This window comes from Rhodopila globiformis (genome assembly GCF_002937115.1).
Lineage (GTDB): Bacteria > Pseudomonadota > Alphaproteobacteria > Acetobacterales > Acetobacteraceae > Rhodopila > Rhodopila globiformis.
The window spans coordinates 1-55,207 of record NZ_NHRY01000274.1; the positions used below are offsets into that span (position 1 = coordinate 1).

The 55,207-nt window shown below is 67.8% G+C and carries 55 protein-coding genes (1 of these 55 cut by a window edge); 34 read left to right on the top strand and 21 right to left on the bottom strand.

Going from position 1 to position 55,207, the window contains the following annotated elements; translation table 11 throughout:
* The first annotated feature begins 324 nt into the window (after window positions 1-324).
* Together CCS01_RS31360 and CCS01_RS31365 are read left to right on the top strand one after the other, a co-directional pair.
* Window positions 325-1,008, top strand: a complete 684-nt coding sequence (locus CCS01_RS31360) for a 3-oxoacid CoA-transferase subunit A (RefSeq protein ID WP_104523059.1) — start codon at window positions 325-327, stop codon at window positions 1,006-1,008.
* A gap of 38 nt (window positions 1,009-1,046) precedes the next feature.
* Entirely contained in the window at window positions 1,047-1,712 is a 666-nt protein-coding gene (locus CCS01_RS31365) for a 3-oxoacid CoA-transferase subunit B (protein WP_104523061.1), read from the top strand.
* An 817-nt stretch (window positions 1,713-2,529) separates the two neighbouring features.
* Here the strand turns inward: CCS01_RS31365 and folK are convergent.
* Window positions 2,530-3,030: a 2-amino-4-hydroxy-6-hydroxymethyldihydropteridine diphosphokinase gene (gene folK / locus CCS01_RS31370; RefSeq protein ID WP_104523062.1), complete on the bottom strand. Its 501-nt coding sequence runs from the start codon at window positions 3,028-3,030 to the stop codon at window positions 2,530-2,532.
* A gap of 151 nt (window positions 3,031-3,181) precedes the next feature.
* Here folK and CCS01_RS31375 point away from each other — a divergent pair, with 151 nt between their 5' ends.
* Genes CCS01_RS31375 through CCS01_RS31385 form a run of 3 tightly spaced genes read left to right on the top strand, consistent with a single transcriptional unit; the run spans window position 3,182 to window position 4,982 of the window.
* Window positions 3,182-3,799 (top strand): LabA-like NYN domain-containing protein, encoded by a 618-nt coding sequence (locus CCS01_RS31375; RefSeq protein WP_104523064.1) that lies wholly within the window; start codon window positions 3,182-3,184, stop codon window positions 3,797-3,799.
* Complete coding sequence (locus tag CCS01_RS31380; RefSeq protein ID WP_104523066.1) at window positions 3,796-4,485, top strand: uracil-DNA glycosylase; 690 nt, start codon at window positions 3,796-3,798, stop codon at window positions 4,483-4,485. Before CCS01_RS31375 ends, CCS01_RS31380 begins: the two co-directional genes overlap by 4 nt.
* Window positions 4,486-4,502: 17 nt before the next feature.
* Window positions 4,503-4,982, top strand: coding sequence for an RrF2 family transcriptional regulator (locus CCS01_RS31385; protein WP_104523068.1), 480 nt, complete (start codon window positions 4,503-4,505; stop codon window positions 4,980-4,982).
* A 370-nt stretch (window positions 4,983-5,352) separates the two neighbouring features.
* Here the strand turns inward: CCS01_RS31385 and CCS01_RS31390 are convergent, their stop codons facing one another.
* Window positions 5,353-6,021, bottom strand: coding sequence for a sulfite oxidase-like oxidoreductase (locus CCS01_RS31390; RefSeq protein ID WP_104523152.1), 669 nt, complete (start codon window positions 6,019-6,021; stop codon window positions 5,353-5,355).
* A gap of 288 nt (window positions 6,022-6,309) precedes the next feature.
* Here CCS01_RS31390 and CCS01_RS31395 point away from each other — a divergent pair, with 288 nt between their 5' ends.
* The 4 genes from CCS01_RS31395 to moaC are packed head-to-tail and all read left to right on the top strand — an operon-like array spanning window position 6,310 to window position 9,232.
* The gene (locus tag CCS01_RS31395; protein WP_104523070.1) at window positions 6,310-6,906 is read left to right on the top strand and encodes an anthranilate synthase component II; all 597 of its coding nucleotides are present in this window, start codon (window positions 6,310-6,312) and stop codon (window positions 6,904-6,906) included.
* A 2-nt stretch (window positions 6,907-6,908) separates the two neighbouring features.
* Window positions 6,909-7,931 (top strand): anthranilate phosphoribosyltransferase, encoded by a 1,023-nt coding sequence (trpD, locus tag CCS01_RS31400; RefSeq protein WP_104523072.1) that lies wholly within the window; start codon window positions 6,909-6,911, stop codon window positions 7,929-7,931.
* A 15-nt stretch (window positions 7,932-7,946) separates the two neighbouring features.
* Window positions 7,947-8,765 (top strand): indole-3-glycerol phosphate synthase TrpC, encoded by an 819-nt coding sequence (gene trpC / locus CCS01_RS31405; protein ID WP_456307628.1) that lies wholly within the window; start codon window positions 7,947-7,949, stop codon window positions 8,763-8,765.
* The gene (gene moaC, locus CCS01_RS31410) at window positions 8,762-9,232 is read left to right on the top strand and encodes a cyclic pyranopterin monophosphate synthase MoaC (protein ID WP_104523074.1); all 471 of its coding nucleotides are present in this window, start codon (window positions 8,762-8,764) and stop codon (window positions 9,230-9,232) included. Before trpC ends, moaC begins: the two co-directional genes overlap by 4 nt.
* A 227-nt stretch (window positions 9,233-9,459) precedes the next feature.
* Here the strand turns inward: moaC and CCS01_RS31415 are convergent, their stop codons facing one another.
* The 8 genes from CCS01_RS31415 to CCS01_RS34095 form a co-directional block, all read right to left on the bottom strand.
* Window positions 9,460-9,783: a ribbon-helix-helix domain-containing protein gene (locus CCS01_RS31415; RefSeq protein WP_104523076.1), complete on the bottom strand. Its 324-nt coding sequence runs from the start codon at window positions 9,781-9,783 to the stop codon at window positions 9,460-9,462.
* Between the two features lie 411 nt (window positions 9,784-10,194).
* Entirely contained in the window at window positions 10,195-11,697 is a 1,503-nt protein-coding gene (locus CCS01_RS31420; protein ID WP_204848490.1) for an aldehyde dehydrogenase family protein, read from the bottom strand.
* Between the two features lie 505 nt (window positions 11,698-12,202).
* Complete coding sequence (locus tag CCS01_RS31425) at window positions 12,203-12,595, bottom strand: HEPN domain-containing protein (protein WP_104523078.1); 393 nt, start codon at window positions 12,593-12,595, stop codon at window positions 12,203-12,205.
* Window positions 12,592-13,506, bottom strand: coding sequence for a recombinase family protein (locus CCS01_RS35935; protein WP_104523080.1), 915 nt, complete (start codon window positions 13,504-13,506; stop codon window positions 12,592-12,594). Before CCS01_RS35935 ends, CCS01_RS31425 begins: the two co-directional genes overlap by 4 nt.
* Before the next feature lie 176 nt (window positions 13,507-13,682).
* Complete coding sequence (modC, locus tag CCS01_RS31435) at window positions 13,683-14,762, bottom strand: molybdenum ABC transporter ATP-binding protein (protein ID WP_193540186.1); 1,080 nt, start codon at window positions 14,760-14,762, stop codon at window positions 13,683-13,685.
* The gene (gene modB, locus CCS01_RS31440) at window positions 14,759-15,448 is read right to left on the bottom strand and encodes a molybdate ABC transporter permease subunit (protein WP_204848492.1); all 690 of its coding nucleotides are present in this window, start codon (window positions 15,446-15,448) and stop codon (window positions 14,759-14,761) included. Before modB ends, modC begins: the two co-directional genes overlap by 4 nt.
* Window position 15,449: 1 nt before the next feature.
* Window positions 15,450-16,199, bottom strand: coding sequence for a molybdate ABC transporter substrate-binding protein (gene modA / locus CCS01_RS31445; protein WP_104523084.1), 750 nt, complete (start codon window positions 16,197-16,199; stop codon window positions 15,450-15,452).
* A 201-nt stretch (window positions 16,200-16,400) separates the two neighbouring features.
* Entirely contained in the window at window positions 16,401-16,553 is a 153-nt protein-coding gene (locus CCS01_RS34095) for a hypothetical protein (protein ID WP_158258715.1), read from the bottom strand.
* A gap of 139 nt (window positions 16,554-16,692) precedes the next feature.
* Between CCS01_RS34095 and CCS01_RS31450 the strand changes: the two genes are divergently transcribed.
* Window positions 16,693-17,388 (top strand): YoaK family protein, encoded by a 696-nt coding sequence (locus CCS01_RS31450; RefSeq protein ID WP_158258716.1) that lies wholly within the window; start codon window positions 16,693-16,695, stop codon window positions 17,386-17,388.
* 242 nt (window positions 17,389-17,630) lie between these two features.
* Here CCS01_RS31450 and CCS01_RS31455 read toward each other — a convergent pair whose 3' ends face one another.
* Window positions 17,631-18,470 carry an FTR1 family iron permease gene (locus tag CCS01_RS31455; protein WP_104523088.1) on the bottom strand — a complete coding sequence of 280 codons (840 nt, stop codon included), beginning with the start codon at window positions 18,468-18,470 and terminating at the stop codon, window positions 17,631-17,633.
* 142 nt (window positions 18,471-18,612) lie between these two features.
* On the opposite strand from CCS01_RS31455, the gene CCS01_RS31460 reads away from it, so the two are divergent.
* The 6 genes from CCS01_RS31460 (at window position 18,613) to CCS01_RS31485 (ending at window position 23,992) form a co-directional block, all read left to right on the top strand.
* The gene (locus CCS01_RS31460) at window positions 18,613-19,152 is read left to right on the top strand and encodes an iron transporter (RefSeq protein ID WP_170114683.1); all 540 of its coding nucleotides are present in this window, start codon (window positions 18,613-18,615) and stop codon (window positions 19,150-19,152) included.
* Between the two features lie 224 nt (window positions 19,153-19,376).
* Window positions 19,377-19,697, top strand: coding sequence for a cupredoxin domain-containing protein (locus tag CCS01_RS31465; RefSeq protein ID WP_104523090.1), 321 nt, complete (start codon window positions 19,377-19,379; stop codon window positions 19,695-19,697).
* Between the two features lie 10 nt (window positions 19,698-19,707).
* Window positions 19,708-21,135 (top strand): 4Fe-4S binding protein, encoded by a 1,428-nt coding sequence (locus tag CCS01_RS31470; protein ID WP_104523092.1) that lies wholly within the window; start codon window positions 19,708-19,710, stop codon window positions 21,133-21,135.
* Window positions 21,136-21,215: 80 nt separating this feature from the next.
* A complete protein-coding gene (locus CCS01_RS31475) occupies window positions 21,216-21,599 on the top strand; it encodes a winged helix-turn-helix domain-containing protein (protein ID WP_104523094.1) in 384 nt (127 codons plus the stop codon).
* 187 nt (window positions 21,600-21,786) lie between these two features.
* On the top strand, window positions 21,787-22,443 hold the full coding sequence (locus tag CCS01_RS31480; protein WP_158258717.1) for a DUF2478 domain-containing protein: 657 nt from the start codon (window positions 21,787-21,789) through the stop codon (window positions 22,441-22,443).
* A gap of 205 nt (window positions 22,444-22,648) precedes the next feature.
* The gene (locus CCS01_RS31485) at window positions 22,649-23,992 is read left to right on the top strand and encodes an alpha,alpha-trehalose-phosphate synthase (UDP-forming) (protein WP_104523098.1); all 1,344 of its coding nucleotides are present in this window, start codon (window positions 22,649-22,651) and stop codon (window positions 23,990-23,992) included.
* A 112-nt stretch (window positions 23,993-24,104) separates the two neighbouring features.
* Here CCS01_RS31485 and CCS01_RS31490 read toward each other — a convergent pair whose 3' ends face one another.
* The 4 genes from CCS01_RS31490 to modA (CCS01_RS31505) all read right to left on the bottom strand — a co-directional run bounded on the left by CCS01_RS31490 (window position 24,105) and on the right by modA (CCS01_RS31505) (window position 27,820).
* The gene (locus tag CCS01_RS31490) at window positions 24,105-25,334 is read right to left on the bottom strand and encodes an MFS transporter (RefSeq protein WP_104523100.1); all 1,230 of its coding nucleotides are present in this window, start codon (window positions 25,332-25,334) and stop codon (window positions 24,105-24,107) included.
* Window positions 25,334-25,816 carry a PRC-barrel domain-containing protein gene (locus CCS01_RS31495; RefSeq protein ID WP_104523102.1) on the bottom strand — a complete coding sequence of 161 codons (483 nt, stop codon included), beginning with the start codon at window positions 25,814-25,816 and terminating at the stop codon, window positions 25,334-25,336. The genes CCS01_RS31490 and CCS01_RS31495 overlap by 1 nt, the downstream gene beginning before the upstream one ends.
* A gap of 166 nt (window positions 25,817-25,982) precedes the next feature.
* Window positions 25,983-26,879 carry a hypothetical protein gene (locus CCS01_RS31500; protein ID WP_146102061.1) on the bottom strand — a complete coding sequence of 299 codons (897 nt, stop codon included), beginning with the start codon at window positions 26,877-26,879 and terminating at the stop codon, window positions 25,983-25,985.
* A gap of 173 nt (window positions 26,880-27,052) precedes the next feature.
* Window positions 27,053-27,820, bottom strand: coding sequence for a molybdate ABC transporter substrate-binding protein (gene modA / locus CCS01_RS31505; RefSeq protein WP_158258718.1), 768 nt, complete (start codon window positions 27,818-27,820; stop codon window positions 27,053-27,055).
* Between the two features lie 691 nt (window positions 27,821-28,511).
* On the opposite strand from modA (CCS01_RS31505), the gene CCS01_RS31510 reads away from it, so the two are divergent.
* From CCS01_RS31510 to CCS01_RS31530, 5 genes are all read left to right on the top strand, one after another.
* Complete coding sequence (locus CCS01_RS31510) at window positions 28,512-28,793, top strand: acyl carrier protein (RefSeq protein WP_104523108.1); 282 nt, start codon at window positions 28,512-28,514, stop codon at window positions 28,791-28,793.
* Between the two features lie 28 nt (window positions 28,794-28,821).
* Entirely contained in the window at window positions 28,822-29,307 is a 486-nt protein-coding gene (locus tag CCS01_RS31515; protein WP_104523110.1) for a 3-hydroxyacyl-ACP dehydratase FabZ family protein, read from the top strand.
* The gene (locus CCS01_RS31520) at window positions 29,297-30,487 is read left to right on the top strand and encodes a beta-ketoacyl-ACP synthase (protein WP_104523112.1); all 1,191 of its coding nucleotides are present in this window, start codon (window positions 29,297-29,299) and stop codon (window positions 30,485-30,487) included. The genes CCS01_RS31515 and CCS01_RS31520 overlap by 11 nt, the downstream gene beginning before the upstream one ends.
* Window positions 30,488-30,499: 12 nt before the next feature.
* Window positions 30,500-31,777 carry a beta-ketoacyl-ACP synthase gene (locus CCS01_RS31525; protein WP_104523114.1) on the top strand — a complete coding sequence of 426 codons (1,278 nt, stop codon included), beginning with the start codon at window positions 30,500-30,502 and terminating at the stop codon, window positions 31,775-31,777.
* Between the two features lie 875 nt (window positions 31,778-32,652).
* Window positions 32,653-33,453, top strand: coding sequence for an SDR family NAD(P)-dependent oxidoreductase (locus tag CCS01_RS31530; RefSeq protein ID WP_104523116.1), 801 nt, complete (start codon window positions 32,653-32,655; stop codon window positions 33,451-33,453).
* A gap of 434 nt (window positions 33,454-33,887) precedes the next feature.
* Here CCS01_RS31530 and CCS01_RS31535 read toward each other — a convergent pair whose 3' ends face one another.
* On the bottom strand, window positions 33,888-34,532 hold the full coding sequence (locus tag CCS01_RS31535; RefSeq protein WP_104523118.1) for a DUF2459 domain-containing protein: 645 nt from the start codon (window positions 34,530-34,532) through the stop codon (window positions 33,888-33,890).
* Between the two features lie 341 nt (window positions 34,533-34,873).
* On the opposite strand from CCS01_RS31535, the gene CCS01_RS31540 reads away from it, so the two are divergent.
* The 5 genes from CCS01_RS31540 to CCS01_RS31555 all read left to right on the top strand — a co-directional run bounded on the left by CCS01_RS31540 (window position 34,874) and on the right by CCS01_RS31555 (window position 39,937).
* Window positions 34,874-35,299 (top strand): CHRD domain-containing protein, encoded by a 426-nt coding sequence (locus tag CCS01_RS31540; RefSeq protein ID WP_104523120.1) that lies wholly within the window; start codon window positions 34,874-34,876, stop codon window positions 35,297-35,299.
* 96 nt (window positions 35,300-35,395) lie between these two features.
* Window positions 35,396-36,616 carry a CaiB/BaiF CoA transferase family protein gene (locus tag CCS01_RS31545; protein WP_104523162.1) on the top strand — a complete coding sequence of 407 codons (1,221 nt, stop codon included), beginning with the start codon at window positions 35,396-35,398 and terminating at the stop codon, window positions 36,614-36,616.
* Window positions 36,617-36,618: 2 nt separating this feature from the next.
* Window positions 36,619-37,533, top strand: coding sequence for an HpcH/HpaI aldolase/citrate lyase family protein (locus CCS01_RS31550; RefSeq protein ID WP_104523122.1), 915 nt, complete (start codon window positions 36,619-36,621; stop codon window positions 37,531-37,533).
* A gap of 417 nt (window positions 37,534-37,950) precedes the next feature.
* Complete coding sequence (locus CCS01_RS33375) at window positions 37,951-38,232, top strand: hypothetical protein (RefSeq protein ID WP_146102062.1); 282 nt, start codon at window positions 37,951-37,953, stop codon at window positions 38,230-38,232.
* Between the two features lie 46 nt (window positions 38,233-38,278).
* Complete coding sequence (locus tag CCS01_RS31555) at window positions 38,279-39,937, top strand: isocitrate lyase (RefSeq protein ID WP_204848491.1); 1,659 nt, start codon at window positions 38,279-38,281, stop codon at window positions 39,935-39,937.
* Between the two features lie 224 nt (window positions 39,938-40,161).
* Here the strand turns inward: CCS01_RS31555 and cofH are convergent, their stop codons facing one another.
* Entirely contained in the window at window positions 40,162-42,513 is a 2,352-nt protein-coding gene (gene cofH, locus CCS01_RS31560) for a 5-amino-6-(D-ribitylamino)uracil--L-tyrosine 4-hydroxyphenyl transferase CofH (protein ID WP_104523124.1), read from the bottom strand.
* A 146-nt stretch (window positions 42,514-42,659) separates the two neighbouring features.
* Between cofH and CCS01_RS31565 the strand changes: the two genes are divergently transcribed.
* From CCS01_RS31565 to CCS01_RS34240, 5 genes are all read left to right on the top strand, one after another.
* The gene (locus CCS01_RS31565) at window positions 42,660-43,613 is read left to right on the top strand and encodes a TIGR03619 family F420-dependent LLM class oxidoreductase (protein WP_104523126.1); all 954 of its coding nucleotides are present in this window, start codon (window positions 42,660-42,662) and stop codon (window positions 43,611-43,613) included.
* A gap of 2 nt (window positions 43,614-43,615) precedes the next feature.
* On the top strand, window positions 43,616-44,650 hold the full coding sequence (locus CCS01_RS31570) for an LLM class F420-dependent oxidoreductase (protein ID WP_104523128.1): 1,035 nt from the start codon (window positions 43,616-43,618) through the stop codon (window positions 44,648-44,650).
* Window positions 44,651-44,695: 45 nt separating this feature from the next.
* On the top strand, window positions 44,696-46,804 hold the full coding sequence (locus tag CCS01_RS31575) for a 3-hydroxyacyl-CoA dehydrogenase NAD-binding domain-containing protein (RefSeq protein ID WP_104523130.1): 2,109 nt from the start codon (window positions 44,696-44,698) through the stop codon (window positions 46,802-46,804).
* Window positions 46,805-47,027: 223 nt separating this feature from the next.
* Window positions 47,028-48,596, top strand: a complete 1,569-nt coding sequence (locus tag CCS01_RS31580) for an ABC transporter substrate-binding protein (RefSeq protein ID WP_104523132.1) — start codon at window positions 47,028-47,030, stop codon at window positions 48,594-48,596.
* A gap of 112 nt (window positions 48,597-48,708) precedes the next feature.
* Window positions 48,709-48,882 carry a hypothetical protein gene (locus CCS01_RS34240; RefSeq protein ID WP_170114684.1) on the top strand — a complete coding sequence of 58 codons (174 nt, stop codon included), beginning with the start codon at window positions 48,709-48,711 and terminating at the stop codon, window positions 48,880-48,882.
* 72 nt (window positions 48,883-48,954) lie between these two features.
* On the opposite strand, the gene CCS01_RS31585 is transcribed toward CCS01_RS34240, so the two are convergent.
* The 4 genes from CCS01_RS31585 to CCS01_RS31600 form a co-directional block, all read right to left on the bottom strand.
* Entirely contained in the window at window positions 48,955-49,482 is a 528-nt protein-coding gene (locus CCS01_RS31585) for a VOC family protein (protein ID WP_104523134.1), read from the bottom strand.
* A 79-nt stretch (window positions 49,483-49,561) separates the two neighbouring features.
* Window positions 49,562-50,449 carry a prephenate/arogenate dehydrogenase family protein gene (locus CCS01_RS31590; protein WP_104523136.1) on the bottom strand — a complete coding sequence of 296 codons (888 nt, stop codon included), beginning with the start codon at window positions 50,447-50,449 and terminating at the stop codon, window positions 49,562-49,564.
* Window positions 50,442-51,536 (bottom strand): histidinol-phosphate transaminase, encoded by a 1,095-nt coding sequence (hisC, locus tag CCS01_RS31595; protein WP_104523138.1) that lies wholly within the window; start codon window positions 51,534-51,536, stop codon window positions 50,442-50,444. Before hisC ends, CCS01_RS31590 begins: the two co-directional genes overlap by 8 nt.
* Entirely contained in the window at window positions 51,533-52,450 is a 918-nt protein-coding gene (locus CCS01_RS31600) for a chorismate mutase (protein ID WP_104523166.1), read from the bottom strand. The genes hisC and CCS01_RS31600 overlap by 4 nt, the downstream gene beginning before the upstream one ends.
* A gap of 199 nt (window positions 52,451-52,649) precedes the next feature.
* Here CCS01_RS31600 and metX point away from each other — a divergent pair, with 199 nt between their 5' ends.
* The 3 genes from metX to CCS01_RS34100 all read left to right on the top strand — a co-directional run.
* Entirely contained in the window at window positions 52,650-53,825 is a 1,176-nt protein-coding gene (gene metX, locus CCS01_RS31605; RefSeq protein WP_104523168.1) for a homoserine O-acetyltransferase MetX, read from the top strand.
* 35 nt (window positions 53,826-53,860) lie between these two features.
* Window positions 53,861-54,460, top strand: coding sequence for a methionine biosynthesis protein MetW (gene metW / locus CCS01_RS31610; protein ID WP_104523170.1), 600 nt, complete (start codon window positions 53,861-53,863; stop codon window positions 54,458-54,460).
* A gap of 700 nt (window positions 54,461-55,160) precedes the next feature.
* Window positions 55,161-55,207, top strand: the 5' portion of a protein-coding gene (locus CCS01_RS34100) for a TonB family protein (RefSeq protein ID WP_158258719.1). 313 nt of this gene lie beyond the right edge of the window; only the first 47 of its 360 coding nucleotides appear in the window; its start codon is at window positions 55,161-55,163; its stop codon lies off the right edge, out of view.

A 55,207-nucleotide genomic window follows, 5' to 3' on the forward strand; every position in this document is an offset into this window, starting at 1 on the left:
TCCCATTTGGTGTGATTTAGGCTCTCGAATTCGTCCATTGATGGAACTCCATCAGCGTGTGCTTTGGCGGCTCACGCTCCAGAGTTTCATTGATGGGCGAACCGGGGCCTACCCCCGCAAATGTCAAACTGCTGCTGCCTCCCCGGCAGAGCCGGGGGAACTCCCGGTTACGTTAGAATGCCGTTACCGTTTGCGGTGCCGATGTCCGACACTTCGTCAGACGCCCCGGCGGCGCCAGGCGGGCCTGATGCCGGCCGTCCGCTTGGCACCCGCCTGCCCCGGCACTACATCAGCCGGATAAGGAGAATCCGAGGAAGCGCCGCTATGATCAACAAGATCGTCCAGTCCATGGCCGACATGATGGCCGGCATCGAGGATGGGTCCGTCGTCCTGCTCGGCGGCTTCGGCGCCGTCGGCCAGCCCAACGCGCTGATCGACGGGCTGATCGAGCAAGGCGCGAAGGACCTGACGGTTGCCTGCAACAACGCCGGCGTCGGCCGCATCGGCCTCGCGCGGCTGATGGACCTCGGGCGCGTGCGCAAGATCATCTGCTCCTTCCCGCGTAGCTCCGACCCCGTGGTGTTCGAGACGCTGTACCGCGCCGGCAGGATCGAGCTGGAAATCGTTCCGCAAGGAACCTTGGCCGAGCGGATGCGCGCCGCCGGCGCCGGCGTGCCGGCGTTCTTCACCGCCACCGGCGTCGGCACGAAAATGGCCGTCGGCAAGGAGCATCGCGACATCGACGGCCGCACCTACATTCTCGAGCAGGCGCTGAAGGGCGACGTCGGCCTGGTGGAGGCGTGGGAGGCGGACCGCTGGGGCAACCTGACCTACAAGCAGGCGGGACGGAACTTCAATCCGGTGATCGCCATGGCGTCGGCGCTGACCCTGGTGCAGACGCAGCATGTCCGCGACCTCGGGCAGATCGATCCCGACCATGTGGTGACGCCCGGCATCTTCGTCGATCGCGTGCTGCACGTGCCGTACGGCGACCCGTCCGGCTTCTGACCCGCGCGCCAAAGAACACCGCACAGCAGGAGAGGTTCATGTCCGAAACATCCACCGCCGGCTTCCGGCCGTTCAGCCGCCAGCAGATGGCGCAGCGTGCCGCCGCCGACATCCCCGAGGGCTGGTACGTCAACCTCGGCATCGGCATCCCGACCCTGGTCGCCGACTACGTGCCGCAGGAGCGCGAGGTGATCTTCCACTCCGAGAACGGCGTCCTGGGCATGGGCCCGGCGCCGGAGGAGGGCAAGATCGAGCCGTGGCTGATCAACGCCGGCAAGCAGTATGTCACCCTGCGCAAGGGCGGCAGCTTCTGCCACCACGCCGACAGCTTCGCGATGATCCGCGGCCATCACCTGGACCTGTGCGTGCTGGGCGCGTTCCAGGTGGCCGAGAACGGCGACATCGCCAACTGGGCGACCAGCGAGAACGACACCGCCCCCGCCGTCGGCGGCGCGATGGACCTGGCCGCCGGCGCGAAGCGGCTGTGGGTGCTGATGGACCACACCACCAAGGACGGCTCGCCGAAGCTGGTGCACCGCTGCACCTATCCGCTGACCGCTCCGGGCGCCGTCAAGCGCATCTACACCAACCTGGCGACGATCGACGTGACGGATTGCGGCTTCGTCGTGCTGGACATCGCCCCGGGCCTGAGCCTGGAGGACCTGCAGGCGCGCACCGAGGCGAAGCTGCACCTGCCGGCGTGAGGTGACCGGAGGTCTGCCGGCTTTGCGGCGCGCCGTGCGCAGGCTCGGACCGTGCCGCTGGCGGGGGTGGGGCCCTGACCAGGGCGCGCGGACTGCTCCGCCGCCGCAATGCCGCGCAGAAGCAGGCAAGCGGACCTTCCACCATGGACCTGCGACGCGCAGACGCCGATGGTTGCGCGGAGCCAGGTCGCTTCCCTGTCGTCATGGCCAGGAACGTTCCCGGCTCGTCATGGCTCGGCTTGTCCCGGCCGCATGCACGCATTTCGGGAATAATACCGACGGCCCAGACCGCCGCCCCTTTTTGTGCGGGCATCTGGCCGGATATTCTTGACGATTCCGTTGCGGAAACCGGTCATCGGACGGGGCCGTTGAAGGGGTGGCGTGGCACGACGGCCGCATGTTCACACGGCGGTCATCTGCGTTCATCTGCGTTCATTTGCGTTCATCTGCGGTTCCCCAATCCGGCATTCTCAGCGCGGTACGGAACAACGGTCGGCGCTCCGACCGGAATGCAGCGTGGCTGTTCATCCTACGGAATAATGGGAACCGCGGATGAACGCAGATGAACGCAAATGCTCCGCGGCGCCGCCGGCCCGGTCCGGGCACCCATGCCGGCCGGCAGCAAGCGGCCTCGGTGGCGCAACACAAAATCAGGTCATCGATCCGGGCCGCTGGTATAACTCGGGAATAACCGCGAAATCAAACGCTTGCCTGTTCGCCGAGCACGTTCCTCCCTCGTCAGGGCCCGGTGCGCCCAGGCCATGACGGTAAGACAACGGCCGCGGACCGGTCATCAGCGCCCATCGGCCGGGCGGCGCTACAGCACCCGGATCTGCTGCGGCGGCAGGCCCGCCAGCAACGCCGCCGCCGTCCGCCCGAGAATCGGATGCACCCAGTCCGGCGCCACCTCGGCCAGCGGCGCCAGCACGAAGGCACGTTCGTGCGCGCGCGGATGCGGCAGGACCGGGTCCGGCGCGGCGCGGACCAGCCCGCCGATGGCGATGATGTCCAGGTCGAGCGTCCGCGCGGCGTTCGGGACGCTGCGCCGCCGCCCGAAATTCGCCTCGAGCCGCATCAGCCGCGCCAACAGGTCCGCCGGATCGAGCGGCACGTCCGGGTCAACCCGCAGCGCGGCCACGGCGTTGACGTAGTCCGGTTGGCCGGATGGAGGCACCGGCGCCGTCACATACCACCGCGATACAGCATGCAACCGCAAGCCCGGAAACAAGTCCAGCGCCGCAACAGCGCGTCGGCAGGTTTCCAGCGGCGCGAAGCCATCCGGACCGGGGATATTGGCGCCGACGCCAATTAGGGCCATAATAGGGCCTCTTACGCCTATACCGTTTCGATGTTCAGAAAATTCGTTCATGGTTATAGTGACTTCTGTTCCGAGTCTGCCCGTTTAACCGCGACGTGGCTCTGCAGTGCCGGGCCCGCGGGATTCCAACCAGTTTCGTAAGGTTACGCTGATGCCTTTTCTACCACACGAGCGTGTCGCGCTATTCATCGACGGTGCCAATCTCTATTCGGCCTCGCGCAACCTCGGGTTCGATGTCGATTATCGCAACCTGCTGGAATCGTTCCGCAAAAAAGCGAACGTGATCCGCGCGTATTATTATTCGGCCGTGCTGGAGACGGAAGAATACTCGCCTCTGAAGCCGCTGACCGACTGGCTGGCCTATAACGGCTATGCCCTGGTGACCAAGCCGGCCAAGGAATTCACCGACGCCACCGGCCGCCGTCGGGTCAAGGGCAACATGGACATCGAGATCGCGGTGGACATGCTGGAGCTGGCCGACAAGGTCGATCACATGGTTTTGTTCAGCGGCGACTCGGACTTCCGCCGCCTCGTGGAGGCGGTGCAGCGCAAGGGTGTGCGGGTGTCCGTCGTGTCCTCCGTGCGAACAAGCCCGCCGATGGTCGCCGACGAGTTGCGCCGCCAGGCCGATGACTTCCTGGAACTGGCAGAAATCGCCCCCGAATTCACCCGCCGCCAGACCGAGCCCCGGCCGCGCACGGCCTCGCTCGGCGCCCCGGTGCGCGGCACGCCGGCCGAACCGTACGCCGATTCGCCCGACGCGGCGTGACCCGGGCGTCCCAAGGCACGTCCCAGGGGGCATCCCAAGGCGCGTACCAACCGGCGTTCCAGGCACCTGCGCCGGATTGCCGGCTGTGCCCTCGGCTTGCCGCCTACCGCGACAGCAACCGTGCCGCCAATCCCGGGTGGTACAACGGGGCGGTGCCGAGCTTCGGGCCGCTTGACGCCGCGTTCCTGGTGGTGGGCCTCGCCCCCGGCGTGCGCGGCGCCAATCGCACCGGCCGCCCGTTCACCGGCGACTATGCCGGCGTCCTGCTGTATGAGACCCTGCTGAAATACGGTTTCGCCCATGGCAGCTATGCAGCCGATCCGGCGGATGGGATGGCATTGCGCAACTGCCGCGTGACCAATGCCGTGCGCTGCGTGCCACCAGCCAACCTGCCCAGGCCGGAGGAAATCCGGCAGTGCAATCCGTTCCTGACGCGCGAGATGGCAGCCATGCCACAACTCCGGGTAGTTCTTGCGCTGGGTGGCGTCGCCCACAAGGCGGTGCTGCAGGCCCGCGGACTGAAAGCCAGCCATACGCCCTTCGTCCATGGCGCGGTCACCCGGCTGCCCGATGGACTGCTGTTGGCGGACAGCTATCACGTGTCACGGCTGAATACCAGTACCGGCCGGTTAACAACCCCTATGTTTCAGGCCGTCATTTCGGATATCCTGGCGCAACTCACATAACGAACCCTGAGCTTGCAATGCGCCTGACTACATTTTCCGACTACACATTGCGGACGCTGACCTATCTGGCACTGCATCCGGACCGTTTCGTCACCATTGCCGAGATCGCTGCGGCCTACAGCATCTCCGGCAACCACCTGATGAAGGTGGTGCAGACTCTGGCCGGCAGCGGCGACGTGATCACGCTGCGCGGCCCGCGCGGTGGCCTGCGGCTCAGCCGCCCGGCCTCGGAGATCCGGCTGGGCGACGTCATCCGCCGCACCGAGCCGGATGCGGCGCTGACCGCCTGCTTCGGCACGCCGGATACCTGCGTCGTGCAGACGGCCTGTCAACTGACCGGCATCCTAACCATGGCGCTGCAGGCGTTCATGGCGGTGCTGGACAACCACACCCTGGCCGATCTGGTGGCGGATCCGGCGACGCTGGTGCCGCTGCTGGAGCGGAACATGGCGCTGAACCCGACGTGCAGGCTCCGCGTCAACAACGCCGTCGAGTAGCGCCCTGCCCGGCTCATCCGGCGGTGCGGCCGACCCGGGCATGGAACAGGGCGATGCCGGCAACCCAGGCTGTGCGCGTCAGAGCGGAAAGCCGCTGGCGAACCGCGTCCCGCGCACCGTCGTGTCGCCGGCCGGTTCCTGGCTGGAGGCCCGGCTCGAACGCCGATGATCCTCAGGCCGGGGCGACGAGTGCGGTCCCTTATACTATTTATAGGTGTCGCCGCAGAAGCCGGCGATCGTGGTGACCACGGCAAACCGCGGCCGGGCTGGGATGCGCGGTCGTTGCCGTCATTGCCATGGCGGCCGAAAGGGCGCCGTCGATCCGACCAAACGGCCCGCGGCGGTTGCCGGCACCGTCCGCCGCGCCGGCTCAGCCGTAGCGTTCCTCCATCCAGGGATCGGCGTTGTTGTGGTAGCCCCGGGTCTCCCAGAAGCCGGGCCGGTCGCGGATGGTGAACTCGATCCGGCGCAACCACTTGGCGGATTTCCACAGGTAGAGCCGCGGCACCAGCATGCGCACCGGGCCGCCGTGCTCGCGGCTTATCGGCCTGCCCTCCCACTGGTGCACCAGGAAGACGTCCGGCTGGTCGAACTGATCCAGGCGGATGTTCGTGGTGTAGCCGTCATAGGCGTGGAAGACGACGTGCCCCACCTCCGGCCGCGGCTGCACGATCGCCAGCAGCGCCCGGGCCGGGACGCCTTTCCAGTGGTTGTCGTAGCGCGACCACTGCGTCACGCAGTGCATGTCGGAGACGCCCTCGGCCTGCGGCAGCGCCATGAACTCGTCCAGCCGCAGGCTCAGGCGGTTCTCGACAGCCCCGTCGACGTCGAGGCGGAACTTCTGTTCCGTCACCAGCGGCTGCTGGCCCAGGTCGAGCACCGGCCAGTCCCGCACCAGCCGTTGCCCGGGCGGCAGGCGGTCCCTGGCCGGATCGGCTGTCGTGCCGGTCAGCAAACGCCCCTCCCGCGCCCAGTCCTGCTTGCGCTCGATCAGCTTGTCCCGGACCTTGCCCGTCGTGCCGATGTCGTCGTCCGCCATGCGCCGCCCCATTGCCGTTCGCCAACAGACAAGCTGATGGCGGCGCGCCGGCTTGCAAGAGGCACCCGGCCGCCAATCGGCTTCGCAACAGCGCCGTCCGCGGGTGATGGGCATGCTGCGGACCGCGCGGCAGGGGCAGGCGTTGAACAGTGGCCCCGGGCTGCTGCGTGTGCTACGAGCAGATATGGGTATGGCAGGAACCGCGTCGCGGCCGGACCAGGCGCCAGACAAGGCGATAGATGTTCCGTGATTGACTGCCGCCCGCAGCCGGACCAAAGATGCGCTGCCATGATCCTTCTTATCGACAACTACGACAGCTTCACCTTCAACCTGTACCACTTCCTGGGTGACGTAGGCGCCCGCTGTGAGGTCTGGCGCAACGACAGGCTGTCGGTGGCCGACGCCATGGCGATGCAGCCGGAGGCGATCGTCCTCTCGCCCGGCCCGTGCACGCCGAATGAGGCCGGCATCTGCCTCGACCTGATCGCCGCGGCGGCCGGGGAGATCCCGCTGTTCGGCGTCTGCCTCGGGCACCAGGCCATCGGCCAGGCGTTCGGCGGCCAGGTCGTCCGCGCGCCGGAGCCGATGCACGGCAAGGTCAGCGCCATCACCCACACCGGCACGGACATCCTGGAAACCCTGCCCTCGCCGTTCCGCGCCACCCGCTATCACAGCCTGGTCGTCGCCCGCGACACCCTGCCGGACGCGCTGGTCCCCACCGCCTGGACCGATGACGGGCTGATCATGGCGATGCATCACCGCACCCTGCCGGTGTATGGCGTGCAGTTCCATCCCGAGAGCATCGCCAGCGAGCACGGCCACACCATCCTGGCGAATTTCCTCGCCATCGCCCGCGGCACGAATTCGCCCGCCCGAGCCGCCTGAGCATGTCCGCCAACCTGAAGCCGACCCTCGCCCGCCTGGCTATCGGCGAGACGTTGACGGACGACCAGGCCGAGGCCGCCTTCGACATCATCATGTCCGGCGAGGCGACGCCGGCGCAAATCGGCGCGCTGCTGATGGCGATGCGCCTGCGCGGCGAGACGGTGGCGGAAATCACCGGCGCGGTGCGGGCGATGCGCAGCCGCATGACGGCGATCGACGCGCCCGAGGGCGCCATCGACGTCTGCGGCACCGGCGGCGACGGCGCCGGGACGCTGAACGTCTCCTCGGCCGTGGCCTTCGTGGTGGCCGGCTGCAGCGTGCCGGTGGCCAAGCACGGCAACCGCGCGCTGTCGTCGCGCACCGGCGGGGCCGACGTGCTGACCGCGCTGGGTGTCAACGTCGATGCGCCGATGGCGTCGCTGCCGGCGATCCTGGCCGAGGCCGGCCTGGTCTTCCTGTTCGCGCCGCGGCACCACCCGTCGATGCGCCACGCCGCCGGTCCGCGGGTGGAGCTCGGGACCCGCACCATTTTCAACCTGCTCGGCCCGCTGGCCAATCCGGCGCGGGTGCGCCGGCAGCTGACCGGCGTGTACCACCCGGACTGGACCCGGCCGATGGCCGAGACGCTGGCGGCGCTCGGGCACGACTCCGCCTGGATCGTGCACGGGCTGGGCCTGGACGAACTGACCGTGGCCGGGCAGAACCAGGTGACGGCGCTGTCGGGCAGCACGATCCGCAGCTTCGTGGTGGAGCCCGAGGATGCCGGCCTGCCGCGCGCGCCGATCGAGGCGATCCGCGGCGGCGATGCGGCGATAAATGCCGCGGCATTGCAGGCACTTCTGCAAGGCGCCGACGGTGCCTATCGTGATACTGTCCTGCTGAACGCCGCGGCCGCCTTGATCGTCGCGGGCAGAGCAGGCGACTTGCGCGAAGGTGTGTCGCTGGCGGCTGCCGCGATCGCATCCGGAGCGGCGCTTGCGGCGTTGGAGACACTACGGCGCGTAAGTGCCGTCACCGAATCCTGAATTATGGGAGACCTGATGGCAGACCAAATTGGCACGATGCCGGATGTGCTCGCCCGCATCTGCGGTGATGTGCGGGCCGATGTCGCGGCACGCAAGGCCGCGCGCGGCATCGACGCGCTGCGCAACGAGATCGCGGCCCGCAACGACCCGCCGCGCGGCTTCGCGTTCGCCCTGAAGAACGCCTCGATGAGCGGGCGCTACGGGCTGATCGCCGAGATCAAGAAGGCCTCGCCGTCCGGTGGTCTGCTGCGCGAGGATTTCGACCCGGCGGCGCTGGCCAAGGCGTATGAGGCCGGCGGCGCGACCTGCCTGTCGGTGCTGACCGAACGGACGCATTTCCAGGGTGATCCAACACACCTGAAGGCCGCCCGCGCAGCGATGTCGCTGCCGGTGCTGCGCAAGGATTTCATGCTCGATCCCTGGCAGGTGTACGAAAGCCGGGCGATGGGCGCGGACTGCATCCTGCTGATCATGGCGGCGCTGAGCGACGCGCAGGCGCGGGAGATGGAGCAGATCGCCTTGTCCATGGACATGGACGTGCTGGTGGAAGTGCACGACCGCGACGAGTTGGAGCGCGCGCTGCTGCTGGAGACCTCCTTGATCGGCATCAACAACCGCAACCTCAAGACCCTGGTGACCGACCTGGCCACCACCGAGGAGCTTGCGCCGCTGGTGCCGCCGGATCGCTTCCTGATTGCCGAAAGCGGCATCCGCAACACCGACGACCTGCGGCGGCTCGCCGCGGTGGGGCCGAACTGCTACCTGGTGGGCGAGAGCCTGGTGCGGCAGCAGGACGTCACCGCCGCGGTCAAGACGCTGCTGGGCGACGGATGAGCGGGTTCACGCACTTCGACCAGAAGGGCAACGCCGCCATGGTGGATGTTTCCGCCAAGGCGGCGACCGTGCGTATCGCGACGGCGCGGGCGCAGGTGGTGATGCAGCCGGCGACGCTGGCGATGATCCGCGAAGGCTCCGCGACGAAGGGCGACGTGCTCGGGGTGGCCCGCATCGCCGGGATCATGGCGGCGAAGCGGACCGCGGAGCTGATCCCGCTGTGCCATCCGCTGCCGATCTCGGCGGTGACGGTGGACCTGGAAGCCGAGGGCAGTGGCGTGGAAATCATCGCCACGGTGTGCACGACCGGCCAGACCGGGGTGGAGATGGAGGCGCTGACGGCGGCGAGCGTGGCGGCGCTGACGGTGTACGACATGTGCAAGGCGGTGGACCGGTCGATGCGGATCGAGGCGCTGCGGGTGACGCATAAGGAAGGCGGGAAGTCGGGGACGTTCACCCAGGACTGAGGCGCGATGGAAGCGCAGGGATCTCTGATTCCATCGGTCAGGTCCGGCGCAGCATTGCCTTGTCTGCAACAACGCTGCGATCGCAACCCCGTATGCGGCGCTGGAGCGGAGAACCGTGTTCCGGCCCATGCGCATCTACGCCTTCGCTCGCAGCAACGGCGGTGGCGTTGCGCCCGGCAGCACGCGCTACCAGCGATTTTATCGTGTGGGCGCTTGCCACCTGATGCTCAGACGCCGGCGTGGGCCTCCCTCCCGTTGCGAGCAACTAACGTCTCTGCCACCCCGCACTGCAGGTTCGGCCCGCGGCCCACGACGGCATGGCCAGATTCACTGGCGGCCTTGCGGAAATAGTTGACGATAAAGACACGAACCGCGCTGGTGCGGCCGCCGGCCACACGAGCGGCCTCGACATGACGCATCAGGTTGCTGATGTCTTCCGACTCCCGCTCGCAAATCTCATTGAGCGCGTCCCAGAGCTCCGGCTCCAGCCGCATGCTGGTCCGACCTCGCTGAGCAACGACATTCCGACTAACAAGACGACTGGCTTCCATAGTGATCTCCTGATTACGGAGACGAAAATAGTGCAAATTTATTCACCGGCCGCTCACGATGGCGTGGAAATTGATGGATTATTCTGTATTTTTGCACAAATTATTATGAGTAAGACATAGATCTGGGATTGCTTTAAGCCGGCAGCCGGCATTTGTGCGGGAGCATGAGGATTTGTGGGGCGGTCAGGCGCCCGCTTCCTGTCGCCGTTGACAGCCCCCCACTGCTCCAGGAGCGGACGCAGGGCCGCATCCAGGGCGCGGTTCAGGTTGCCGCGCCAGGGCAGCCACGTGGCCAGCAGACAACGGCTACTTTCGCGGCGTGTCCCGGATCAAACTCGGGGCTTCCCATGCTCTCCCCGGGCATGACGGGGCAGCACGCCCATTGCGCCCGCTGCCCCGGTCCGCGCCGCCCTACCCCCGCCGCGGCACGGTCAGGTTCACCGTCACGTTCTTCCGCTGGGTGAAGCTGTCGAGCATGCCCTCCAGCGAGAATTCCCGGCCGATGCCGCTCTGCTTGTAGCCGCCGTAGGAGTGACCCATCTGCTGCCCCAGCCCCTGGTTCACCTGCACCCAGCCGGACTCGATGGCATGCGCCGTGCGCAACGCGCTGCCGATGTCGTGCGTCCAGACATAGGCGGCGAGGCCATAGTGGCTGTCGTTGGCCATGCGGACCGCCTCGGCCTCGTCGGTCCACGGGATCGCCACCAGCACCGGGCCGAAGATCTCCTCGCGCGCGAGGCGCCAGTCGTTGGAGGTGTCGGCGAACACCGTCGGGATGGCGAAGTAGCCTTCGCTCAGCGGGCCGCTGGTGGGCGGCAGGCCGCCGAACACCAGGCGGGCGTCCTTGCGCTTCAGCCCCTCGTCGACGTAGCCGCACACCTTGCGGAACTGCTTCTCGTTGATGATGGTGCCGATGTCGGTGCTCTCCTCCAGCGGGTCGCCGAGCTTCAGCGCCTGCACCTTCGCCTGCAGCTTGCCCAGGAAGCTGTCGAAGATGTCCTTGTGCAGGAACAGCCGGGAGCCGGCGGTGCAGGACTGGCTCTGCCGGGTGAAGCGCATGCCGGCGATGACGCCGTCCACCACCCAGTCCTCGTCCACGTCGGGATAGACGATCGACGGACTCTTGCCGCCGAGCTCCAGCGACACCGGGACGATGCGGTCCGCCGCCGCGCGCATGATGATCTTGCCGACTTCGGTCGAGCCGGTGAACGACATCTTGCGGATCACCGGATGCTGCGCCAGCGGCCCGCCGCACTCCTCGCCCAGGCCGGTCAGCACGTTCAGCACGCCGGGCGGCAGGAACTCCTGGCAGATTTGCGCCATCAGCAGCACGCCCAGCGGGGCGTCCTCGGCCGCCTTCAGCACCATGGTGTTGCCGGCGCACAAGGCCGGCGCGATCTTCAGCGCGCCCAGCATCACCGGGGCGTTCCACGGAATGATGGCGCCGACGACGCCGAGCGGCTCGCGGCGGGTGTAGCTGAGGACGTTTTCGCCGAGCGGGATCGTCTCGCCCTTCAGCTCGCCGGCCAGGCCGCCGAAATAGCGGAAGACGTCGGCGGTCAGCGTGGCTTCGGGCCGCGCCTGGGTGCGCAGGGCGTTGCCGGTTTCCTCGGCGATGACGCGGGCCATCTCCTCGATGCGCGCTTCCAGCGCCTCGGCGATGCGCAGCAGCATGCGGCCGCGCTGGCGGGGCGGCACCTTGCTCCAGGCCGGGAACGCCTTCTGCGCCGCCTCCACGGCGCGATCGACGTCTTCGCGGCCGCCGCGGGGAATCGTGGCGATTGGCGTGCGCCGGGCCGGGTTCTCGACCGTCAGCACGGCGCCGGAGGCACTGTCCACCCGGGCCCCGCCGATGAGCATCTGCGCGTGGCGGGGTGCGGTGGCGGCGGAGCGGGTCTGGTCGGTGACGGACATGGGCGGGTTCCTCGGCTGGCTGTCTCTTTATGGTGTCGCGCATATAGCGTCCGGCCCGGGGTGGGTCCAGACAGGGGACCGGACGCCTGACAGCAACGGGCCTGCCGAACGACCGTTCCCGGCCAAGGGTCGCCGTGGGCAGACTCGTCGGGTAACGCCAGAACCGGACATTCAGCACGACGAGATGACGCCCCGTTCGCGCCCCGGCCGCCATTCTGCCAGTTTGGCTCACTCGTCCTTGGCTCACTCGTCCTTGGCTCACTCGTCCTTGGCTCACTCGTCCAAAACGGACATTCCGGTGGCTGCATCGCAGGCTGAAACGGGTGGAGCGGTGTCGTTTGCGCACGTCGTCCTGTGCGGCATCAGTCGATTATGCCGCCGCTTTTGCGCGTCGTCCGGGTGAGTCTTTGACCGTGGCACACAGTTTCGGCTTCGACGCGAGCGCGCCCGATCCATCCAGCACCATGTTCGCGCCGGGCAGGCGCCTTCTTGATCTGGCGGAGCGTCAGCAAACCCTTGCCCGCATCGCGGCCACAAAAGCGTCGGCTTGCGCAACCGCCCATGTGGCGTCGTCAAGCGAGGGCGGGTCGCCGACATAATCGGCGATCTGGCGAAGTCGCTGCACCTGGTTGATGGCCCGCCCCAGCGCGGCCTCGACCTGACCACTGGTCACCAGGTGCTTGCCGAACGCGGCGATCAGGCCGCCATGCGTCTTATAGCCTTCGTCCGGCGCGCCGACGCCCGCCACCAACAAGGCCGCGCGTGCCGCATTGAACATAGCATAGTAGGCGCGGTTGCAGGCCCCCTCGGCGTCAAGGTCGCGTAGCATCGCATGTGCTGACCGCAAGGCGCGCTCGGCCTTGCTTATGTACGCTGCGGAATTGGCGCTGCGCTTCATAGCGTCAGGCCCTCACGCCTGATGTTGGCGATCAATGCTGGATTGCTGAAGCGCTCAGGGTGTTCAAGCTCGTCCTTCCAGAGCGGCAAGGCTTCGACCAGGATACCGGTTTCCAGCATCACATCGAACGCTATGCCCGCCATCTCACGGATGGCTTCGGTGCGGTCGCCTTTGGGACCGTCCAGCACGACGGCAATGTCGGCGTCGCTCCCTGCCGTATTTGTGCCCCGGGCGCGGCTGCCAAACAGGATGCCCTCGACCACGGGGTATTTGCCCTCGAGGCGGTGCAGAAAAGCGCGCGCTGCCCGTTCGGTCACGGCGTCCATGGATGGCCTGGCGGGGACTGACAACGGTGCCGTTGCGGCGGCCAGCCGTGATATCGTGCTTTGGCTGACATGGAAGCGGCGCACGAGATCGGCTTGCGTTGCCGCGCCGGAAGCCAGCGCCTCTGCTGCTTCGCGGCGCTGCTGTGGCGTCAGCTTCGGCGGGCGGCCCGTAGGCTGCCCGCGAGCCTTCGCACGGGCGCGACCTTCGCCGGTGCGCAAACGGATCAGTTCGCGCTCAAATTCGGCCAGGCCGCTGAGCACGGTCAGCATCACGGGGCCGTCGGGCGTCGTGGTGTCGGCCCATGTCTCGCCGAGGGAACGGAAGGCGGCCCCGCGCCGGGTGAGGACATCAAGGATAGCGAGCAGGTCGCGGGTGGAGCGAGCCAGGCGGTCAAGGCGGCTTACCACCAGCGTGTCGCCGTCGCCAATCATGCCGAGCAAGCGGGTGAGTTCGGGACGGTCGGCGTTCGCGCCGCTGATGCTTTCCCGGAAAATGCGGGTGCAGCCGGCCTCCTTCAGCGCCCCAAGCTGGGCGTCGAGGGTCTGACCTTCGGTGGAAACGCGGGCATAGCCAAAAACGGTCATGGGCTACGTTACCGGAGCCGCCTATTTATGCAAGTATGTTTTGCATAATCTGACCCGTTGACAGGAAACACCTGCAAAACCCATGCATAAGTGATGAATTTCGCGTCCTGGCTCCAGTGAAGCCCGCTCCGACCATGACGATCGCGTAAAGCGCGCCACCTGGGGCAGACCTCGATCTACCCCCCCAGCACCTCGATCGACGTCGACTTGATCAACGCCAGCACCGGCGCCCCCGGCGACAGTGCCAGCCGTGCGATCGCATCCGGCGTCACCCGCGACAGCAGCCCGCCGCCCGGCAGGGCGATCTCCACGATCACCGACCGACGCCCTGGATCAGCGACGATCCGGCGCACGGTGCCCGGCACGATGTTGTGCAGGCTGATGGCCTCGGGCGGCCTGCCGGCCAGGATCACCTCGCGGGCGGGAATGCGCACCCGGCAGGCGGCGCCGACGGGCAGGTCCAGCAGCGGCACCAGGAAGGCCACCCCGCCATCCACCAGCCGGGTCAGCGCGCGGCCGGGGTCATGCGACTCCACCCGGCACGGCAGCACGGCGCCGGCGTCGTCGCGCTGTGCCAGCGGCATGTCGGCGCGGGCCGCGACCTCCGGTGCCGGGCCGTAGCCCACCACCTGCCCGGCCTCGATCAGCACCAGCGAATCGGCCAGCCGCATCACCTCGTCCAGCGCATGCGTCACATACACGATCGGCAGTTTCAGCGCCGTCTTCAGCCGCGTCAGGAACGGCAGGATCTCGGTCTTGCGCGCGGCGTCCAGGCTGGCCAGCGGCTCGTCCATCAGCAGCAAATGCGGCTGCGCCAGCAGCGCCCGGCCGATGCCGACCCGCTGGCGCTCGCCGCCCGACAGCGTGTGCGGGCGGCGCTGCAGCAACGCGCCGATGCCCAGCAGATCGACCACCTCATCAAACCCGATCGGCCCCGGCGCGACGCGGCGCATGCCGAAGCGCAGGTTGGTGGCGACCGACATGTGCGGGAACAGCCGCGAGTCCTGGAACACCAGGCCGACGCGGCGGCGTTCCGGCGGCAGCCACAGCCCGGCGCGGGTATCGGCCAGCACCGTGCCGCCGACCTCGATGCGGCAGGCATCGGGGCGCAGCAGGCCGGCGGTGGCATTGATGATGGTCGACTTGCCGGAGCCGGACGGGCCGAACAGCACCGTCACGCCCTCGGCCGGCACCTCGAAGCCGATATCCATCTGCATCGCGGGAAAGCGGTGCCGCAGCATGATCGACAGGCTCACCGGCCCAGCATCCGGTTCAGCCGCCGGCCGATCCACTCGGACAGCAGCAGGCCGATCAGCGCCAGCGTCAGCGAGACCAGGGACAGTTTCGCCGCCGTCGCCTCGCCGCCCGGCACCTGCAGGGCGGCGTAGATCGCCAGCGGCAGGGTCTGGGTCTGGCCGGGAATGTTGGCGGCAAAGGTGATCACCGCGCCGAACTCGCCCAGGCAGGTGGCATAGGCGACGATGCCGCCCACCAGGATCCCCGGCGAGGCCAGCGGCAGGGTAATGGTGAACAGCCGGTCCAGCCAGCCGGCGCCCAGGGTGCGGGCCGCCTGCTCCAGGCCGGGATCGACCGCCTCCAGCGACAGGCGGACCGAGCGGATCATGATCGGGAAGGTCATCACGCCGCAGGCCAGCGCGGCGCCTGCGGTGGTGAACACCAGGCGGATGCCGAACCAGCCCTGCAGCAGCGCGCCGATGGGCCCGCGCACACCGAACACGATCAGCAGCAGCCACCCCGTCACGACCGGCGGCAGCACGATCGGCAGGTGTACAAATGCATTCAGCAGGACACGGCCGGGGAAGCGGCAGCGGGTCAGCACCCAGGCGGCCAGCACCGCCAGCGGCAACCCGAAGCCCACGGCCCGGGCTGCCACCGACAGGGTCAGCCGGACCGCTTCCCACTCTTCCGGGGTCAGGATCAGCTTATTCGACCTTGAAGCCGCGCCTGACGAACGCCGCGCGGGCCTGCGGGCCTTGCAGGAAGGTCAGCAGCGCCCGCGCCTCGGGCGTATCGCCCGCCTTGGTCAGCGCGAACGGATAGGTGATCGGGTCGTGGCTGCTGGCCGGGAACACGCCCGCCACCATCACGTTCTTCGACACCGCGGCATCGGTGCCATAGACGATGCCGGCCGGCGCCTCGCCGCGCTCCACCAGCAGCAGGCCGGAGCGGACGTCGTCGGTGCGCGCCAGGCGCGGCTCGATGCTGTCCCACATCCCAAGCTTCTTCAGCGCCTGCTCGGCGTAGATGCCGACCGGCACGTGCGCCGGATTGCCGACGGCAAGGCGCCCGCTGGGGCCGAGCAGCTTCGCCAGGTCGAAGCCCGGCTTGATGGTGACGTGCTGCGGTTGGTTGGCCGGCACCACCAGCACGAGGTCGTTGCCCAGCAGATCCTTGCGGGTGCCGGGCGCGATCAGGTTCTTCTGCGCCAGGTAGTTCATCCACTTCTCGTCGGCCGAGGCGAACAGGTTCACCGGCGCGCCCTGCTCGATCTGCCGCGCCAGGGTCGAGCTGGCGGCATAGGAGGTGCGCAGGGCCGGGTGGCCCGCCTTCACCCACAGCGCCGAGATGTCGTTCATCGCGTCGGTCAGGCTGGCGGCGGCGAACACCGTCAGGTCCTGCGCGCGGGCCGCCAGAGGCACAAGCAGGATGCAGAGGAACAGCAGGAAGCGCATGGAGCGGGCCTCTCAGGATGGAAGGGATGCGGCAGGACGATGGCCGGTGGCGACAACCGATTGCATGCGTCAGCACCGGCGTGACGACATCGCCGCCGGGCGGCTGCCAAGCCGAGGCGCCGCTGCGATCAGGACTGCATGCTGCGTCATGTTAACCTCGATTCCGGACGATATAGTCCGACATATACAGCGACGCCAGCGTCACGCGGCCCCGACCGAATAGCCGGCCGACTGTTCCGGCGCAACACGTTCGCTGGCGGTGCCGGAGAGCGAAGCCCTGCTGCCCGTGGTGCCGATGCGTTCGGGGGTAGGCGACGGCCGCGGATGCAGGTGCAGGGACAACTGGAAGCGCAATCGTGAAATCCTGAACCGCGCCGCCGAACCGCCCCATTTCCGCCACGTTGGCATCTGGGAAAACCTGGAGAAGGACCATCCTGGCCAACCGAGACGTCAGCTGCCGGGTCGTCGGGGTAAAGGCCCTGGCGTTCCGCCGATGACCGGTCCGCAGCAGGCGCGCGGATCGGGGATGGATGGCAACGGCCGGTCCTGGGCGCCGGCCCGTCCGGCCGGCGCGCTGTGCCTGTCGGCCGGCTATGTCGATGCATACGGCTATTTCCGTCTCGGTACGCATGTGTTTCCGGCCAACATGACCGGGAACACGGTGTTCTTCGGCACCGGCCTGGCCACCGGCATCGTCCGCAGCGACTGGGATCAGGCGACAATCAATCTCATTGCCATCGTTCTGTTCGTTGCCGGGGCCCTCGTTTCCAGTTGGCTGCGGCAAGCCATCGGGCGTCCCTGGCTGTGCATCGTGCTTTCGGCAGTCCTGCTAGGGCCGGCGAACCATGTGCTGCTGAGTGCCCATTATCAGCTCTTTCTGCTGGCTTTCGCCATGGGTTTTCAGGGCGCGGCGATGCAGCGCTTCGGGGCGGTTTCGCATCAGACGGTTGTCGTTACGGGAAACCTGCTGCATCTGGCTGATGCTGTAGCCGGCCGGGCCTGGACCGGCGCGGGCAGTCCGAAAGCACACAAGCCCCTGGGATTGCTGCCCCTCGTCTCGTGGCCGCTGTATGCCGCCGGCGCCGCATTCGAAATGGTCGTCGGCGTTCCTCAGGCCCTGCCGCTGGCGGCACCCATCGGCCTACTGTTGCTAACGGCAGCCGATGTCGCCTGGCTGCAGGATCAGTAATCCGCCAGGCAAACGTCCGAGGCCGGGCTAAGGCCCATCGACTCACGCGGCCACCACGAAGCAGTTGCCGGCACCATTTCGATCGGCGACTCAATCGCCGATCGGCCAGGCAGTGCTTCCCGACGGGACAATCGGAGGTTGGAGCAGATCCTATTCGTGCCCGGAGGCCCGAACGGGTGAAGACACTCGTGAAAGCAGAAAGCCAGTCCCGATTTCACACGCACACGAAATCGGCACCGGCGTCAGCGGGCCGCCGCACGCACGGCCCGGGTCCGGCGATCCTGGCGCGCCACCAGCCGGCTGCCCAGCAGCAGCAGCGCCAGCACCGTGACATAGGCGGCAACCTGGACGCCCATCGGCCGTTCCGAGTAGCCGATGAGAACATGCAGGGTGCGCCCGGCCAGGCTGTTCTCGGGCAGCAGGGCGGAACTGTTCCAGATATCCATGCCCCAGGTCGGGATCAGGTCCGCCCCGGCCAGAATCGCCGCCGCCTGCCCCGCCATGCCAGCGGCCAGCAGCGTAATCAGCACGCCGGTGACGGAGAACAGGTGCCGCACCGGGATGGTCAACAGGCCGCGATACAGCAGCCAGGACACCATCGCGCCCGCCGCGATGCCCAGCGCCGCGCCGGTGGCCAGCCCCGCCGGCCCGACGCTGGCGGATGCGGCGATGCCATACAGGAACAGCACAACCTCCGCCCCTTCGCGCAGCACCGCCAGCGCCACCACGATGGCGAGCGCCAGCAGCGATTTCTGCCCACCCACCACGGCCTCGCCCACCGCCCGCATCTGCAGCGCCATCTCCCGCCCGTGCCGCGCCATCCACAGCACGTGCCAGGCCAGCATCACCACCGCGACCATCAGGACGCAGGCGTTGAACACCTCCTGTCCGTTGCCCTCCAGCGCATCCGACAGCGCCCCGGCGCACGAGGCCAGCAGCATCGCGCCGAGCACGCCGGCGGCGATCCCGCTGGCGATCCAGCGTCCGCGCTGCGGCACGCCCTGGGTTGCCGCCAGGACGATGCCGACGATCAGCCCGGCCTCCAGGACTTCACGGAAGACGACGATAAGGCTGGCAAGCATGCGGGTGTCTTTCTCCACGGCACGGTGACCCGGCGGGCCGGACGCAAGGGCTTTACCGCGCCCCAAATGCGATTGCAACTGACTCGCAAATAGGCTAGGCCGAAAACCAACGACACAAATGATGGCTCGCCAGGAGAACCCAATGCGCCTGCCCCGCCTGTCCGCCGCCGTTCTCGTCCTGACGCTGCTCGCGGGCAGCGGCGCCCTGGCGCGCGAGTATCCCATCGGCAAGCCGGTGCAGCAGTCCGGCATGGAGGTCAGCGCGGTCTATCTCCAGCCGATAGAGATGGATCCGCCGGGGATGATGCGCGCCGCCGCCGACAGCGACATCCACCTGGAAGCCGACATCAAGGCGACGGCGGGCAACCCGAACGGCTTCCCCGACGGCGACTGGATCCCCGCGCTGGAGGTCCACTACCAACTGGTCAAGACCGGCAGCGACCAGGCGGTCTCGGGCGTGCTGATGCCGATGGTGGCCAATGACGGCCCGCATTATGGCGACAACGTCAAGCTGTTCGGCCCCGGCAAGTACCGCCTGACGCTGACCATCGCCCCACCCGGCCCGGGCGAGCATTTCGGCCGCCACATCGACAAGGAAACCGGCGTCGCGCCCTGGTTCAAGCCGTTCAAGGTCAGCCAGGAGTTCGTCTTCGCCGGCACCGGCAAGAAGGGCGCCTATTAAAGTGAGCGCCGGCGCGACAATCCCCGGGGCTGCAATGCCGGTAAGGGCCTGATGCAGAATAGCCACTCCACCCGTCGCACGGACGCCTCAATCGTCATGGTGCGCTCTACTTGTCGCACGGACGCCTCAATCGTCATGGTGGGCGCAGGCCCACCATGACGCGGCGGGGCCGGTGCGCCGGCTCCGGCGGGTCGGTTATTTCGGCTCGGCCCCTGACGGCCGGCATGGCCGTGCTGGCGCTCGGGCTTCTCGCCGTGTGCGCGACCCGGGCGATGGCCGGCGACATGCCGTCGTTCCCCGTCGAGATGCATGGCGCCACCATCACGCCGTCGCGGCTGGAGGTGCCCGCCAACACGCCGTTCAAGCTCGAGATCACCAATGCCGGCAAGGAGCCGGCCGAGTTCGAGAGCGTGTCGCTGCACAAGGAGAAGGTACTGGCCGCCGGCGTCACCTCCGACCTGGTGTTCCGCCGCCTGCCGGCCGGCGAGTACGATTTCTTCGACGATTTCCATCCCGACGCAAAAGCCATTCTGGTGGCACGCTAGGAATCCGCCCATGCCGTCCGTGCTGCTGGCCCCGCCCCGATCCCACGCCGCACCGCCGAAACCGGCCGGAGTGCGCGGCGCCCTGGCAGCGCTGGGCGAGGCCATGCGCCGGCACCGCCGCACCATCCAGGCGCTGCAATGGGCGGTCGTCGGCATCTACCTGATGCTGCTGGTCGTGCCGGTCCTGCTGCCGCTGCCGCCGCGCACGGCGCATCTGTGGAACAATGCCACCCTGGCGGCGGCGTTCGCCTTCTGGGGCCTGTGGTGGCCGTTCGTGCTGCTCAGCATGGTGCTGATTGGCCGCACCTGGTGCGGCGTGTTCTGCCCCGAAGGCACGCTGACCGAGGCGGTCAGCCGCCGCAGCCTGAACCGGGCGCTGCCGCACTGGCTGACCTGGCGCGGCTGGCCGTTCACCGCCTTCGTCTGCACCACCGTGTACGGCCAGATGGTCAGCGTCTACCAGTATCCGGCCCCGGCGCTGCTGGTGCTGGGCGGATCCACCGTAGCGGCTATGGCGGTGGGCCTGATGTATGGCCGGAACAAGCGCGTGTGGTGCCGCTACCTGTGCCCGGTCAGCGGCGTGTTCGCCCTGCTGGCCAAGCTGGCGCCGGTGCACTTCCAGGTGGACACCGCGGCGTGGGAGGCCTCGCGCCAGGCGCCACGGCCGCCCGCCATCAATTGTGCGCCATTGGTGCCGATCCGCACCATGCAGGGTGCCAGCGCCTGCCACATGTGCGGGCGGTGCAGTTCCTACCGCGGCGCCATCGCCCTGGCCCCGCGCTCGCCGCAGCACGAGGTGGTGAACGTCGCCGGCACCCGCGCCAACGCCTGGGAAACGGCGCTGATCCTGTTCGGGCTGATGGGCGTCGCCGTCGGCGCCTTCCACTGGTCCGCCAGCCCGTGGTTCGTGGACGCCAAGCAGGCGGTGGCCGACGCGCTGGTGAACGCCGGCGTGATCTGGCCGCTGGCGCAATCCGCGCCGTGGTGGCTGCTGACCGACTATCCCGGCCAGAACGACGTGCTGACGCTGCTCGATGGCGCGATGCTGCTGCTCTACATCGCCGCCACGGCGATCGTCTGTGGCGGCGCGTTGTCCGCGATGCTGGCCGCGTCGGTGCGCGCGGCCGGCGCCTGGTCCTGGCCGCGCTTCCACCACCTGGCGCAGGCGCTGATCCCGATGGCCGGCTGCGGCGTGTTCCTCGGCCTGTCGGCAATGACCGTGACGATGCTGCACGCCGAGGGCCTGGAATGGCCGCAAGGCGTGGCTGTCGCGCGGGCGCTGCTGCTGGCCGGCGCGGTGCTGTGGTGCGGCTGGCTGGGCTGGGACATCGCCGGACGCTGGACCGGTGGCGCGCGCCGCGTCGCCGTCGCCGCCGGCACCACCGTCGCGGCCGCGGCATCCGGCTTCTGCTGGGTGCTGCTGTTCTGGATCTGGTAGGCGCACGGCGCCGTCCGGCCGGCCCCGCGACTCGGCCTTCGGATTGATCGCCGGCGGGTTGCGTGGTTTGTTGTTGCGTTATGGCAAAGCGACCCGCAACCTCGGCACCCAGGCCAGCCGATCGCCTGAGCATCAGGCTCGACCTGGCGTCGGGCGCGCGCATCGGCCCGGGCAAGGTCGCCGTGCTGGAGGAGATCGCCCGGTCCGGCTCCATCTCCGCCGCCGGCCGCGCGCTGAAGATGTCATACCGGCGCACCTGGGAGCTGGTCGAGGAACTCAATCGCACCCTGGGCACCCCGGTGGTGGAAACGGCGGCGGGCGGCAGCGGCGGCGGCGGCACGGTGCTGACCAAGGCCGGGCGAACCGTCGTCAGCAGCTACCGTGCCATCGAGCTGGATACCGCGCTGGCCGCGCGGAAGCACCTGCAGGCGCTGAACCGGGCCTGTCCCGGCAAGCCGCCATGACCCGCCGGGGACTCACGGATGGACCGATGGAGCGGCAGCGCAGCGAATGGGCGGCCGTTCGCCTGGCCGTCGCTGCCTGACGTGGCCATCCAGCCTGGCACGGCCGTTGCTTGACATACGGCAGCGGGCTCCGGCACCCACCTTGTTCCGCCCGCTTCCGGACACAGCAGCAGGATCGGCATCAGCCATGGACCTTCCGCAGACGACCCAGCCGGTGCCTGACCTGGCAGCCAGGGTTGGCGTGCTTCTCTACGACTCCACGGTCGAGGTCGATGATCTGCTCGCCACCGCGATCGCGCTGATCCAGGCAAGGGGCATGACCGTCGCCGGCCTGCTGCAACGCCTGGGCGACCGGCTGTCGAACGGCAAGCGCAGCATGTGGCTGGAGGACATCGCCACCGGCCGGTTGATCCGCCTCGATCAGCCGCGCGGCCCCGGCGCGACCGCCTGCGTCCTGGACCCGGACGCGCTGGCGCAGGGCGCCTGCCTGTTGCAGAAGGCGGTCGCGTCCGGCGCCGACCTGATCGTCGTCAGCCGGTTCGGCAGCGCCGAGGCGGAGGGCAGCGGCCTGCGGGCGGAGATTGCCGAGGCCATCTGCGCCGGCGCCGCGGTGGTGATCCCGGTGCGGTTCTCGATGCTGCCTGACCTGGAAGGCTTCCTCGGCGGTCCGGGCCGGTTGCTGCCGCCCTCGCCCGCCGCGGTCGCCGACTGGGCCGGGGACACCATCCCGGGGCGGAAGGTCGTCGCCCACGGCAGTTTCAACCCGGCCGGATCGCGAAGCGATCCCCAACCGGTGAGGCTGCCCGCGAAATCCGGGCTGGATCGAGGCGCCCTCTTCCCGTAGGCCCTGATCCGAAACGCGACGCCGGACCTGTCCGCCTCACACCGCAGATTCGAACGACACCGCGAAATCAGGCGGCCAGCCTTGCTGCGTCGCTGGTAGCCTTGCGACGCGGCCTTTGCCAGCCGCTTGATCGTCAAGTTATCGATAAATTTGCACTGTCGATAAGATTTGCACAACTGTACGCGGCAGAAGAAGGACAACCGAACTGGCCCGTCTTGTCATCGTCTCGAACCGGGTGCCGGCGGCGCGTGAGCGCAGCCAGCCTGCCGGCGGCCTGACCGTTGCCCTGAAGGATGCGATCCTGCGGCGGGAGACGCTCTGGTTCGGCTGGTCCGGACACCTGACCTCAGGCCAGACCGCATCCGAGCCCTCGATCCGCCCCGGCCACCCGACCTTTGCCACCATCGATCTGCCCCAGGAGGCGTTCCGTTCCTTTTACGAGGGTTTCTCCAACTCGACGCTCTGGCCGCTGCTGCACTGGCGCCCCGGCCTTGCCGAGTTCCGGCGGGACGAACTCGACGCCTACTACGCCGTCAATGACATGTTCGCCGCGGCGCTGGCCCCGCTGTTGCGGGCGGACGACGTGGTCTGGATCCACGACTACCACCTGATCCCGCTCGGCGCCGCGTTGCAGGCACGCGGGGCGGCGCAGCGGCTGGGGTTCTTCCTGCATGTGCCGTTCCCACCGGCGCCGCTGTTCGACACACTGCCGCAAGCCGGGCAGTTGCTGAAGGCTCTCGGCGCCTACGACTTGGTCGGCGTGCAGACCCGGGCGGATGCGACCTACCTGCAAACGGCTGTCCGCAGCGTCGGCGGTTCGGTTCCGGTGGCCCCCTTTCCGGTCGGCATCGGCGCCAACGCTTTCGAGAAGCTGGCGAGGCAGGCCCAGGCTATCAAGGACACCGAACGGCTGCACGCCAGCCTGGCCGGACGGACCTTGATCCTGGGCGTGGACCGGCTCGACTACTCGAAAGGCCTGCCGGAGCGGTTCCGCGGCTACGCCCAGTTGCTGCGCCGCTTCCCCGCCCACCGCAACCACGTCACCTTCATCCAGGTCGCCCCGGTTTCGCGCGGGAACGTCGCGCATTACCGGGCGCTGCGGCGCGAGCTTGACGAACTGACCGGCCGGATCAACGGCGACCTTGCGGAGTTCAACTGGACGCCGTTGCGCTACATCACCCGGTCGCTGCCGCGCGCGACGCTGGCCGGCTTCCATCGGCTGGCCCGGGTGGCGCTGGTGACGCCGTTGCGCGACGGCATGAACCTGGTTGCCAAGGAATTCATCGCCGCGCAGCCCCCGGACGACCCGGGAATCGAGGTGCTGTCGCGCTTCGCCGGGGCGGCCGAGGAACTGACGGATGCCCTGCTCGTCAATCCCAGCGATCCGGACGAGATTGCCGGCGCCCTGGATGCGGCGCTGTCGATGCCGCTGGAGGAGAGGAAAAGGCGCTGGGAGAACATGATGCAAGTGGTCAGGCGCCACTCGGCACGCGCCTGGGCCGAGTCGTTTCTCGAACGCCTGGCCGATCCGGGCCGGCAGGCCGCATAGGCGTGGAAACAGGGGCACGAGCGGCGCGACTCCTGTGTCGTCGTGGTGGCCGCAGGCCGGGCATCCACGTCTTGCGGTGCTGATCGGGGCAAAGACCGAAAATCCAAGCGGATCAGGACGCCGGTTCGACCGCCACGTCCAGGGGCAGCGGGCGCGGGTGGCGCTGTCCGGACGCGAGCAGGACGGCCAATGCCGCCAGGATTCCGCAGCCGGCCAGGGCGAGCAGCGCCGTCGTCTCGCTGGCCGCGTCGGCGATCCGGCCGGCCAGGAAGGTGCTCGCCGTCGCGCCCGCTGCCGAGGCCAGCCCGAACACGCCCATGCACAGATTGAACTGGTTCGAGTGCCGGGTCAGGTCGGCGGCGATCACCGGCACCATGACGCCGAATACCGCCGCGCTCACCCCGTCCAGGAGCTGAGCCGCGACCAGCAGTTCCGGCCGATCGGCAACCATGGCGAACAGCGCCGCGCGCAACGGCACCGCGGCGAAGCCCAGCGTCAGCACCAGCCGCCGGACGCTTCGATCCGCCGCGCGGCCGACCCAGGGCGAGATGACGGTCACGACCGCCTGCGGCAGCACGATGGAAATCGCGATGAACAGGTTGGCCATGTCGCCCGCTTCGCGCGTCACGTCGGACGCAACCAGCGGCAGCAGCGCCGCATTCGACAGATGGAACAGCACGACGCATCCGGCAAACGCCAGGACATGCCGATCGGCCAGCAAGGCGACCGTGTCGCGCAACAGGCTGGCGCAGCCTCGATCGGCCGCGAGGTCCGCCGCCTGGGTCCGGAGTTCCCCCGCCTGCACCTGGCTCAGCGCGAACAGCGCCGGCAACATCAGGATGGCGGTCAGCCAGAACACCGCCCGGCTGGACAGGTAGGCGCCGCACAGCCCCAGCGCGAGCGCCGCGCAGCCATTGCCCAGCGAGGCAAAGCGCGCATTCCGCCCCAGCCGCAGCCCAAGGCCGCCGTAGCCGGCCAGCGCGAGGCTGATCGCGGCGATGGCGGGGCCAAGCAGGGCGCTGGCCACGCTGTGCAGGACCTCGGCCAGCATCACGGCGGGCCAGTCGGGCACCGCCGCGAACAGCACCGCGCTGACCGCCACGGCGATGCCGGCGCCGGCCGCCACCAGTCGCTTGTCCCGCAGGCGATCGACGAGGCCGCCCGCGGGCAGCTGGCTGAGCATGACGGCGATGGTGCCAAGGCTCAGCGCCTGGCCGATCTCGGCCTGGGTCCATGCCTCGGTCGTGAGATAGACGGCGATGAACGGCCCGAACCCGGTCTGCACGTTGGCGACGAAGAAGTTCAGCCAGTCGAGGCCCTGATTGCTGCGGCGCGAAGCCATCAGGGGTGCGCCGGCCCGGCCTGCGGTGGCGCGGCCACGGTGACCGGCTTGTCAGCCGCCTTGTATTCCGGCGTCGCCCGGATCTGATTGGCGGTCATGTCCAGGACGATCCGGCCCTGCCCGTCCGGGCTGGGGTTGAAGTGCAGCGCGCGCCAGGCGACCGCCACCCGCCGGCTGCCGACTCCCAGGAAGCCGCCGACATCCAGGACGGCGGCGCGCGGCTCCCCGGCCTGGTCGACCAGCACCTCGATGATGCGGCCGACGACCTTCGCGTCGGGTCCGATCACGACACGCCCCAGCGTGCCGGTCGCCTCGCCCCGCGCCATCGTCTCCTGCGTCGCTGCCGATGCCGCGGGCGGATGGGGCACGGCTTGGGCAGGCTCCTGCGCGCGGGCCGGGACGTGCGGAAGCGCCATGGCGAACAGCAGGATCGTGACGGGGAACAGGCGGACGCGCGACGCCGAAATGTGGAACAGACTCACGAAGCAATCTCCATCGGCCGGTGAGAGGCAGAACCGGACCGGGAGCGGTATAGAGCCAGAGGACGACTCAAATCTGCAATGGAATTGTATCGATTTCGATCAAGAGTGGCTGACGCGGGCGCCTGCCGTTCCGTTGGGCGGGCCGCCCGCCGCCTGCCCGCCACGGCTATCCGGCAGCGGCCATCGCGACGTTGATCGTCCGCTGCGCGGCCAGCGCGGCTTCGACGCCGGCGGCGATCCGCTGGGCGCGCGGCGGCACGCCAGTGCACGTGGCCTCCGGCCGCGGATCGATCTCCATCAGCTTGCTGCCGCGGGCGACACCGCCCGGCGCCGCCCGCACCATCCCGCGGATGCAGCCGCCGATGGGTGCGGGGAGCCGCCGCGGACCAAGCCGGCCGACCAGCGTGCCGGGCTCGATCCAGGCGCCCAGCGGCACCTCCGGCTGCCACACGCCGGCGATCGGCGCATAGACGAAGCGCTCCGCCCCGGCGCCACCGAGTGGCACCGCCTGGCCGGTCGGCACCGCCGTCGATCCCCGGGTGACGACACCGCCCTCCTGCCCTGGCAAGGTCTCGATGGCAATATGCACGTTACCGCCGGCGACGAAGCCGGGCCCGACGCCGATGGCGCAGCCGGCCAACGGGCGGAGATCCGCCGGCATGGCATACTTGCGCATGCGAGCATCGACCAGCGCGTCCGGGCGGTCGATGCCGGAGGCGGCCAGCACGGCGGGATCGAGATTCGCCACCACCACGCCCGGCCGCGCGGACAGCAACGCCGGCAGGGCGCCGGGGGCCGCCGCCGGCACGGCAATGACGCCGTCGAGCACGGCGACGCCGTCCTCCATGGCATCGTCGAAGGCCATGCCCCGCCGCAGCACCGGCACGCCGTTGTCGCGCAGCAGCACGACCCGCCAGCCGCGGAGGAACAGCCCCCGCCCGATGGCCGAGGCAATGTCGCCGGTCCCCAGGATCAGCGCCGTCGGCGGCCGGTTCGCCTCGGCGCCGCGGCAGGGAGCCAGCGCGGGTGGCCTGGCAACGGACAAGCGTTCCTGCACCGACATCATGGCCCTCCGGGACTGCGTGCCGGACTACGGCAGCAAGGACCACGGTAGCAAATGCCATGCCATGTTGCGTGACGGGAGACAGCGGCTGCGCTGCGCCTGCGCGGCGGCGGTGGCGACGCGACTTGTCGGGCGGCGCTGTCCGGAATGCGACAATCCAACCGTCGCGCCGGCTACTCCGCCGGCACCTTGTAGCCGAAACCGGCGAAGATGCGCCGCGCTGCCGGCCCGTGCAGGAAGGCCAGGGCCTGCGCCGCCTGCGGATTGCGCGCCCCGCGCGTCAGCGCCGCCGGGTAGAGGATGGGCGCGTGCGACTCCGGCGCGAAACGGCCGACGATCACCGCCTTGTCGTCGCCATGGAGGTCCGTCTTGAACGCGATCGCGGCGCGCGCCTCGCCGCGGTCAACCAGGACGATGGCGGCCGGGGCGCTTTCGGCAATGGCGATATGCGGCTCGACCGTCTGCCACAGCCCGAGCGACCGGAGACTCTGCTTCCCGTAGCGCCCCGCCGGATGGTGGGCGGGGTCGCACATCGCCAGCCGCCCGCCGGCGAGCAGCGCGCCGATGCCGAAGCCGCGCGTGATGGTGCCGGCGGCCGGGGTGCCGGGCGGACCGGCCAGAACCAGGTCGTTGGTCATCAGGTCCACCCGCGTGCCGGCCTGCACCAGCCCCTGCCGCACCGCCTCGTCCATCCAATCGGGATCGGCGCTCATCAGGATGTCGGCCGCGGCGCCGCCGGCAAGCTGGCGGATCAGCAGCGGCGTCGGCGCATATATCGCGACGGCCGCGCCGCCGGCCTGCCGATAGGCCGCCAGGACGGGGTCGAGCGCCGCGCGGAAGGTCACCGCGGCATAGATCCGCACCGGGGCGGAGTCCGCCCGGGCCGCACCCGCCACCACCAGAGGCAGGCCGCCGAGCAGCCCGCGCCGAGACAGCATCATCCAGAGACTCCGTCGATTCCATTCCGGACATCTATATCGATGCCGCACCTTCCGGTATAGCCAGGTGTTCATAACGCAGGCGGCCGCGGCACCATGATCGAGGTGGGCGCTGCAGCCGTTTTCTCACCGTCATGGCCGGGCGTGTCAGGATAAGCGGACTGGCGGAGCAAGGGCTTCTCCCTCTCCGTCATGGCCGGGCGGCAGTCCCGGCCATCTGCGCTTCAACGGCGTGGGGTGGATGGCCGGGACACGCCCTACGCAATGCACACATCCTGGAAACGAGTGGGAAATGACCGTAAAATCAAGTGCTTGCCTGGGCGCCAAGAGCGTTCCCCCATCGTTATGGCCCGGCTTGTCCGGGCCACCTGTCGCGGCAAAAGTGCTGGAATAGGTGGCCCGGACAAGCCGGGCCATGACGAAAGGGAAACGCAGCGGCGGACCGTTTCCGAGATGTGTGCATCCCGTAGGGACACGCCCGGCCATGACGGAGAGGGAACGGCCGCAGCGCCAAATCCTTCTCCAGCCGTCGCCCTACCCCCGATACGCATCGGAATCAGCCCGGCCATGACGACGGGGCGATGGCCTTGCACCGGCGCCACGCCGCGGCACAAGCGGAAACGTCCGGTCACCCAAGTCTTGCCACTCCGGGCGGGCGATGATAGTGCCGCGCAACTTTCTCAGAGGCTGAAGCATGGCATCGACGTACGAAACCGTGGCGGGAATCATCGCCGACACCTGCGATATCGAGGCGGACAAGATCACGCCGGACAGCCACGCGATCAACGACCTTGGCATCGACAGCCTGGACTTCCTGGATGTCGCCTTCGCGATCGACAAGGCCTTCGGCATCAAAATGCCGCTGGAGCAGTGGACGCAGGAGGTGAACGAGGGGAAAAAGAGCACCGATGAGTACTTCGTGCTGAAGAACCTGTGCGCCAACATCGATGCCCTGGTCGCCGCCAAGCCGGCCTGAGCGCGCCGTTCCGTGAAATGGTGACCTGATGCGCCTGGAATATTTCCAGATGGTCGACCGCATCACTGCGCTCGACCTGCCCAACCGCCGGATCACCACCGCCTGCCAGGTGCCGGAGCAGTCCCCGGTGTTCGAGGGGCACTTCCCCGGCTATCCGATCCTGCCCGGCGTGCTGATGATCGAGACGATGGCGCAGACTGGCGGCTGGCTGGTGCTGGCCATGCTGGGCTGCACGAAAATGCCGTTCCTGATGCAGGTCGAGAAAGCCAAGATGCGCAGCTTCGTCGCCCCCGGCCAGGCGCTGGAAGGCGAGGCGACCCTGCTGCACGACGGCTCGGGCTACGCCGTGGTCAAGGCCGCCCTGTCCGCCGGCGGCAAGAAAGTGACCGACGCCGAGATCCGCTACGGCGTGGTGCCCTTCCCCAACGACACGCTGCGGGCGGCGATGCTGAACACCGCCCGGCGCGTCGGCCTGCCAGCGGATCATATCCAGGAACACATCCATGGCGCATGAGCGCGACGCCCTGATCACCGGCATCGGCCTGGTCTCCTGCCTCGGCTCCGGGGTGGGGGCGCACTGGGACGCGCTGAATCCCGCCGGGGCGTTCACGCCGGTGCTGGATACCGAAAGCTGGCCGCCCTTCGCGGTGCATCCCGTGGCGCCGATGGACCTGGACAAGCAGATCCCGAAGCGCGGCGACCAGCGGCAGATGGAGGCGTGGCAGCGCATCGGCGTGTTCGCCGCCGGCCTCGCCCTGGAGTCGGCCGGCGTCAAGGGCAACACCGAGATGCTGTCGCGGGCGGACCTGATCGTCTGCGCCGGCGGCGGCGAGCGTGACGTCGCGGTCGATGCGACCATTTTATCGGGCTATCCGAAAGCTGCCAACCCCGGCCTGTTCCTGAACGAGCGCCTGCAAAGCGACCTGCGGCCGACACTGTTCCTGGCGCAGTTGTCCAACCTGCTGGCCGGCAACATCTCCATCGTGCACGGCGTCATCGGCTCGTCGCGCACCTTCATGGGCGAGGAAGCCAGCGGCGCCGACGCGGTGCGCATCGCCTGTGCCCGCATTGCCGCCGGGCAGTCCGAGATCAGCCTGGTCGGCGGGTCGTATAACGCGCAGCGGCCGGAGGTGATCCTGCACTACGAGATGGGCGGCCTGCAGCGGCGCGCTCCGTTCACCGGCATCTGGGCGCGGCAGGCGGACGGCGGCGGGATGCTGCTGGGCTCGCTCGGCGCCTTCCTGGTGATCGAGAGCCGTGCCCATGCCGAAGCGCGCGGCGCCACGCCATTCGCCCGCGTCGCCGCCATCCGCTCGGACCGCTGCCGGCGGGAGCCGGGGCAGGCCACCGCCAATGCCCGGGCGCAGCTTCACTCCATGGCGGCGGAGATCGATCCGCAGGGCCTGGGCGTGATTTCCGGGGCGTCCGGCGCCGCCGCCGTCACCGCCGAGGAACAGGCATTCCTGGCCGCGCTCGGCTACCCGGTGCGGGCGACGGCGACGGCGATGGGGCATTCCCTGGAGCCGGCGATGCCGGCGAACCTGGGGCTGGCGGCCGCCGCGGTGCGGCACGGCCGTCTGTTCGGCCCGCTGGAGGCGGCCGAGCAGGCGATGACCGCGCCGCTGACGCAGGCGCTGGTGACATCCTGGGGACATTGGCGCGGCGAGGCGCTCGCCCTTGTCACCGCGGCCTGAGGGGAGACGGCGATGACGCAGGATACGGATCATCTCGGGCGGCCGGTCGTGGTGGTCACCGGCATGGGGGCGATCACTTCCCTCGGCCAGGGCCAGGCGGACAACTGGAAGGCGCTGACCAGCGGCGCGTCCGGCATCCGCCGGATTACCCGCTTCCCCACCGACGGCATGCGCGTCGCCATCGCCGGCACGGTGGACTTCGTGCCGGTCGCGGACATGTCGGGCCCGGCCCTGGCGCAGCGCCTGGCGGAACTGGTGATCGAGGAAGCGGTAACGGAAGCCGCCATCGGCCGCGGTGGCGACTTCCCCGGGCCGCTGTTCGTGGCGCTGCCGCCGATCGAGCTGGAATGGACGCAGCGCTTCGCGCTTGGCGCCGCCTCGGGCGCCAACGAGTCGGTCAGCTACGACGACCTGCTGCGCGCCGCCGGCAAGGGCGGTTTCGAGTCCTGCTACCGCCGTTTCCTGTTCGGCTCGGTGGCCGAGGCGCTGGCTGATCGGTTCGGCACCAAGGGCTCGCCGATTGCGACGTCCACGGCCTGTGCCTCGGGCGGCACGGCGATCCAGCTTGGGGTGGAGGCGATCCGCCGCGGCGAGACCGATGCCGCGCTGGTCGTCGGCACCGACGCCTCGGTGAATGCCGAGAGCGTGATCCGGTTCTCGCTGCTGTCGGCGCTGTCCACCCGGAACGAGTCGCCGGCGGCGGCGTCGCGCCCGTTCAGCAAGGACCGGGAAGGCTTCGTCATGGCCGAGGGCGCCGGGGCGCTGGTGCTGGAGAGCCTGGCCAGCGCGCGGGCGCGGGGGGCGACGGTGCTGGGGGTGATCGAGGGCCTGGGCGAGGCGGCGGACGGGTTCCATCGCACGCGGTCCTCACCCGATGGCAAGCCGATCATCGCCTGCATGCGGCACGCGCTGGCGGATGCCGGGCTGGGGCCGGAGGCGGTGGACTACATCAACGCGCACGGCACCGGCACGCCGGAGAACGACAAGATGGAGTGGATCGGCGTTTCGGCGGTGTTCGGCGAGCGGGCGGGATCGGTGCCGATGTCGTCGAACAAGTCGATGATCGGTCACAGCCTGACGGCGGCCGGGGCGATCGAGGTGATCTTCACCGTGCTGACCATCCGCAACGGCCTGCTGCCGCCGACGATCAACTACGAGACGCCGGATCCGGCGCTACCGGTGGACTGCGTGCCGAACGTGGCGCGGGCGGCGACGGTGCGGCACGCGATTTCGAATTCGTTCGGATTTGGCGGGCAGAATGTCTGCCTGGTGATCGGCGCGGCGGCGTAGGCTGGGCGGCCGGCCATGACCGTTACTTGAAAGTCGTGTTCTCGCGGGCTTGAGCTGGGTCGGAAAGCCGGGGGCATCGGCTCCGCCCATCAGGATAGAAGAGCGGGCCGGGCGGAGATCCTCGCTTACCAAGCTTGGAAGAGTGACCGGGAATCGGATCCGGCACCATGTTCTGCCGCAATGACCCCAGGCGTTGCGGGTTGTGCCGGTGCGCCGACAGGTTGGGACTGGGGGTGTCTTTATCTCCGCTTTTCAACACGGAGAATAGGAAGGGCACACGGAGTTGGCCAGCCGGCGCGCCGGCACCGCGATGGCGGAAAACGGGCGAGGTCGGTGCCACCTCGTCATGGTGGGCGCAGGCCCACCATCCAAGCCTTCTGTTGGTACCGGCATCGCAAGGCGTGGATCGCGGCCCTGCGGCCGCCATGACGGCGGGGCCAGGCGTCCGGAACCGTATTTTCATGGTAGAAGGGCAATGTTGCGCTTCGCGCGAAGCGCCTGAATTGGCCAGACGCCGACAATATGGAGCACTGGCCGCTGTTCCCGGAAAACTCCGTGGAACTTCGTGTGTCCTTCATACTCTCCCTGTTGAAAATCATCCGGTGAAGCAAGCATTGCCGGAGAAGACGGCGCATCGACATCAGATCCGCTCGTGCTTGTTCTTTCCCATCCCGGCCACAGGCTGTGGACGAAGGATCCGGGCAGCATGACCGTTCCGACTGTAACCGGATTCATCCCTCGGCTGCTGCCGGACACGCCGATCGGCTCGTTCCGTTACACGGTGCGGGCCAGGAACGAGCAGAGGGCCTTCGATACCCCGGGGGCTTGGCCTTCGCCAGCATTCCGCGCACGCTGCCTGCCGGGAGGACACGACAATGCCAACAGAACGCCAGACTGCCATCGTCACCGGGGCCGCGAGCGGCATGGGGCGCGCCATGGCGCTGGGCCTGAGCGAGGCCGGGTTCGACGTCGTTGCGGTGGATCGCAACGAGGTCGCGCTGGGCACCCTGCCCGCTGCGATCAAGTCCGTCGCCGCCGACCTGGCACGGCCGGAATCGTTCGCGACCGTGGTGGACGCAACGATCTCGGCCTTCGGCCGCATCGACGTCCTGGTCAACAACGCCGGCATCGGCCAGGCCGAAATCCGCAAGGACCAGCGCGGCAACCCGATCCGGTTCTGGGAGATCACGCCGGAGCAGTGGCAGCGCTTCCTGGCCGTCAACGCCACCGCGCCGATCCTGATGACGCGGGCGGTGCTGCCGCACATGCTGAAGGCGAACCGGGGGCGTATCATTACAGTAACGACCAGCCTGGGGACCATGGTGCGCGAGGGCTACCTGCTCTACGGCTCCAGCAAGGCGGCGGCGGAATCCGCCATGGCGGTGCTGGCCGCGGACCTGAAGGACACCGCGCTCACCGTCAACGTGCTGGTGCCCGGCGGCGTCACCGACACGCCGCTGGTGGGCGAGGCCGGGGACCGCTCGAAGATGCTGCGGCCGGAGATCATGCTGCCGCCGCTGCTGTGGCTGGTGTCTGGTGAGGCCGCCGGCGTCAGCGGACGGCGATTCATCGCCGCCGACTGGGACACCAGGCTGCCGCCCACTCAGGCGGCCGAGCGGGCCGGCGCGCCCGTCGCCTGGCTGAGCATCGCGCGCATGCCGATCGAGCCGAATTGATCACAGGCCGGCGTTTCCGTTCGGCGGGCGATCATGCGCCGGCCGCGCCAAAAGGGGCCGTCAGGGGATCAAGGTGTCACTGGGTACGGGGCGCCGTCCTCTGCCCGTCATGGTCCGCGAAACCGAAGAATTCCGAGACGAATAATTAACAGAACGGCGCGTGTATCCCGGCGAGGATTGGCTACGGTCTGGCTTTCTCACCACCACGAAAGAATTTGAACAAAATAACCGGCACGCCGCGTCGGAACCGCGCATAGCCTTGCGGAGTTAACGTCATGCTTAACCGGAGGGACAACCCCATGCGCCTGGCCTTGCTTGTTCTGTTGCTGCCGCTTGCGCTGGCAGGCTGCCTGTCGTTCAGCAGCAGCGATCCGCCGCCGCCGTCGCGCGGGACAACCGTTGTCGCGCCTCCGCCGCCACCGCAATAAACGGGATTATTCCTTTTGTGAAGCAATCCAGCGCGCCATGCCCATGACCTGACTCGCGAACAGCACGCCGCCGATCGGCATGGGCTGGCCGGCGGCACGCATCATGACGGCGGTCCAGGTGTTGCAGGTGAAGAGCCCGCTGTACGGCTCGGCGGCGGCATAGAACAGACTGCCCGGATAGGGTCCGGCCACAATCGCCACCGGCGCTCCGTCCGGCGATGTCTCGAACGCCTGCCACAGCCTCTGCCGCAGCCGGGCGAGATCGGCGCGGGTGATGTGCAGTACGACGACATGGGCATCGCCGAAGGCCGCCTCGGGCGGAGCGCGCAGGCCTGTCACCAGCAACGCGCCGTGGCCGGGCAGCAGGGCCTGCAGCATTGAAAGCACCGTGACGGTCCGCTTCAGCAGATAGGTCCGGTCGCCGAAGCCAATGGTCAGGTAGCGCACGCCCGGGAACGGCGCCTCCAGGGCCAGCAGCGGGCCGGCGATTTCCGTTGCCGGCAGGCCGATGTCGGTGTGCCAGCCGCGGCCGATGACATAGATGATCGCATCGCGCGGCGCGGCGGCCAGATTATCCGGGACCGGCGGTGCCGGCGCGCTGCAGGCGAACAGCGGGACAACGCAGAGCAACAGCAAGACGAGGCGGGTCACGCGGCTGTGCCATTCCGTGCCGGCGGTCGTCGGTCATTACGCACCCAAAGACTCCGTCCGTCGTCCGCCGGCTTCACTATAGCAAACCGCAGGCCGGTTGGGACGCACGGGCGGCTTGTCCTATCGTCATGGCGGCCTGCGCCCACCATGACGGTGAATACGCGCCGTTGTCCTGTCCCAACCGGCCTGCGGTTTGCTGTAGAGAGCAGCACGGCGGACTTCGATTCACAGTTCGGAGGGAACCGGGCCGGGCCGCGGCTGTTGCTCTCGTGTTGATTATGCGGTGCAGGACACCACTGGCATATGGTGGCCGGCGCTTCAAACAAGACACGGAGGAAACCATGCTGCGTCGTTCCCTGCTGCTGGCCGGCTTCGCGGTCGCCTTCGCCGGCACCGCCCACGCCGCGGTGGAAAAGTTCCACGCCACGCTCTCGCCGTCCGCGGAAGTGCCGCCCACGAAATCCACCGGATCGGGCGAGGCGAACGCCACGCTGGACACCGCTACGCATGAGCTGACCTATGACGTGACGTTCAGCGGCTTCAGCAGCGCCGTGGTTGCCGCACATATCCACGGTCCGGCCGCGGCCGGCAAGAACGCCGGCGTCCAGGTGCCTCTGGGCAAGGCGCCGAAGAGTCCGATCCATGGCACGGCGAAGCTGACGCCGGAGCAGGAAAAGCAACTGGCGTCCGGCCTGATGTACGTGAACGTGCACACGAAGAACAACCCGAGCGGCGCCATCCGCGGCCAACTGGAGCCGATGAAGTAGGAGCAGTCGTACCGGGGCCATGACATGGCTCCGGTCGCCGCCCTTGCGCCCGGCGGCGATCTGACGGGACAATGGCCTGCCCAGGAAAGCAGGACCATGATCCCACGCATCGACTTTGACCCGGCCGCCCCTGCCCCGCTGGACGGTATTCGCGTCGTTGACCTGTCCAGGCTCGTCGCCGGCAACATGGTGAGCCTGCAACTGGCGGACCAGGGCGCCGAGGTCATCAAGATCGAAGACCCGAACACCGGCGATCCGTTGCGTGCCTGGAAGGTGAACGGCCTGTCGCTGCACTGGAAAGTCTATGCGCGTAACAAGAAGAGCCTGGCGCTGAACCTGCGGGCACAGGCCGGCCGCGACGCGCTGCTGGACCTGCTGGCGGCCAGCCAGGTGCTGATCGAGAACTACCGGCCCGGCACGCTGGAGCAGATGGGGCTGGGCCCGGACGTGCTGCATGCGCGCAATCCCGGGCTGGTCATCGTGCGCATCACCGGCTTCGGTCAGGACGGCCCCTATCGCGACCGTCCCGGCTTCGGCACGCTGGTGGAAGCCATGTCGGGCTTCGCCGCCAAGAACGGCTACGATGACCGCCCCCCGGTGCTGCCGCCGCTGGCGATGGCGGACATGGTCTCGGGGCTGTACGGCGCCTATGCGGTGATGGTGGCGCTGCGCGTGGTGGAGCGCGGCGGGCGCGGGCAGGTGATCGATTTGCCATTGCTGGAGCCGATGATCTCGGTGCTCGGGCCTGATGCGGCGGCGTATCGTGTCGCCGGCGAAAAGCCGCGGCGGACCGGCAGCCGCTCGCTGACGACGTCGCCGCGGAACGTGTACGGCACCAGCGATGGGCGGTTCGTGGCGATTTCCGCCTCGATCCAGGCGATGGCCGAGCGGCTGTTCCGCGCCATCGGCCGGCCCGACGTGATCGACGATCCGCGGTTCCGCACCAACACCGACCGCGTGCGCAACATCGACGCCTGCGACGGCATCGTCGCGGCCTGGATCGCGCAGCGCACCCTGGCGGAGGCGATGGCGGTGTTCGAGGCGGCGGAGGTGACGGCGACGCCGATTTATGAAATCGACCAGTTGCTGGACGATCCGCACGTGCAGGCGCGCGGCGTGCTGGTGGAGGCGCCGGACGACGAGGCAGGCTCGGTGCTGATGCACAACATCATCCCGCGCCTGTCGGAAACGCCCGGGCGCCTGCGTGCCCCGGCGCCGGCGCTCGGGCAGCACACGCGGCCGGTGCTGCAATCCATCGGCTACGACGCCGCCCGGCTGGATGCGCTGAAGGCCGAGGGCGTCATCAGGGAGGGCTGAGCATGCGTGATGACCTGCCGGTGTGGCGGTCCCTGCTGTTTGTTCCGGTGACGGCGGAGAAATTCGTTCGCACCGGCGCGGATCGCGGAGCGGACGCGATCATCCTCGACCTGGAGGACGCGGTGGCGCCGTCGCAGAAGGCGCACGCGCGGACGCTGATTGAAAGCGCCATCCCGCAGGTGGCGCGCAACGGCGCCGACGTGCTGGTGCGGGTGAACCGCCCGTGGCGGCTGCTGGTGCGGGACCTGGAGGCGGCGGTGATTCCGGGTGTCGCGGCGCTGATGCTGACCAAGGTGGACAGCCCCGAGCACGTGCAGGCCTGCGCCGACGTTGTCGCGGACCTGGAGGCGGAACGCGGCCTGCAGCCGGGCGCGCTGAAATTCATTGCCCTGGTGGAAAACGCCGCCGGTTTCTTCCGCATCGAGCAGATCGCCCGCGCGCATCCGCGCATCGTCGGGCTGAGCCTGGGATCGGAGGATTTCGCCGCCGACGTCGGCATGCAGTCGGAGCCGGAGGGCCTGTTCTACCCCAAGCAGCAGACGATCTTCGCCGCCCGTGCCGCCGGGATCATGCCGATGGGGTTCATCGGCTCGATCGCCGATTTCCGCGACCAGGAGGGGTTCCGCGCGATCGTTCGGCGCTCGCGGCGGCTGGGGTTCATGTGCGCCAGCGCCGTGCATCCGCTGCAGGTTGCGGTGCTGAATGAGGAGTTTTCGCCCGACCCGGCCGAGGTGGAACGGGCGGAGCGGATGATCGCCACCTACGATGCCGCGTACGCCGCCGGGCTGGGCGCGGTGCAGTTCGAGGGCGCGATGATCGACGTGCCGGTGGTGGAACGAGCGCGCGCGGTGGCAAGGCGGGCACAGGCGTTACAGGCGCGGCTGAACGCTCCGCGTCCGCCGTCGCAACGCGCTTGATGGCACGGCAGCGTCGATACGTATCGGGAAGCGCCCATGCGTATCAGCATAAGGGGATAGGCGGAGCGAGGTCGTCGTCCCAAAAGGCGAGGGGAGGTCGTCTCCCTATCGTCATGGCCGGGCGTGTCCCTACGCAATGCACACATCCTGGAAACGAGTCGGAAATGACCGTAAAATCAAGTGCTTGCCTGGGCGCCAAGAGCGTTCCCCCATCGTCATGGCCCGGCTTGTCCGGGCCACCTGTCGCGGCACACGTGCTGGAATAGGTGGCCCGGACAAGCCGGGCCATGACGAAAGGGAAACGCAGCGGCGGACCGTTTCCGAGATCTGTGCATCCCGTAGGGCGTGTCCCGGCCATCCGCCCCCCACCGTCGAAGCGCAGATGGCCGGGACACGCCCGGCCATGACGGAGAGACAATGGACCTGGGCCTGTCTCTCCAAGTTTTCGCCCATGCGGCTTGTCCGGGCCATGACGGGATGGCAACTATCGCGCCGCTTGCCGGCTGTTTAACGCCAATGCGTTGCAGGCTGGCCATCTACGCCGTCTTTCGTGCAAATCGGACGGATAGAAACCCGTTTGCATTCGTTCACGAATATTTACATGTTTTACAAAGTGTAAATTTTCATCGTAAAGACTTTTACAGTTTTCGATGCCGGGCGCTGGATTTATACGGTGACTTCGCAGGTGCATCATCATAGATGTACGGTTCGCTCATAAAGCGGCTCAACGCGAAGGAAAGATTGGATGGACAGGCTGAATTATTCCCCCGACGGTCTGGCTGGCGGCATGTCGGCCCGCGTCGGTGGCACTTCCTCTTATCAGGAGCATACCGCCAAGGTAGCCGCACTGATCGAGAGCAAGAGGGGCACCTGGGACGGCATCAGCGCCGAGTCCGTCGCCCGCATGCGCCTGCAGAACCGCTTCCAGACCGGTCTCGACATCGCCCGCTACACCGCCGCCATCATGCGTGCCGACATGGCTGCCTATGACAAGGACCCGAGCCAGTACACGCAGTCGCTCGGCGCCTGGCACGGCTTCGTCGCCCAGCAGGAGATGATTGCCGTCAAGAAGCATTTCGGCACGACCCAGCGTCGGTACATCTATCTGTCCGGCTGGATGGTCGCCGCCCTCCGGTCGGAATTCGGCCCGCTGCCCGACCAGTCGATGCATGAGAAGACCTCGGTCCCGGCGCTGATCAAGGAAATCTACACCTTCCTCCGCCAGGCCGATGCCCGCGAACTCGGCATGCTGTTCCGTGAACTCGACGCCGCCCGCAAGGCCGGCGACCGCGCGAAAGCAGCCGAGCTGCAGTCGCGCGTGGACAACTACCAGACCCATGTCGTGCCGATCATTGCCGACATCGATGCCGGCTTCGGCAATGCCGAGGCGACCTATCTGCTCGCCAAGAAGATGATCGAGGCGGGCGCCTGCGCGCTGCAGATCGAGAACCAGGTCTCCGACGAAAAGCAGTGCGGTCACCAGGACGGCAAGGTCACCGTGCCGCATGACGACTTCCTCGCGAAGGTGCGCGCGGTCCGCTATGCGTTCCTGGAACTGGGCGTGGAAGACGGCGTTATCGTCACCCGTACGGACTCGCTGGGCGCCGGCCTGACCAAGCAGATCGCCGTCAGCCGCACGCCGGGCGATTTGGGCGACCAGTACAACTCGTTCCTCGACTGCGAGGAAGTCGCGCCGGGCGACCAGCGTAACGGCGACGTCCTGATCAACCGCAACGGCAAGCTGCTGCGGCCGAAGCGGCTGCCCAGCAACCTGTACCAGTTCCGTCCGGGCACTGGTGCGGACCGCTGCGTGCTCGACAGCATCGCCTCCCTGCAGAATGGCGCCGATCTGCTGTGGATCGAGACCGAGAAGCCCCATATCGGCCAGATCGCCAGCATGATGGACCGCGTCCGCGAGGTCATCCCGAACGCCAAGCTGGTCTACAACAACTCGCCGTCGTTCAACTGGACGCTGAACTTCCGCCAGCAGGTGTTCGATGCCTGGGAGAAGGAAGGCAAATCGGTCGCCGAGTATGACCGCGCGAAGCTCATGAGCGCCGAATACGACGCCACGCCGCTGGCAGCCGAGGCGGACGAGCGGATCCGCACCTTCCAGGCCGATGCCTCGAAGCGCGCCGGTATCTTCCACCACCTGATCACGCTGCCGACGTACCATACCGAGGCGCTGGTCGTGGACAACCTGTCGAAGGAATATTTCGGCAGCCAGGGCATGCTGGGCTACGTGCTGAACGTCCAGCGCAAGGAGATCCGCCAGGGCATCGCCTGCGTGAAGCACCAGAACATGGCGGGCTCGGACATCGGCGACGACCACAAGGACTATTTCGCCGGCGAGGCAGCCCTCAAGGCGGGTGGCGCGCACAACACGATGAACCAGTTCGGCTGAGAGCCGGTTCATCGACTGGACGGCATGTCGGCCCGGGGCGTATCGCCTCGGGCCGTTTCCTCACCGTCATGGCCGGGCGTATCCCGGCCATCTGCGCTTCGACGGTGGGGGTGGATGGCCGGGACACGCCCGGGCATGACGGAGGGGCAACGGACCTCTCGCGCATTGTCAGCCATCGCGGTGCCGGCACCGCCAGCTGGCTAAGCTTGAGGCGAAAGGCGGACCTACTCCCCCGCCATCACCTTCTTCGGCGGCGTCTGGACAACCGGCGCCAGTTCCGCCGCGTTGAACGAAACGACCCGACGCTCGTTGCCCACCGGCCGATACAGCGTGTCGCGCTGCACCGGGGTACGGACCAGCGAGCCAATAAGCCCCTCCATCGCCTCAGGCGGGAATTCCTGCCCGTGCTGGGTGCCGGCGGCGCGCGAGATGCTTTCGTTCATCAGCGTCCCGCCCATGTCGTTGGCGCCGGCATTCAGGCACATCGCGGCACCCTGCGGCCCCATCTTCACCCAGGATGTCTGGATGTTGGTGATCAGCGGATGCAGCACCAGGCGCGAGACGGCATGCATCAGGACCGCCTCCCGCAACGTCGGCCCCTTGCGGGACAGGCCGCGGAGATACATCGGCGCTTCCATGTGCACGAACGGCAGCGGCACGAACTCGGTGAAGCCACCGGTTTCCGCCTGCAGGTCGCGCAACACCAGCAGGTGCCTCGCCCAGTTCAGCGGCCGCTCGACATGCCCATACATGATCGTGGACGTCGTCCGCAGCCCCAGCCTGTGCGCGGCCCGCACCACATCGACCCATTGCTGCGTGTTGATCTTGTCCGGGCAGATGATGGCGCGGATTTCGTCGTCCAGGATTTCCGCGGCCGTACCCGGCAGCGTTCCCAGCCCGGCCTCCTTCAGGCGGGTCAGGAATTCCGTCAGCGACAGGCCGAGCGTTGCCGCGCCCTGCGTCACCTCTAGCGGCGAGAAGGCATGGATGTGCATGCCCGGAACCGCCGCTTTGATCGCCTTGCAGACGTTGACGTAGGTCTGGCCGGTATAATCCGGGTGGATGCCGCCTTGCAGGCACACCTCCGTCGCGCCCCGGTCCCAGGCTTCCTGCGACCGGCGGACGATTTCGCCCATGTCGAGATCATACGGCGTGCCGCGCAGCGCCTCGTGCGTCTTGCCCTTGGAGAAGGCGCAGAACTTGCAGCGATAATAGCAGATGTTGGTGTAGTTGATATTGCGGTTGACGACGTAGCGCACCGTGCCACCGCTGACCGATTTGCGGAGCTCATCGGCGACCTCGATCACCCGCTCATAATCAACGTCACGGGCGGCAAACAGGCGGACGATCTCCGGTTCATCCAGCCGCTCGCCGGCAACGGCGCGGTCGATAATCCGTTCCACGTGCGGGTCAACCTTGCTGAGCCGGATCGGCCCCGGCTTCGGCTCGAACGTCAGGCCCGGCGCCCAGTCATCGTCGCGCGCCCAGCCCTCGGCGTCCGCCAGTTGCATCACCCGCGTCGCGACCTTGGAATGCAGCCACCGCCCGGGCTCCGCCGCCCAGGCCGGGTAGATCGGCAGGCGCGGCACCAGGATCTTGTCCATTTCCGCCGTGCGCAGGGCCAAGGCTTCCAGCTCCGGCCATGGGGCCTCGGGATTGACGTGATCCGGCGTCACCGGCGAGACGCCGCCCCAATCATCGATGCCCGCCTCGATCAGCTTCTGGTAAACCCCCGGCGACAGATTGGGCGGCGCCTGCACGTGCACATCGGCCGGCAGGATCAACCGCGCCGCGGCGATGGTCCACAGCAGGTCGAGCAGATCAGGCTCTTCGGCACTTGCCAGCTTGGTATCCGGCTTGGCTCGGAAGTTCTGCACGATCACTTCCTGGATATGACCATGCGCGGCGTGCAGGTCGCGGATCGCCGCCAGCGCCTCCAGCCGTTCCGCCCGCGTCTCGCCGATGCCAATCAGGATGCCGGTGGTGAACGGCACGGCAAGCTCCCCCGCCAGGCGCAGGGTTTCCAGCCGCACGGCCGGCAGTTTGTCGGGCGAGCCGTAGTGGACGCCGCCCGGCGCGCATAGCCGCTCGCTGGTGGATTCCAGCATGATGCCCTGGCTCGCCGACACCTCCCGCAGGCCGGCGATCTCCTCCCGCGTCATCACACCCGGGTTCACGTGCGGCAGCAGCGAGGTTTCCTTCAGCACCAGCGCGCACATCGCACGCAGATAGCTGATGGTCGTTTCATGGCCGAGTTCCGCCAGTGCCTCCCGCGCCGCACGGTAGCGCAGCTCGGGCTTGTCGCCCAGCGTGAACAGCGCCTCGGTGCAGCCGGCCGCTTCCCCGGCGCGGGCAATCGCCAGCACTTCCTCCGCCGAGAGATAGGCGGCATGCCCGGCCCTGGGCCGCTCCGCAAACGTGCAATAGTGGCAGACGTCGCGGCACAGCCTGGTCAGCGGAATGAACACCTTGCGCGAGTAGGAGACGGTCCGTCCGAACGCGTCGTCGCGCTTCTGCGCGGCCTTTGCCATCAACGCGGGCAGAGGCGTGGTTTCCAGCCAGGTCAGATCGGTCATGGCAACTTCCGTGCTGCGTCCTCGGTGAAGCGCTACGGGACCAGCCAAAGCCGCCTTCACGGATCTGCCTTGGACCGTCCCATTGCCTCTTTGCGCCGCATCGTGTGCTATCGCCGCCCATAACGCAAACCAAGCCGGAGGAACGAATGCAGATCGGTTGCAGCGCCCCAACCAGCGGCGCCCTGATCGAGCCCGACAGCCTGCTTCGCATCGCGACGGAGGCTGAAAATCTCGGCTTCGACTATGTCACCGTCAGCGACCATGTGATGATCCCGACCAGCATCGCCTCGCGCTATCCGTATTCCGACTCCGGCGAGTTCCCCTCGGGCGCCGCGGCGCCCCGGCTGGAGCAACTGACCGCGGCGACGTTCATCGCGGCGGCGACGAAAAAGCTGCGGATCGTCACCTCGGTCATGGTGGTGCCGCACCGCCCGGCGGTGCTGACGGCGAAGATCCTGGCAACGCTGGATTATCTTTCCAAGGGCCGGCTGACGCTCGGCATCGGCGCCGGCTGGTGCGAGGAGGAGTTCATCGCCATCGGCGCGCCGCCGTTTGCTGAACGTGGCGCGGTGACGGACGAATTCATGGCCGTCTGCCGCGAGTTGTGGACTGCGGACGAACCGAAATTCGACGGCAAATACGTCCGGTTCAAGGACGTGCTGTTCCCGCCCAAGCCGCCGCAAGGCGCGATCCCGATCTGGGTTGGCGGCGAAAGCGGCCCTGCTCTGCGGCGCACCGCCCGCTATGGCGACGCCTGGTACCCCATCGGCACCAACCCGCAGTTCCCGATGGATACGCTGACCCGCTTCAAGGCCGGCGTGACGAAGCTGCGGGCCCTGACGGAAAAAGCCGCCCGTAATCCGGCCTCGGTCGGGCTGGCGTATCGCGTGTCGTCGCACCCCGAGGCGCAGCCGAAGGGAACCGTCGACGGCGAGCGGAAACTGTTCACCGGCGCCGCCGCCGATTACGCCGGCGACATCAAGGCGCTTCAGGACGTCGGCGTCACGGCCTTCGACTTCGGCCTGTTCGGCCCGGACCTGAACGCCACCATCGCCAACCTGCGCCGCTTCCGCGACGACGTCATGGCAAAGGTGCGCTGACCATGCAGCTTGGCATCACCGTGGGTATGTCGGGAGCCCATCCGAAACTCGACATGGACATGATCCTGGAGGCCGAGCGTCTCGGTTATTCCCAGGTCTGGACCGGCGAAGCCTACAGCACCGATGCGGTGTCGCCCGCCGCCTGGATCCTGGCGCGGACGACGAAGATCAAGGCCGGGACCGGCATCATGCAGATGCCCGCGCGCACCCCGGCCTGCGCCGCCATGACCGTGCTGTCGCTGCAAGCCTTGTCCGGCAACCGGTTCCTGTGCGGTATCGGTCCGTCCGGCCCGCAGGTCGTCGAGGGTTGGCACGGCGTGCCCTTCGGCAAGCCGATGCAGCGGACCCGGGAATACATCGCCATCATCAAGCAGATCCTGGCCCGCGAGAAGCCGCTGGAATTCCACGGCGAGCAGTATTCCATTCCCTACGACGGCCCGGGCGCCACCGGCCTCGGCCGGCCGTTGCGCAGCATCGCGCATGGCGATCCGAACGTGCTGTTCTACACCGCATCGATCACGCCGGCCGGGCTGCGCACGGCGGGAGAAGTGGCGGACGGCAACCTGCCGATCTTCTTCTCGCCCGATGCGCCTGATGTCGTGACGGCGCCGACGCTGGAAGGGCGCCGGAAGGTCGGCAAGACCATGGATGGTTTCGACACCGCGCCCTTCGTGCGCGCCAGCATGGGACCGGACGTGGCGGCCTGCCGGGACGCGATACGGCCGGAACTGGCGCTGTATATCGGCGGGATGGGGGCGCGGACGAAGAACTTCTACAACGACATGGTCTCGCAGATGGGCTTCGAGGGCGAAGCGAGGACGATCCAGGACCTGTATCTCGACGGCAAGAAGAACGACGCGGCCGCCGCGGTGCCGGATGCGTTGATCGACGCCATCTCGCTCTGCGGTCCGGCGGAGCGAATCAAGGATCGCCTGCAAGCGTGGAAGGCGGTTGCCAAGGCTGGGCATGTCGGCACGATGGTGCTGAAAGGCTCCGGCATCGATGTGCTGCGCGTGGTCGCCGAGGCGGTCCTGTAGCGGAACCTCCGCGCTTTCCCTGGCATCAGCAACGGAAACCTGTCCATGAACGAATCCCCCGTCGTCCGTCTGGAAAAGGACGGCGAAATCGGTGTCATCATCGTCAACTACCCGCCCGTCAACGCGCTCGGCTCGGGCGTGTCCGACGGCATCATCGACGCCCTGAACCGGGCCAACGCCGATCCGGCGATCAAGGCGATGGTGCTGATGGGCGAGGGCCGCAGCTTCATTGCCGGCGCCGACATCCGCGGCTTCGGCACCGGCCGCAAGCGGCCGCCACTCGGCCAGCGCACCTATGATGTGCTCGACGCCAGCCCCAAGCCCGTCGTCGCCGCCATCCACGGCTATGCCCTGGGCGGCGGCCTGGAAAATGCCTTGGCCTGCCATTACCGCATTGCCGTTCCCTCCGCGAAAGTCGGTCTTCCCGAGGTCCTGATCGGCATCCTGCCGGGCGGCGGCGGCACCCAGCGGCTGCCGCGCGTCGTCGGGGCGCAGGCCGCGCTGGAACTGATCACCTCCGGCCGCCATGTCCCGGCGCCGGAAGCGGCGGGGCTGGGCATCATTGATGAAGTCCTGCCGGCGAATGCCAACCTGCGCGCCGCCGCGGTTGCCTATGCCCGGAAGATCGCCGATATCCGCCCGCTGCCGCGGGTCCGCGACAGGAACGTCACGGCCGAGCCTGCTGTCTTCGACGCCGTGCGCAAGTCGATCGCGCGCAAGGCTCGCAACCAGAAGGCGCCCTATAGCTGCATCGCCGCCGTCGAGGCCGCCTGCACGCTGCCGTTCGACGAGGGCATCCGGCGTGAGTCCGAGCTGTTCGCCGAGCTGGAAAACGCGGACGAGGCAAAGGCCTTGCGCTATGCCTTCTTCGCCGAACGCGAAGTCGCCAAGCTGCCGGACCTGCCCCCCGACATCAAACCTTGCAACTTCGCGGCACCGGCCGTTGTCGGCGCCGGCACCATGGGTGGCGGCATCGCCATGGCCTTCGCCGACTTTGGCTACGACGTGAAGATTATGGACGCGGCGCAGGACGCGCTCGACCGCGGCATGGAGCGGATTCGCGCCAACTACGCCACCTCGGTGAAGCGCGGCAGCCTGGCGGAGGATGAGAGGCTGCGGCGCCTTGGCCGCATCCATCCGGTTGCCGGTTACGACGACATCAGCGACTGCGACGTCGTGATCGAGGCCGTGTTCGAGCGGATGGACGTGAAGAAGCCGGTTTTCGAAAAGCTCGACCAGGTCCTGAAGCCGGATGCGTTCCTGTTCTCCAACACCTCGGCCCTGGACATGGATGAACTGGCCGCGGTGACGAAGCGGCCGGAGCGCGTGGCCGGCACGCATTTCTTCTCGCCCGCCAACGTGATGAAGCTGCTGGAGGTCGTGCGCCCGTCGAAGGCGTCGCCCGAAACGCTGATGACGGCGATGGCCCTGGGCCGCCGCATCGGCAAGATCTCGGCCATGGCCGGCAACACGGATGGGTTCGTCGCCAATCGTTCGCGCGCTCCCTTCAACAGCGAAATGGTCATCCTGCTGGAGGAAGGTTGCCTGCCGGAGCAGGTGGACAAGGTGATGGTCGATTTCGGCTATCCCATGGGACCGTTCGCGGTGGGCGATCTCGCCGGCCTGGATGTCGGTGCGGAGGGACGCAAGCGGCGGGCGTTGGCCAACCCGAACTACCGCAAGCTGCCGATCGCCGACAAACTGGTCGAAATGGGCCGCTACGGGCAGAAGACCGGTGCCGGCTGGTACCGCTACGAGAAAGGCGACCGGACGCCGCACCCCGACCCGGAGGTTGCCGCGATCATCCGCTCGGTTGCGGCCGGGATGGGCGTGCCGCAACGAACCTTCACCGATACGGAAATCCTGCACCGGCTGCTGTTCTCCTCGGTGAACGAGGCCTGCCGGATTCTGGAGGAGGGCAAGGCCTACCGGGCCAGCGACATCGACGTGATGTGGCTGCACGGCTTCGGCTTCCCGCGTTATCGCGGCGGCCTGATGTACTGGGCAGACGGTATCGGCGTGAAGAGCGTGTACGCCCAGATCGCCGCCTGGCATCAGCAGTATGGCGATCGTTGGGCCCCATCCCGGCTGCTGCGGGAACTTGCGGAAACCGGCACGCCGTTCCGCGAAGCGAAGCCGGCGCCTTTCGCCTGACGGTCATCCGGTAGCGCGCCAGTCCCCGGCAACCGGACTGGCGCTTTGTGCGTGTCCGCCACGCAACGATTTTCGCTGGTTGCGGTGAGACACTGTGCAACACGGCGGGTCACGGGCATGGTAGAATTGTCGCCGGCGCCCACCCTGTGCGTGTCGATGCCGGCCACCCGGGCGGGGCAGCCCGCGGCGGGGCGGTGCGTGCCGGATTTTGAAGGATTTCTTGATGAGACGCGGACTTCTTGCCGCCGGCCTGTCGGCGAGCCTTGGGCTTTCCGGCATGGCCCATGCCGAGTCGTTCAGGTGTCCGCATACAGGGGACAATTTCGTCTTTGGCCAGGCAGCCAACTTCGACACCCTCGACCAGATGACCTCTTCGACGATCGCGACGCGCAACATCGCGATGAACATCTACGAGGCGCTGATGACCAGGGACGAGAACAACCACCCGATCCTGGAACTGGCGCGGGCGATGCAGGAAGCGCCCAATCATCTGACCTATACGTTCAGGCTGCGACAGGGGATTCATTTCCACAACGGCAAGCTTCTGACCTCGGCCGACGTGGTGGCATCCTTCGATCGCTACGCGAAGGTGGGCGAGCGCCGGAGCACGCTGGCCAATGTCGATCATTGGAGCGCGCCGGATGCCTCCACCTTCGTCATCCACATGAAGAAGGTCCAGCCGACTTTCATCGAGGCGCTGTCATCCTTCAGTGCCCCCATCGTCATCATCCCGGCAGAAGACCGGGACGTTCCTGCACAGCAATTGACTCATCCTGTTGGCACCGGGCCGTATCAGCTCGTCGAGTCCAGGCCGGGCCGTGTCGTGACGCTGAAGCGCTTCGATGGCTACCGGCCCAACACCAGTTTCCAGCAACGCACCGGCCTTGGCGGCTACAAGCAAGCCTGCCTGGATACGGTCACGTTCCGGATCATGCCCGAGCCGGAAGCACGCCTTGCCGGGCTGCGCTCGGGCGAGCTTCAGGGCGCCGAAAATCTTCCCAGCACGGCACTGCCGGATTTGCAGCATGACAAGGACGTCGCCGTACTGCCGCTGAAGCACTGGTGGATCCAGATCGCCAATCCCAATACCTCCACTCCGCCGACCGACAGGCTTCTGGTCCGCAAGGCGATCCAGGCCGCCCTGGACATGGACGAGGTCATGTCCGCGGCGGCTGACGGCAACTATCACCTGAACGTTGGCTTCCAGTATCCGAACCAGCGCGACTACTCGGACTCAGGGAAAGACACCTACAATCTCCATGATCCGGATCTGGCGAGGCAATACCTTGCGCAGGCCGGCTACCAGGGGGAGCCGGTCGTTCTGCTGACCAACAAGGACTATCCGTCGATGTACAACGCGGCGCTGATCGTGCAGCAGCAACTTCAGGCCGTCGGCATCAACGCTCAGATGAAGGTGGTTGATTGGCCGGCATCCGTGCAGATGATGCAGAACACGACCGAGGGGTGGAATCTTTACTTCACCGCCTGGGGTACCCAGCCCGCTCTGGGCGCCCTGGCCACCATGCAGCTCCTGGTGCAGCCGAACGCGACCTACAAGCCCCTCGACGGCAAGGACGACCGCGACGTGCTTGCCGCCTGGAATGACATGAACACCCTGCCGACACCCGAGGGGCGTCAGCAGGCTTATGCCCGGATGCAGAAGCTGGTGCTGGAACGGGTATATGCCATCCCGTTCGGATCCGTTACCGAATTCGAGGCCGTCCGCTCCAACGTCGGCGGCTTCGTCCCGTTCCGCATACCGCGCATGGCGAACGTATGGCTCAGTCACTGACGGACGACCGAAGCGGGGCGATATGCTGTCTGCGCCGGCCTGCTTCCGGCATTATTCGGGTCAACCGACCGATCGCTTGATCGTTTCCGTTGCTGGCAACAGGAGCGACGCGATGAAACAGCCACATACCGAACAATCGGTCGAGCACACTGAAACACAGCAGAATACGGGGAACCACAAGAAGCCGGGGGCTCCTGACGAACACGGTGCCGACCGCTTTGGCGGCACACGGACCGGAGCCGAGAATGTCGAAAAGCGACCGGATGCCGGTGACCGGAACCCGTGACACCGTCGCAGCCGATCGGCAGGTAGAGGTCGGGTGAGGGACGTCAATTCTCGTCCCTCACCGGATCTCGGTTCAGCCTCCTTCCGCCATTCTGTTGGCTTCGATCTTCTGCCGGGCCGCTTCCCGGCGCTCGTCAAACTTGGCCAGGCGACGGTGCGGATTGGGATGCATTTCGTTTTCCGCTTCGCCCGGGCGCTTCTGCGATCCTGCCCAGCCATGGGCGGCGATGTCGAAGACGATGCCCGACAGGTCGGTGTGCTTGACCTCGTAGCCGTCCGGGTTGTTCGGATCGCCCATGATCCAGGTTGCGCCGGCCGTGCGGGCCTGCTTCCCGGATGCGATCACGTCATCGACCCAGAAGCCGATATGATGCAGCCCGACGAAATCCGCGCCGGTCCCCTGCGACGCTTCATCGGACTTGAAATGCAGGATCGCCAGGTTGACCACGCCATCGGTCAGGAACACGCCCTCGGCCAGCGGTCCGTCCAGTTCGGTCACTTCCTCAAGCCCCAGCGACTGCTTGTAGAATTCCGCCGTCTCCCACGGATCAGCGACGCTGAGCGCAACGTGACGCAGGTATCCCTTGCTCTTCGCGGCCATGGCCTTCGCTCCCTCGGTTGTTGTAACCGGGGAGTGTGACTCCGGCCCGCGCAAATCGGCAAGTTACCGCCGTTGGAATCTATGCCTGCTTGCGCTCGATCAGGCTGCGCCTGATCTTCCGTCCGCGCTCCACCCTGTCCTCGATGTAGGCCGCATCGCCCCAACGGACGGCGCGCGCCATGGCCTGCGCGTCTTCCATGAAGCGCTGCAGCATCTCCAGCAGCGCCTCGCGGTTGTTGAGGAAAATATCCCGCCACATCACCGGATCTGACGCCGCGATACGGGTGAAGTCGCGAAAGCCGGAGGCGGCGTAGTTGATCACCTCCTGGCGGGTTTCGTCAGCCAGGTCGTCCGCCGTGCCGCAGATGGTGAAGGCGATCAGGTGCGGCAGATGCGAAACGATTGCCAGCACGCGGTCGTGGTGGGCTGGTTCAAGCCGTTCGGTCTGGGCGCCGCACCGCTGCCATAGTGCCTCGATCTTCCGCACCGCCTCCTCATCCGTGCCAGGAATCGGCGTCAGCAACGTCCAGCGTCCCTGGAACAATTCGACGAACCCCGAATCCGGGCCCGAATATTCGGTGCCGGCGATGGGATGCGCGGGCACGAAATGCACCCCGGCGGGGACCAAAGGTCCGACATCCCGGATCACCGACTGCTTGGTTGATCCGACATCCGTCAGCACCGTCCCCGGCGCCAGATGCGGTCCGATCCGGGCCGCGAGATCAGCAAACGCCCCCACGGGCGCGCACAGCATCACGCAATCGGCCCCCTCCACCGCCATGGCCGGGTCTATCTCCACCCGGTCGGCGATGCCGAGTTCCATCACCCGGTCGAGGGACTTCTGCGTGCGCGCATTGACCACGATCTCCGCCGCGATATCCCCCCGTTGCTTGGCAATGCGTGCAACGGAAGACCCGATCAACCCGATACCGAGCAGGGCGAGGCGCTTGAAGACAGGGTCAGCCACGGGATTGCCGCATGAAATCGGTGAACGCCTCGATAACCAGGTCAACCTCCTCGGTCGTGCCGACGGTGACACGCAGGCACTGCGGCAGTCCGTATCCGCCAACCTTCCGCACGATGATGCCGCGCGACCGCAGGAAGGCATCCGCGGCATTGGCGGCCTCGGTTGTTTCCAGATCGGCCAGCACGAAGTTCCCCTCGCTCGGCCAGACCTTGATGCCGGCGGCTTCGAGGCCGGCTGCCAGCCGCGGCCGCTGCACGGCATTGTGTTCCCGCCCTGCCTCGACCCAGCCCGGTTCGGCGAGGGCGGCGATCGCGGCGGCCTGGGCGGGAACGGACACATTGAACGGGCTGCGCACCCGATCGAGCACATCGACCACCGCCGGCGGCGCATAGCACCAGCCGACACGCATGCCCCCCAGGCCGAAAATCTTCGAGAAGGTCCGCGTCATGACGGTATTGTCCGTCGCGTCCACCAGCTTCACGCCGGCGTCGTAATCGGAGCGCGTCACGTACTCGGCATAGGCGGCATCCAGCACCAGCAGCACGTCCGGCGGCAGCGCGGCGCGGAACCGGGCGACATCCTCGGCGGGCAGCATCGACCCGGTCGGGTTGTTCGGGTTGGCCAGGAACACCAGCCGCGTCGAGGCCGAAACCGCGGCGAGCATGGCATCCAGGTCTGCCGTCAGGTTCCGCTCCGGCACCTTGATCACGCGGCTGCCGGCGTAGGTTCCGGCGATATCGTAGATCGAGAACCCGTGCTCCGACATGATGACGTCCCGGCCAGGGCCGCCGTAGGACAGGCAGAGCTGGTAGATCAGGTCATCCGATCCGGCGCCGCAGACGATCCGCGCCGGATCCAGGCCCCAGCGCGTGCCAAGCGCCGTCCGCAGTGCGCCGGCACCGCCGTCCGGATAGCGGAAGACATCGGATACGACGGCAGCGATCGCCGCCCGGGCAGACGGCGGAACGCCGAACGCGCCCTCGTTCGAGGACAGCTTCACCGTCCGGTTGACGCCGGGAATTTCCGACACGCCAGCCACATACGGATGGATCGTCAGGATCTCGGGGCGGGGTGACGGCGTGGTCATCCGGCCGCTCCGCCGAGCGGCGAGGCATAGCTTCCGGCCACGATCGGCCTGCGGAGCACCGATCCCAGGCGGCCCAGCCGGGGATCGTTGTCGGTCAGGTACCCCTCGACCTCGATCAGCACGTTGGAGACGGACGCCCCATGCTGGCGCAGCACCACCATTATCTCCGGCTTCAGATCCGCCGCCAGCAGTTCGCCGGACAGGCGGGTCCGGCTGATGTCGCTGTCGCATTCCAGGCCGAGGAACGACCGGTCGTTGCCGCTGGCGTCCGGCGGCGTGGAGGCCACGACGAGCGCCTGGGCCATGGGCGCGCCGTCCGGTCTTCTGTTCCAGAACGGCAGGCGGGCGATGATGTGCAGGCGCGGCTCCCGATGCAGCAGCGATACCCACCAGGTATCCCGATCCGACGGGAACGGCAGCACCGCGACGGATGCAACGCCCTGGCTGACATCCGCCAGGGCCTGGGCAGCGGTGCCATAGGCGCGAAGCGGCGTCAGGCTGCCGAAGTGCTCGCGTGCCAGTTGGGTCAGAGTGGCGCCATGGTCGGGATCGCAGACAGCCAGCGAGAGGCCGCCCTGCATGGAGGTCGTGCCTGCCAGCAACTCGCGCCAGATGCGAACCAGGGACGCCGGCGGCAGGGCGCCCCGATGGCGCTGCAACAGCCGCCGGATGATCGATGCTTCGCGCCCGGGCCGGAACGCCGCCGGCTTGCCGGATCGCGCCACATGTTCGACGACCTCGGCTCGCCGCATCAGCAGGTCGTGGATCTGATTGTCGATCCGGTCGAGCTCCGCCCGCAGCACAGCCAGGCCGCCGCTGCGCCAGTCGTCCTGGGAGGGCCGCTCGTCCTGGCCTGGCGCGGCCGGAGCGGCAGCAGAGGTCGAGTCAGCGATGGGTGAAACGGAGTTGGACATCATTCTTGCCATTGAAGGGCCGCAGACTTAGCGGATGCGCATCGGTCTGCAAACCCATTCGCTATGTTGTGGCGAATTCATGAAACCGGCAGTACGCCCGGCGCCCGGGCCTGACCAGATCGTCGGAAGCTCGAATCACTGGATGATTGTCGGCAGCACGGTTGCGAGCAAGGCCCACAGGTCCTATTCAGGCGCCGCGATGGATCAATCTGTCACACGCATGCACGTTCCTCATTCCCACGTCACATTTGACGATGGGATCGTCCTGGAGTGCGGGACCACCCTGCAACGCCTGACGGTGGCCTATCGTACCTACGGCACCCTGAACGCCGATCGCTCGAATGCGATCCTCGTCTGCCATGCGCTGACCGGGGATCAATATGTCGCGGAGCGGCATCCCGTGACCGGGAAGCCCGGCTGGTGGGAGGCTGTCGTCGGACCCGGGCGCCCGATCGACACCGACCGGTTTTTCGTCATTTGCCAGAACGTCCTGGGCGGCTGCATGGGCAGCACCGGCCCCCTGAGCTATCGCGAGAACCCCGACGGCACCCAGACCGACGAGCCATGGGGCACCGATTTCCCGCCGGTCACCATCCGGGACATGGTGCGCGCGCAGAAGCGGCTGGTTGATCATCTGGGGATCAAGCGGCTGTTCGCGGTCCTCGGCGGCTCCATGGGGGGGATGCAGGCCCTGCAATGGGCCGCGCTGTATCCGGACCAGGTCTTCGCCGCCCTGCCGATCGCCACCGCGTCCTATCATTCGGCGCAGAATATCGCCTTCCATGAGGTCGGGCGGCAGGCGATCTTCGCCGATCCGGACTGGCGCAACGGCCGGTACTGGGAGAGCGGGCTGATTCCGGCCCGCGGCCTCGCCGTCGCGCGCATGTGCGCTCACATCACCTATCTGTCGGAAGAAGCGCTGACGCGGAAATTCGGCCGGCGGCTGCAGAACGCGCCCAAGGACAGCACCGAGGCGATCAATCTGTTCGGCGACATGTTCGAGGTCGAGAGCTATCTCCGCCACCAGGGCAGCGCCTTCGTCCAGCGGTTTGACGCGAATTCCTACCTGACCATCACCCGGGCCATGGACTACTTCGACCTCGCCGCCGACTTCGGCGGGGATCTGGCGATGGCGTTCAAGGGGGCGAGGACACGCTTCCTGCTGGCGTCCTTCACCTCCGACTGGCTGTTCCCGACGTCGCAGAGCCGCGCCATCGCCCGCGCGTTGAACCGGGCCGGCGCGAACGTGTCGTTCGTCGAGTTCCCGACCGACAAGGGGCACGACGCCTTCCTGCTGGATGAGCCCGACTTCCACCGTGCGCTGGCTGGCTTCCTGCGCGGCTGCGCCATTCATGCGGGGCTGCAGCGCCTATGAGCGGGCACGACCACGTTCGCTTCCTGACCAAGAACATGCGGGTCGACCTGGCACTGATCGCCGGCATGATCGCGCCGGGATCCCGCGTGCTGGACATCGGCTGCGGCGACGGATCGCTGATCGACCACCTGTTCCAGACCAAGGCCTGCGATGCCCGCGGGATCGAGATCGACATGGCGGAGGTAACGCAGGCGGTTGCTTACGGCCTGCCGGTCATGCACGGCGACGCCGACGTCGACCTGGCGCATTATCCCGATAATGCGTTCGACTATGTGGTGTTGTCGCGTGCGTTGCAGGCCGTTGAACGGCCCCGCGAAGTCCTCGCGCAAATGCTGCGGATCGGCACCCGCGCCGTCGTCAGCTTTCCCAATTTCGGCCACTGGCTGGTGCGCTGGCAGCTTCTGGCTACCGGCCGGATGCCGATGACCGCCACCTGGGACCGTCCATGGCACGAGACGCCCAACATCCATCCGTGCACGATCCGGGACTTCTTCATACTATGCGAGGAAGAAGGCTACGTCGTGGAGCAGTGGCTGGCGGCCGATGACGGCGGCCGGCGCACGCCGTGGCGGCGCTTCCTGAACCTCGCGAACATTTTTGGGGAGCAGGGCGTATTCCTGTTGCGTCGTCGGTAGGACTGCACTGATGCGGCCAATCGGCTTGCAGCGGACGAGGGCGCGTTCAAGGCGCCTTGATCTGCGCCACCGAGCACGACTCCGCTCCGCTGTTGTCATCTCGCTGCTGGTGCATGGCACTGTCCTGGTGTTCCTGCTGGTTACGATCCGGCAGGAGGAGCGACCCGAGTTACTGCCGCCGCCAGCGCCGGTAACGATGGTGTTTGAAACCGGCCGCCGCGCGGGACCCACCCTGCCGAACCCCTCGGAGCAAGCGAGGCCTGCGACGCCGTCACCACCGGTGACGGAGCCACCGATCCCGACGCCGCCTCCGCAACCGGCCATGCCGGCGCCACCCATGCCGGAGACGCCGCCACCTCCACCGGCGGAGCAACAGGCTGTGCCGGAGGTGCCGAAACCGCCGCCGCCACCCGCTCCGGCGCCTGCGGCCGAAGCGCCGCCGTTGCCGGTTCCACCGCCGGTCCCGCCCGTGGAAGCACTGCCGAAGCCGGTTGAGCCGGCTCCGGCGCGGAAGCCGCCGCCGGCTCAGGCCAGGCCGCTCCCGAAGCCGCCGCCCATTTCGCCGCCGCTCAGGCGGTCTGCGCCACCCAGGCCGTCGGATTTTCCCGCTCCGACGAATTTCAGCCTTGGCAGGCCGTTCACGACGCCTCGGGTTCAGGCGCGCACGCATTACGCCCACCGGCCGCTGGGAGCCGTCGACATGTCACTCGGGCCGGCGAAGAAAGGGGAAGCCAACGACACGCCATT

What these genes read in the sequence shown, in the direction of transcription:
- CCS01_RS31360 (WP_104523059.1), top strand. Translation starts at nt 325, where the DNA reads ATGATCAACAAGATCGTCCAGTCCATGGCCGACATGATGGCCGGCATC.
- CCS01_RS31365 (WP_104523061.1), top strand. Translation starts at nt 1,047, where the DNA reads ATGTCCGAAACATCCACCGCCGGCTTCCGGCCGTTCAGCCGCCAGCAG.
- folK (WP_104523062.1), bottom strand. Translation starts at nt 3,030, where the DNA reads ATGGCCCTAATTGGCGTCGGCGCCAATATCCCCGGTCCGGATGGCTTC.
- CCS01_RS31375 (WP_104523064.1), top strand. Translation starts at nt 3,182, where the DNA reads ATGCCTTTTCTACCACACGAGCGTGTCGCGCTATTCATCGACGGTGCC.
- CCS01_RS31385 (WP_104523068.1), top strand. Translation starts at nt 4,503, where the DNA reads ATGCGCCTGACTACATTTTCCGACTACACATTGCGGACGCTGACCTAT.
- CCS01_RS31390 (WP_104523152.1), bottom strand. Translation starts at nt 6,021, where the DNA reads ATGGCGGACGACGACATCGGCACGACGGGCAAGGTCCGGGACAAGCTG.
- CCS01_RS31395 (WP_104523070.1), top strand. Translation starts at nt 6,310, where the DNA reads ATGATCCTTCTTATCGACAACTACGACAGCTTCACCTTCAACCTGTAC.
- trpD (WP_104523072.1), top strand. Translation starts at nt 6,909, where the DNA reads ATGTCCGCCAACCTGAAGCCGACCCTCGCCCGCCTGGCTATCGGCGAG.
- trpC (WP_456307628.1), top strand. Translation starts at nt 7,947, where the DNA reads ATGGCAGACCAAATTGGCACGATGCCGGATGTGCTCGCCCGCATCTGC.
- moaC (WP_104523074.1), top strand. Translation starts at nt 8,762, where the DNA reads ATGAGCGGGTTCACGCACTTCGACCAGAAGGGCAACGCCGCCATGGTG.
- CCS01_RS31415 (WP_104523076.1), bottom strand. Translation starts at nt 9,783, where the DNA reads ATGGAAGCCAGTCGTCTTGTTAGTCGGAATGTCGTTGCTCAGCGAGGT.
- CCS01_RS31420 (WP_204848490.1), bottom strand. Translation starts at nt 11,697, where the DNA reads ATGTCCGTCACCGACCAGACCCGCTCCGCCGCCACCGCACCCCGCCAC.
- CCS01_RS31425 (WP_104523078.1), bottom strand. Translation starts at nt 12,595, where the DNA reads ATGAAGCGCAGCGCCAATTCCGCAGCGTACATAAGCAAGGCCGAGCGC.
- CCS01_RS35935 (WP_104523080.1), bottom strand. Translation starts at nt 13,506, where the DNA reads ATGACCGTTTTTGGCTATGCCCGCGTTTCCACCGAAGGTCAGACCCTC.
- modA (WP_104523084.1), bottom strand. Translation starts at nt 16,199, where the DNA reads ATGCGCTTCCTGCTGTTCCTCTGCATCCTGCTTGTGCCTCTGGCGGCC.
- CCS01_RS31450 (WP_158258716.1), top strand. Translation starts at nt 16,693, where the DNA reads ATGACCGGTCCGCAGCAGGCGCGCGGATCGGGGATGGATGGCAACGGC.
- CCS01_RS31455 (WP_104523088.1), bottom strand. Translation starts at nt 18,470, where the DNA reads ATGCTTGCCAGCCTTATCGTCGTCTTCCGTGAAGTCCTGGAGGCCGGG.
- CCS01_RS31460 (WP_170114683.1), top strand. Translation starts at nt 18,613, where the DNA reads ATGCGCCTGCCCCGCCTGTCCGCCGCCGTTCTCGTCCTGACGCTGCTC.
- CCS01_RS31465 (WP_104523090.1), top strand. Translation starts at nt 19,377, where the DNA reads ATGGCCGTGCTGGCGCTCGGGCTTCTCGCCGTGTGCGCGACCCGGGCG.
- CCS01_RS31470 (WP_104523092.1), top strand. Translation starts at nt 19,708, where the DNA reads ATGCCGTCCGTGCTGCTGGCCCCGCCCCGATCCCACGCCGCACCGCCG.
- CCS01_RS31475 (WP_104523094.1), top strand. Translation starts at nt 21,216, where the DNA reads ATGGCAAAGCGACCCGCAACCTCGGCACCCAGGCCAGCCGATCGCCTG.
- CCS01_RS31480 (WP_158258717.1), top strand. Translation starts at nt 21,787, where the DNA reads ATGGACCTTCCGCAGACGACCCAGCCGGTGCCTGACCTGGCAGCCAGG.
- CCS01_RS31490 (WP_104523100.1), bottom strand. Translation starts at nt 25,334, where the DNA reads ATGGCTTCGCGCCGCAGCAATCAGGGCCTCGACTGGCTGAACTTCTTC.
- CCS01_RS31500 (WP_146102061.1), bottom strand. Translation starts at nt 26,879, where the DNA reads ATGTCGGTGCAGGAACGCTTGTCCGTTGCCAGGCCACCCGCGCTGGCT.
- modA (WP_158258718.1), bottom strand. Translation starts at nt 27,820, where the DNA reads ATGATGCTGTCTCGGCGCGGGCTGCTCGGCGGCCTGCCTCTGGTGGTG.
- CCS01_RS31510 (WP_104523108.1), top strand. Translation starts at nt 28,512, where the DNA reads ATGGCATCGACGTACGAAACCGTGGCGGGAATCATCGCCGACACCTGC.
- CCS01_RS31515 (WP_104523110.1), top strand. Translation starts at nt 28,822, where the DNA reads ATGCGCCTGGAATATTTCCAGATGGTCGACCGCATCACTGCGCTCGAC.
- CCS01_RS31520 (WP_104523112.1), top strand. Translation starts at nt 29,297, where the DNA reads ATGGCGCATGAGCGCGACGCCCTGATCACCGGCATCGGCCTGGTCTCC.
- CCS01_RS31525 (WP_104523114.1), top strand. Translation starts at nt 30,500, where the DNA reads ATGACGCAGGATACGGATCATCTCGGGCGGCCGGTCGTGGTGGTCACC.
- CCS01_RS31530 (WP_104523116.1), top strand. Translation starts at nt 32,653, where the DNA reads ATGCCAACAGAACGCCAGACTGCCATCGTCACCGGGGCCGCGAGCGGC.
- CCS01_RS31540 (WP_104523120.1), top strand. Translation starts at nt 34,874, where the DNA reads ATGCTGCGTCGTTCCCTGCTGCTGGCCGGCTTCGCGGTCGCCTTCGCC.
- CCS01_RS31545 (WP_104523162.1), top strand. Translation starts at nt 35,396, where the DNA reads ATGATCCCACGCATCGACTTTGACCCGGCCGCCCCTGCCCCGCTGGAC.
- CCS01_RS31550 (WP_104523122.1), top strand. Translation starts at nt 36,619, where the DNA reads ATGCGTGATGACCTGCCGGTGTGGCGGTCCCTGCTGTTTGTTCCGGTG.
- CCS01_RS33375 (WP_146102062.1), top strand. Translation starts at nt 37,951, where the DNA reads ATGGACCTGGGCCTGTCTCTCCAAGTTTTCGCCCATGCGGCTTGTCCG.
- CCS01_RS31555 (WP_204848491.1), top strand. Translation starts at nt 38,279, where the DNA reads ATGGACAGGCTGAATTATTCCCCCGACGGTCTGGCTGGCGGCATGTCG.
- cofH (WP_104523124.1), bottom strand. Translation starts at nt 42,513, where the DNA reads ATGACCGATCTGACCTGGCTGGAAACCACGCCTCTGCCCGCGTTGATG.
- CCS01_RS31565 (WP_104523126.1), top strand. Translation starts at nt 42,660, where the DNA reads ATGCAGATCGGTTGCAGCGCCCCAACCAGCGGCGCCCTGATCGAGCCC.
- CCS01_RS31570 (WP_104523128.1), top strand. Translation starts at nt 43,616, where the DNA reads ATGCAGCTTGGCATCACCGTGGGTATGTCGGGAGCCCATCCGAAACTC.
- CCS01_RS31575 (WP_104523130.1), top strand. Translation starts at nt 44,696, where the DNA reads ATGAACGAATCCCCCGTCGTCCGTCTGGAAAAGGACGGCGAAATCGGT.
- CCS01_RS31580 (WP_104523132.1), top strand. Translation starts at nt 47,028, where the DNA reads ATGAGACGCGGACTTCTTGCCGCCGGCCTGTCGGCGAGCCTTGGGCTT.
- CCS01_RS34240 (WP_170114684.1), top strand. Translation starts at nt 48,709, where the DNA reads ATGAAACAGCCACATACCGAACAATCGGTCGAGCACACTGAAACACAG.
- CCS01_RS31585 (WP_104523134.1), bottom strand. Translation starts at nt 49,482, where the DNA reads ATGGCCGCGAAGAGCAAGGGATACCTGCGTCACGTTGCGCTCAGCGTC.
- hisC (WP_104523138.1), bottom strand. Translation starts at nt 51,536, where the DNA reads ATGACCACGCCGTCACCCCGCCCCGAGATCCTGACGATCCATCCGTAT.
- CCS01_RS31600 (WP_104523166.1), bottom strand. Translation starts at nt 52,450, where the DNA reads ATGTCCAACTCCGTTTCACCCATCGCTGACTCGACCTCTGCTGCCGCT.
- metX (WP_104523168.1), top strand. Translation starts at nt 52,650, where the DNA reads ATGGATCAATCTGTCACACGCATGCACGTTCCTCATTCCCACGTCACA.
- metW (WP_104523170.1), top strand. Translation starts at nt 53,861, where the DNA reads ATGCGGGTCGACCTGGCACTGATCGCCGGCATGATCGCGCCGGGATCC.